The organism is Pseudomonas sp. GL_139_B, from assembly GCF_057834475.1.
Genome location: NZ_CM174403.1, coordinates 4,544,898 through 4,600,381, shown reverse-complemented (window position 1 = coordinate 4,600,381; position 55,484 = coordinate 4,544,898). Strand labels below are relative to the sequence as shown.

Sequence of the window (55,484 nt, the reverse complement as noted above, 5' to 3'; positions counted from 1 at the left end):
TCGGCCGACTGGCAGTCCCGGGTTTGCATGTGTTGGCTTACCAGGAAATTCCTGACAACAAGCAAGTGACCATCGTTGCGACAGTAGGGCCCAACGGCTGAGGTAGTGGTTTATGCAAGTTAAGCGTTTTTTCGCCGCCGATATGCGTCAGGCCATGAAACTGGTTCGTGATGAGCTGGGCGCTGATGCCGCCATTATCGGCAATCGCCGGATCGCTGGTGGTGTCGAGTTGACGGCTGCGCTGGATTACAAATTGTCGGCGCTGGCCCCGCGTGTTCCGAACATGGAACTCGAGGATGAGCTGCGCAAGACCCAGTCGCGCATCGTGACTGCACAGGCCGAATTGAGCCTGCGTGGCGATGGCGAAACCGAAGGCGACAAGACCACCAATCGCCAGTTGTTCGCCGGCCTGCCACTCACGGCTGCCGAGCCGCTGATCGAACCGACCTACGCCGAACCGCGTCGCGCGCAACCCGCCCCGGCACCTGCCGCCGGTGGCGTTGACCCACGTGCGTTCGACTCGATGCGTTTCGAGCTCAATAGCCTGCGCGAACTGATGGAAGTTCAACTTGGCTCGCTGGCCTGGAATCAGCTGCAAGGCAGCCGCCCGGACCAGGCCAACCTTTGGCGTCGCCTGCAACGTATTGGGCTGTCCGGTCCGTTGTCCCGCGATTTGTTGGCTAAGATTCCCGACATTGATGAGCCTCGTCAGGCTTGGCGCATGTTGCTGGCGCATTTGGCGCGGATGATTGCCACACCGGAAATCGAGCCACTGGAAGAGGGGGGCGTGATTGCCATGGTCGGTCCTGCCGGCATGGGCAAGACCACCACCCTGGCCAAGCTCGCCGCCCGCTACGTGCTGAAATACGGCGCGCAGAATATCGCACTGGTGAGCATGGACAGCTTTCGCATTGGCGCCCAGGAGCAGCTCAAGACGCTCGGGCGGATTCTCAATGTGTCGGTGACGCACGTCGATCCGGGGCAGTCTTTGGTACAGGCGCTGGAGCCACTGTTGCGCAAACGCGTGGTGTTGATTGATACGGCGGGCCTTCAGGCCAGCGATCCGGCACTGCGTATGCAACTCGAAAGCCTGGCCGGACGGGGCATCAAATCAAAGAATTATCTGGTGTTGGCGACCACCAGCCAGAAACAGGTTCTAACCGCCGCTTATCATAGTTACAAGCGTTGCGGGCTCGCGGGCTGCATCCTGACTAAACTGGATGAAACGGCAAGTCTGGGCGAGGTGTTAAGCCTGGCGATCAGTCATGAATTACCGGTGGCTTACCTGACTGATGGCCCGCGGATCCCGGATGATTTGCATCTGCCGCGTCGTCATCAGTTGGTCAGCCGCGCCGTCAGCGTGCAAATGCAGGAAGAACCCAGCGAAGAAGCCATGGCTGATATGTTCGCTGACATTTACCACAGTCCGACCAAACAGGTCGGCTAAGGTAGTAATGAACAGTTTTTGTACCTACATCGATGGCCTGCCATGCATTGTTCCTTTAGCGAACGCGCAGCCAGTAATGTGGCCTCCGTCTATGCAAGACAAGGTAAAGAAATAACATGGGCAGCATGCATCCCGTACAGGTGATCGCGGTGACCGGCGGCAAAGGTGGCGTCGGCAAGACTAACGTGTCAGTGAATTTGTCACTGGCCCTGGCCGAGCTCGGCCGTCGCGTCATGTTGTTGGACGCTGACCTGGGCCTGGCGAATGTCGACGTCCTGCTGGGACTGACACCCAAACGTACCCTGGCTGACGTGATCGAAGGCCGCTGCGAGCTGCGCGACGTTCTGTTGCAGGGCCCAGGCGGTATTCGAATCGTTCCGGCGGCCTCCGGCACACAGAGCATGGTTCACCTGAGCCCGGCTCAGCACGCCGGCTTGATTCAGGCCTTCAGCGACATCGGCGACAACCTCGACGTCCTGGTGATCGATACTGCTGCGGGTATAGGTGACTCGGTCGTCAGTTTTGTTCGCGCCGCGCAGGAAGTCTTGCTGGTGGTCTGCGACGAGCCGACCTCGATCACTGACGCCTACGCGCTGATCAAACTGCTTAACCGCGATTACGGCATGAACCGCTTCCGCGTCCTGGCCAACATGGCCCAGAGCCCGCAAGAAGGTCGCAACCTGTTCGCCAAGTTGACCAAGGTCACCGATCGCTTCCTTGACGTCGCCCTGCAGTACGTCGGCGCAGTGCCTTACGACGAAAGCGTGCGTAAGGCCGTGCAGAAGCAGCGCGCCGTTTATGAAGCCTTCCCGCGTTCCAAGTGCGCCCTGGCGTTCAAGGCCATTGCGCAGAAAGTCGATACCTGGCCATTGCCTGCCAACCCGCGTGGGCACCTGGAGTTTTTTGTCGAGCGCCTCGTGCAGCAGACCGCGGGACCCGTCCTATGACAGCCAGTGGCTACAACCTCTACAAGATGTCGGCACGTGACGCGCAGTACGAGCTGATCGAGCGTTACGCGCCACTGGTCAAACGCATTGCTTACCACTTGCTGGCCCGTCTGCCAGCCAGTGTTCAGGTTGAAGACCTGATCCAGGCCGGGATGATCGGCCTGCTTGAGGTATCAACCAAATACGACGCCAGCAAAGGCGCGAGTTTCGAGACGTACGCGGGCATACGAATCCGCGGCGCCATGCTCGATGAAGTGCGCAAGGGGGATTGGGCACCGCGTTCGGTTCACCGAAATACCCGCATGGTCAGTGACGCAATTCGCTCTATTGAAGCTAAAACCGGCCGTGACGCTAAAGATCACGAGGTTGCGGCCGAACTCCAATTGAGTCTCGACGATTATTACGGGATTTTGAACGACACCCTGGGCAGCCGCTTATTCAGTTTCGACGATCTGTTGCAGGACGGCGAACACGAAGGGCTGCACGAGGATGGCGCGAGTGCTCATCTCGAGCCGTCACGCGATCTGGAAGATGAACGCTTCCAGGCAGCGCTGGCGGACGCGATTGCCAATTTGCCGGAGCGTGAGCGACTGGTGTTGGCGCTGTACTACGACGAAGAGTTGAATCTCAAGGAAATCGGTGAGGTCCTGGGGGTCAGCGAATCGCGGGTCAGCCAGTTACACAGCCAGTGCGCGGCCCGTTTGCGGGGGCGTTTGGCAGAGTGGCGAGCGCGCTGAAGGCAGTGTGGGGACACTGCGAACGAGGCTGGTGCGGGTTTGAACGGCACCGGTCGCGATCTGTTGTGCTCCAGACAGTCATCGAATGCATCGCCGGATTGATTGAAATGGCGCGTCCAGGTGCTGGGCGCGTTTAAGACTGCTTGGAGGTCGAATTGGACAAGAACATGAAAATCCTCATCGTTGATGACTTCTCAACGATGCGGCGGATCATAAAAAACCTGTTGCGTGACCTTGGGTTCACCAACACGGTCGAGGCCGACGATGGCACTTCTGCCATTCCGGTTCTCAACAGCGGAAGCATCGACTTTCTGGTGACCGACTGGAACATGCCTGGCATGACCGGTATCGACTTGCTGCGCCACGTGCGCGCCGATGAAAAGCTCAAGCACCTGCCGGTGCTGATGGTGACGGCTGAAGCCAAGCGCGAGCAGATCATCGAAGCGGCCCAGGCCGGTGTAAACGGCTATGTCGTCAAACCCTTCACGGCCCAGGCGTTGAAAGAAAAAATCGAGAAGATTTTCGAACGCATCGGTTGATCCACTGCGCCACGGGGGAGCTATGGAGCATAAAGAGTCTTCTATGGGCGATTTTGAATCGACCCTGAAAAAACACGCAGTCGAACTGGTCGAGAGTCTTGAAAAAGGCAGGTTCGGCGAAGCTGTGCAATTGATCCATGAGCTCAATCAGACCCGTGACCGCGGCCTGTACCAGGAAGTGGGCAAGCTCACTCGCGAGCTGCACAGCGCGATCGTCAATTTCCAGATTGACCCGAACATGCCGCAAGCCGAGGAGGTGTCACAGATCACGGACGCCACCGAGCGCCTGGGGTATGTGGTCAAGCTGACCGAGGCCGCGGCCAACCGCACCATGGACCTGGTGGAAAACGCCACGCCGTTGGTCAATAGTCTGGCTGACGAAGCCCAGGCGTTGAGCACGGATTGGGGGCGGTTCATGCGCCGCGAAGTCGGCGCTGAAGAGTTCCGCGAACTGGCCCGCCGGATCGACGGTTTCCTGGCACGCAGCACCGAAGACAACCGCAGGGTGTCGAGCAACCTCAACGACATCCTGCTGGCTCAGGATTACCAGGACCTCACCGGTCAGGTCATCAAGCGCGTGACCCAATTGGTCACCGAAGTTGAAAGCAACCTGCTCAAGCTCGTACTCATGGCCAGCCAGGTAGACCGCTTTGCGGGTATCGAACATGACCGTGAATCGATGCTGGCCGAAAAAGATCCACAAAAACATCTCTCTCAGGGTGAAGGTCCGCAGATTCATGCCGATAAAAGAGAAGACGTTGTGTCCGGTCAGGACGATGTGGACGATTTGCTATCCAGTCTTGGATTTTAGGTTCAGGTTTTTAGACCTTTAGGAGCACCCCCTTAATGAGCTTCGGCGCCGATGAAGAGATCCTTCAGGATTTCCTGGTTGAGGCCGGCGAGATTCTAGAGCAACTGTCCGAACAGCTGGTCGAGCTTGAAAGCCGACCGGATGATGCGGACCTGCTCAATGCAATTTTTCGCGGTTTTCACACTGTAAAAGGGGGCGCCGGCTTCCTCCAGCTCAATGAGCTGGTGGAGTGCTGCCACATCGCCGAGAACGTGTTCGACATCCTGCGCAAGGGTGAGCGTCGCGTTGATTCGGAACTGATGGACGTGGTCCTTGAAGCGCTGGACGCGGTGAACAGTATGTTCAGCGAAGTCCGCGAGCGCAGTCCGGTTACGGCTGCGACACCTGAACTGCTGGCGGCTCTGGCCCGTCTGGCCGAGCCGCAAACGGCTGATGAACAAGCATCGGTTGCCGACGTGGCGCTTGCACCTGGCGCTGACAGTGAATCGGACGACATCACCGATAACGAATTCGAACAACTGCTGGACTCGCTGAACGCCGTCAAGGCTGAGGCCGAAGCTCCGGCTACTGCGCCAACGCCGGTCAACAGTGCCGCTGCCAGCGACGAAATCACCGATCATGAGTTCGAGTCGTTGCTCGACCAGCTGCACGGTAAAGGCCAATTCGCTGTCGATGCGTTGATTGCTGCGCCAGCCACACCTGCTGCCCCGAAAACAGCAGGCGACAGTTGCGACATTACCGACGACGAATTTGAAGCACTGCTCGACCAGTTGCACGGCAAAGGCAACTTTGCGGTGGATGCGCTGGAGTCGGCCATTGCTTCGGTGTCGGTGCCGGCTGCGCCAACCGCCGCCGCGGCGGGCAGCGATTTGATCTCCGATCACGAGTTCGAAGCGCTGCTCGACGAGTTGCACGGCAAAGGCAAGTTCAGCGAAGTCGGCACGGGTTCTGCCACCGCTTCCGTCGCGGCCCCAGCCGCCAAGGCGGTCGCCCCGGCACCGGTTGCCAAGGCGCCCGAGCCCAAAGCTGAAACGCCGAAACCGGTTGCCGCCGCCGCGCCGGCCCCGGCCCGTGCTCCGGCAGCACCGCCACCGGAAAAAACAGCCAGCGAAGCCGAGACCACCGTGCGAGTCGATACCGCGCGCCTCGACGAAATCATGAACATGGTCGGCGAATTGGTACTGGTGCGTAACCGCCTGGTTCGCCTGGGTGCCAACAGTGCTGATGAGGCCATGTCCAAGGCAGTATCGAACCTTGACGTAGTCACGGCCGACCTGCAAACCGCGGTCATGAAGACCCGGATGCAACCGATCAAGAAGGTCTTTGGGCGCTTCCCGCGTCTGGTTCGCGACTTGGCTCGCCAGCTCAAGAAAGAAATCAACCTGGAACTGGTCGGCGAAGAAACCGACCTCGACAAGAACCTCGTCGAGGCTCTGGCTGACCCGCTGGTCCACTTGGTGCGGAACGCGGTCGACCACGGCATCGAGTCGCCGGAAGAACGCGAAGCTTCGGGCAAGTCCCGTGGCGGCAAGGTAGTCCTCGCGGCGGAACAGGAAGGCGACCACATCCTGCTGTCGATTTCCGATGACGGCAAAGGCATGGACCCGAATGTCCTGCGCTCCATCGCGGTAAAACGCGGTGTGATGGACAAGGATGCAGCGGATCGCTTGAGCGACACCGAGTGCTACAACCTGATTTTCGCGCCAGGCTTCTCGACCAAAACCGAGATATCCGACGTGTCGGGTCGTGGCGTGGGCATGGACGTGGTGAAAACCAAGATCTCCCAGCTCAACGGATCGATCAACATTTACTCAGCCAAGGGCCAGGGTTCGAAGATCGTCATCAAGGTCCCGTTGACCCTGGCGATCATGCCGACGCTGATGGTCATGCTCGGCAACCAGGCGTTTGCATTCCCGCTGGTGAACGTCAACGAGATCTTCCACCTCGACCTGTCGACCACCAACGTGGTGGACGGCCAGGAAGTGGTCATTGTGCGCGACAAGGCGCTGCCACTGTTTTACCTCAAGCGCTGGCTGGTCAGCTCCGCCGCTCACGAAGAGCAGCGCGAAGGCCATGTGGTGATCCTTTCGGTGGGCACACAACGGATCGGCTTTGTCGTCGACCAGTTGGTGGGCCAGGAAGAAGTGGTCATCAAGCCATTGGGCAAAATGCTCCAGGGAACCCCGGGCATGTCGGGCGCCACCATCACCGGTGACGGTCGTATTGCGCTGATTCTCGATGTTCCGAGCATGCTCAAGCGTTACGCCACGCGGCGTATTTGATTCTGGTGGAGCGGGGCGACTGAGGCCCCGCTGCGTCTAATGGAGTGTTTATGGCAGTCAAAGTCCTGGTGGTGGACGATTCGGGGTTTTTCCGCCGCCGCGTCTCGGAAATTCTTTCAGCGGATTCGAATATCCAGGTCGTCGGTACGGCGACCAACGGAAAAGAGGCGATCGATCAAGCCCTGGCCCTCAAGCCGGACGTGATTACCATGGACTACGAGATGCCCCTGATGGACGGCATCACGGCTGTTCGACACATCATGCAGCGCTGCCCGACGCCGGTATTGATGTTCTCGTCACTGACCCACGAAGGCGCCCGGGTCACCCTCGATGCGCTGGACGCCGGCGCCGTCGATTTTCTGCCGAAGAATTTCGAAGACATCTCCCGTAACCCGGAGAAGGTCAAGCAACTGCTGTGCGAGAAGATTCTGAGCATTTCGCGCAGTAACCGTCGTGCCAATACCTACAGCGCACCGGCCCCTGTCGCCGTACCAGTCCCGACGCCAGCGCCTGTGCCTGCAAGCGTCAGCAGTTACGGCAGCAGCGCACCGTCGCGCCCAGCGCCGGCACCGATACCGGCCCGCACGCACGCCCCTGCGCCGTCCGCCCACTCGTCGCCCGCACCGAAACGCAAAGCCTACAAATTGGTTGCCATCGGCACGTCCACCGGCGGTCCGGTTGCGCTGCAACGGGTCCTGACCCAGTTGCCGGCCAACTTCCCGGCGCCGCTCGTGTTGATCCAGCACATGCCTGCGGCATTCACCAAAGCCTTCGCCGAACGCCTGGACAAGCTCTGCCGTATCCGCGTCAAGGAGGCCGAGGATGGCGACATCCTGCGTCCTGGCCTGGCGTTGCTGGCCCCGGGTGGCAAGCAAATGATGATCGACGGCCGTGGCGCGGTGAAAATCCTGCCCGGCGACGAGCGTCTCAATTACAAACCGAGTGTGGACATCACTTTCGGTTCGGCCGCCAAGTCCTACGGCGACAAAGTTCTGGCGGTGGTGCTGACCGGCATGGGCGCCGACGGTCGCGAAGGTGCTCGCCTGCTCAAGCAGAGCGGCAGTGCGATCTGGGCTCAGGATGAAGCCAGTTGCGTGATCTACGGCATGCCGATGGCCATCGTCAAAGCCGACCTCGCGGACGCGATCTACGGGTTGGAAGATATTGGCAAGCACCTGGTCGAGGCCTGTATCTGATGGATGTTTTAAGCCTTATCGGCATCATCATGGCGTTCGTCGCCATCATTGGCGGCAACTACCTTGAAGGCGGCCACCTCGGCGCGCTGGCCAACGGCCCGGCGGCGTTGATCGTCCTCGGTGGGACTGTCGGCGCAGCGTTGCTGCAATCGCCGATGAGCGCCTTCAAGCGTGCCATGCAAATCCTTGGCTGGATTCTGTTTCCGCCTCGCGTTGACCTGGCTGGTGGCATTGATCGCGTGGTGAACTGGAGCCTGACCGCCCGCAAGGAAGGTTTGCTCGGCCTGGAAGGGGTGGCCGATGCCGAACCCGACAACTACTCGCGCAAAGGCTTGCAACTGTTGGTTGACGGAGCCGAACCGGAATCGATTCGCAGCATTCTGGAAGTGGATTTCTACACCCAGGAAAGCCGTGATATCGAAGCCGCCAAAGTCTTCGAAAGCATGGGTGGCTACGCGCCAACCATCGGCATCATCGGTGCGGTGATGGGCCTGATCCACGTCATGGGCAACCTGGCCGATCCCTCCCAGCTGGGCAGCGGCATTGCCGTGGCCTTCGTCGCCACCATCTATGGCGTGGCCAGTGCCAACCTGGTGTTGCTGCCGATTGCCGCCAAGCTCAAGTCCGTTGCCTTGCGCCAGTCGCGTTATCGGGAAATGTTGCTGGAAGGGATCCTGTCGATCGCGGAAGGTGAAAACCCTCGCTCTATCGAGTTGAAGCTTCAGGGCTTCATGGATTGATGAGGGGGTAATGGATTATGGCTCGTCGTCGCCAACCTGAGGAACACGTCAATCACGAACGCTGGCTGGTGTCCTACGCGGATTTCATAACCTTGCTGTTCGCGTTCTTCGTCGTCATGTACTCGATCTCGTCGATCAACGAAGGCAAGTACAAAGTCATCTCGCAAGCGTTGATCGGGGTCTTCACCGACGCTGATCGCTCCCTCAAGCCGATCCCGATCGGCGAAGAGCGGCCGATGAGCGTGACGCCGGCCAAGCCATTGGTGAAGGACAGCGAGCAGGTCGATGCCGGCGTCGCTGGTTCCAGCGATCCGCTGAAAAGCATCGCCGATGACATCAGTGCGGCATTCGGTGACCTGATTAGCTCCAACCAGATGACCGTGCGTGGCAACGAGTTGTGGGTTGAGATCGAGCTCAATTCCAGCCTGTTGTTCGGCAGCGGCGATGCCATGCCCAGTGACATCGCGTTCAACATCATCGACAAGGTGGCCCGGATCCTGAAGCCGTTCGACAACCCGATTCATGTCGAAGGCTTTACCGACGATCAGCCGATCCGCACCGCGCAGTACCCGACCAACTGGGAGCTGTCCTCAGCCCGTTCCGCGAGCGTCGTGCGCATGCTCGCGATGCAGGGCGTAAACCCCGGGCGTCTGGCGTCCGTGGGCTACGGCGAATTCCAGCCGGTGGCCAATAACGCCACGGCTGAAGGTCGAGCGCGCAACCGTCGTGTGGTGCTGGTGGTTTCGCGCAATCTCGATGTACGCCGCAGCCTGACCGGCACCGGTACCGCACATGCGCAACCGGATGCCGCGTTGAAGCGGGCTGGCACACAAACTGCACCGACCCCGGTCAAGTCGCCGGGACGAGAGAGCGCCGTCAATTCTCCGTCACCCGCATTAACACGTTGAGCTATTTCCCGGTCGACCCTGTCAACCGGGCGGAACCTTTCGAATGAGAGTTTGGGCAGTTGCCAATCAAAAGGGTGGTGTTGGTAAAACCACTTCCTCTATCGCTTTAGCCGGTTTGCTGGCCGAGGCGGGCAAGCGCGTGGTCGTGGTCGATCTCGACCCGCACGGCTCAATGACCAGCTACTTCGGCTACGACCCCGACACCCTGGAACACAGCAGCTACGACTTGTTCTTGCACAAGGGCAGCGTGCCGCAAGGTTTGCCCGGGCAGTTGTTGATGCCCACCAGCCACGAAAGCATTTCGCTGTTGCCCTCCAGCACCGCGCTGGCGACGCTTGAGCGTCAGTCGCCGGGGCAAAGTGGTTTGGGCCTCGTCATCGCCAAGAGCCTGGCGCAGTTGTGGCAAGACTTCGATTACGCCGTGATCGACAGCCCGCCATTGCTCGGCGTACTGATGGTCAATGCCTTGGCGGCGAGCCAGCAGTTGGTGATCCCGGTGCAGACCGAGCACCTGGCCGTCAAAGGTCTGGAACGCATGGTCAACACCTTGGCGATGATCAACCGCTCACGCAAGCAGGCGCTGCCGTTCACCGTCATTCCGACCTTGTTCGACCGACGTACCCAGGCTTCCCTCGGAACCCTGCGGGTGCTGCGCGACAAGTACCCGGAAGAAATCTGGCAAGGCTACATCCCGGTCGACACCCGTCTACGTGACGCAAGCCGGGCCGGACTCACGCCTTCGCAGTTCGACGGCAAGAGCCGGGGCGTTCTCGCTTACCGCGCGCTGCTCAAGCATTTGCTGGTGCAGCAATCTGTCGCGCAGGTGGCTTGAGATGAACCTTCCTTGCGGGGTGCATGAATGAATCGGCCGGTGAAAATCACCACTCGCCCGCAACTGGCACTCCAGACTTACCTGGACGGCTTGCTGCAGGATGCGACAGAAGAGCTGGCACCGCTCATCGAAGCGCTAGTCGAGGTGGGCGAGCCTGCAAGTATTTTGGACGAGTTTCAGTTGGCGGTGCTCGAAGAACAGGCTCGCGATGCGCGTCCTGTGGCGGTGTTTGCAGCCCCGGTGATTGCACCCGTGGTTGCACCTCCGGTGAAAGCACCTGCACCTGTCATGGAGGCACCGGCACCGATCCTCGTGCCGGTATCGACCATCGCACCGCTGCCGCAAACTCTGGTGCCGCCAGTCGTCGAAGTTCATATCCCACCGAGCAACACGCCGCCTCCGGTCGAAACTGACGGGCGTCCATCGTGGGCCGCCGAGCCCTTCGAATGCCTGTTGTTCGACGTCGCTGGCCTGACACTGGCGGTGCCATTGGTGTGCCTGGGTTCGATTTATTCCCTGGCCGGTCACGAGCTGACGCCATTGTTCGGTCAGCCGGAATGGTTCCTCGGGATTCTCCCAAGCCAGGCCGGCAACCTCAAAGTGTTGGATTCCGCCCGTTGGGTCATGCCCGACCGCTACCGCGACGACTTCCGTCAGGGCCTGCAATACGTTATTTCGGTTCAGGGCTATGAGTGGGGGTTGGCGGTGCATCAGGTCAGCCGCTCGTTGCGCCTGGACCCCAACGAAATCAAATGGCGCAGTCACCGTGGTCAGCGGCCATGGCTGGCGGGCACGGTGATTGAACACATGTGTGCATTACTCGACGTTTGCGCGCTGGCCGAGCTGATCGCCAGTGGCGGCGCAAAGCACCTGAGCAGTATTAAAAAGCCGGCTCACAAACCAACATAAAAACACGCGACGGCAGTGGCTGCCGACGTACAGAACACATACCGCCAGGGCGGTTTTTTGAGGGGTCAGGGTATGAATGATAAGGCGACGGCAGCAAAGGGTTCCGAAGATCCGATCCTGCAATGGGTAACCTTCAAGCTGGATAACGAAACCTACGGCATCAATGTGATGCGCGTTCAGGAAGTCCTGCGCTATACCGAAATCGCCCCGGTTCCGGGGGCTCCGAGCTACGTCCTGGGCATCATCAACCTGCGCGGTAATGTGGTCACCGTGATCGACACCCGTCAGCGCTTCGGCCTGATGAACGCCGAGATCAGCGACAACACCCGCATCGTCATCATCGAAGCCGACAAACAGGTGGTCGGGATCATGGTCGACAGCGTGGCCGAAGTGGTTTACCTGCGTCAGTCGGAAATCGAAACCGCGCCAAACGTCGGTAACGAAGAGTCCGCCAAGTTCATTCAAGGCGTGTGCAACAAGAACAACGAATTGCTGATCCTGGTCGAGCTGGACAAGATGATGAGCGAAGAAGAATGGTCGGACCTGGAGAACATCTGATTGATTCTTGAGGTTGCGGTCATTGTCCTGTTCCTCTTCTGGGCGGGCACGCTGGCGATGTTTCTGGCGTACATACGCGGTCAACGATTGATCGCCGCACAACAGGCTCAGGGCGATGCGCTACGGGATCAGCGCATCAAAGACCTGGCCAAACGCGTGGACGACTACCAGAACGGCAACGTGCGCATGGGTGAAGACCTGCACGAGCTGCGCGCGGTGGTCCGCCCATTGCCGGACAAACTGGCTCAACTGGAGCAGCGCGACCCGACGAGCCTGTCGTTCGCCCAAGCGGCGCGGCTGGTGGGGATGGGCGCTACGGTTGATGAACTGACTCAGTCCTGCGGGTTGACCCAGGCTGAGGCGGAGTTGATGCGTAAGTTGCACAAGAACTGATTTTTGCGATGTAACTGAGTCCGCTTTCGCGAGCAAGCTCGCTCCCACAGGGGGGCGGGGGCGAACACCCAATGTGTGAGCGCCGCCGAACCCTGTAGGAGCGGGCTTGCCCGCGAAGGCGTCCTCGAAACCTCAGTAATCATCCCCGCGTTCGGTGACTTCCTTCCCATTTTTGGTTTTGTCGCGGTTTGGCCCGGCTTGCGATTACCAACCACCCTCGGTAACGTGAACGCCGCTGATAAACGACGCCTGTTTCAGACATTGCACTGCCAGGGAGGCCTATGCTCGACATTCTGCGTGGTACACCGCTATGGGTTTATGCAGTCTTTTTTATCCTGACTTACTACGGCGTAAGTGCGTGTTTCAAGAGTCATGAGTCGAAGAGGTCGTTGCAGATCACGCCGGCCATATTTGTTGCCATATCCCTGGCCTCGCTGAAGTTCTCCCAAGGAACTGCGATCCCGCTCTCGATGTATGCGCTGGGATTACTGGCAGGCTGGATTCTGGCGTTGCGCTTTTACTCCTGCCAAAGCGTAGAACGCGATGGGGACCGCCTACTTTTGGGCGGCACACTCAAAGTATTGATGGTGTATTGGTGTTTCTTTGCCTGGCGTTATTACAACGGATACCAGGCGGCCATGCATCCGGAATTGGCTGAGGCAGTGTCGGCGGTGGCATGGTCAGCATTGGGGGCTGGCCTTATCAATGGCTTGATTGTCGGTCGCAGCCTCAGGCTATTGCGTTTTTTCAAAACTGAGAGCGAGACGACCGTGGCGCTGGCGGACAAATTGCCTAAGAACTGATTTTTGCGATTCAGCTGAGATTGTTATCGCGAGCAGGCTCGCTCCCATAGGTATTGGTGGCGAACACATGATGTACGAACGCCGCCGAACCCTGTAGGAGCGGGCTTGCCCGCGAAGGCGTCCTCGAAACCTCAGTAATCATCCCCGCGTTCGGTAATATCCTTTTCAACCATTGCCCCCTCCGAACCATGCCCCACCGGAAACTTGCCCTTCAAATTCCACGCAAACGCAATAATCTCGGCAATCGTGCGGTACAACTCTTCCGGAATACTGTCCCCCAATTCCATTTTCGCCAGCAGCCTCACCAGCTCGGGGTTTTCGTAGATCGGCACGTCGAAGTCGCGGGCGATGCGCAAAATTTCTTCAGCGAGCTCTTCGTCACCCTTGCCCGTGAGAGTAGGGGCGTGGCTGCCGTCGTACTTGAGGGCGATGGCCTGACGCGGTGTGGTGGATTCGTTCATGCGGTTTCGTCGACCCAGCGTTGTTCAAGGCGGGTTTGCGGCCCTTGTGGCGGTTTGCCGAGGTGGCAATCCAGATCGCCGACGTTCAGGCCCGACGCCAGCAGGCGTTCGCGCAGTCCGGCCAGGTTGTTTTCGATCAGGCTCGCGGTGTAAGGGCGTTCGGCCCAGAGTTGGCTGGACAGGCTGCCCTTGATCAGTTGGGCTTGAATCTGCAAGGGGCCTAGCGGCTCCATGTCGAATGCCAGGTCGACGCGCCACAATGGCTGCTTCGGCTCACGGTCGTCGCGACGTTCGTGCGGTTGTTCTTTGTCGGGGGCTTCTTCGCGTTGGAATTTGACCTGCAACGGCACAATGTCCTGCAAGTTGCGCATCGGGATTTCCAGCTGCCAGGTGCTGAGCAGGCGACCGTCGTCCGTCACACCGGTTTGCTCCAGGCTCGACAGTTGATGGCTTTGCAGGCGCGAAACGGCCGCCGCTGCCAAACGCAGCAAGTGCTCCAGATCACCTTCGCCGTCCTGGCTTTGCAGCAGGCGCTCGGGCAGCGGGAAACGGGTCGGCAGCGGTTTGGCGCTGACCTGGCCGAGCATGCCGAGGGCGCTGCGCACGAAACTCGGCATTGCCTGCACCAATGTATTGGCGGTGATGATTGCGTTGAGGTTGGTGTTGGCTGGCAGACCCGGCGTCAGTTGGGCGATCAGCTTGAGCAGGTCGCCTTTCATGTCTGGCGCCAACGTCGGGTTTTGTCCGGTCAGCCATTTGGCTTCAAGGAACAGGCCGCTATTGGCTAACGCCTGGGCCAGGCCTTTGGGCGAACTCATTTGCTGAATGTCTGGCAGGCCAGCGAGCAATTTGTCCACGGCGGTGCGCAGGTCGCTGGAGGTTGGATCCGACAGCGGCAAGTTTTGCAGGACTTTGATCAAGCCATCCAGAGAGCCTTGACGACTTTGCTGGCTGACCAGTTGCTGTGTCACGGCCAATTGTTCCTGGCGGCTGCTCAGTGGGACGAATTTCAGCGTTTGGGTGTCTTGCACCATTGCACTTAACAACGTGCCGATACGCAGTGGCGTCGGGCTGTCGATGCTCAGTGTGCTGCCGCTCAGTACTGTGTTCAGCAAACTCACCATCGAGCGATAGACCGTCGGTTGCCCCGGCACCTGCGGCATCACCTGGGAGGTCAGCACTTTGCCTTGCAGCAAGGTGCCGGCCGGCAGTTGGGCGGTGTCGATGCGGGTGAGGGCAGCGACGCTTGAGGCAATGGCCTGTTGCACGGTGATGGCCAGGTTGCTCGCCGACGGTTGGGTGATCGCCAGGCTCGTACCCAGGGGCAGCGGTTGAGTGCTAATGGCCTGGACCGTGGTCTGGCGACCGCTGTCGAGGGTGACTTTGAGCAACAGTTGAAAGACCTGATCCGCCTGTTTGAGCGACAGCACTTCGGCCTTGGCGGTCTGGCCGGCACTGATCAGGCCCTCCATCGGCGTCAGCAACTTCAGCGGGTCGCCACTGACCACCAACGGCCGCGAAGTCGCGGGCGAGGTCTGCGGCAGTGGGAGGATGTTCATTTCGCCTGTCATACGCGGTCACAACCTGAGGAAATTGCACTCTTTAGAGTAAGGCATGGCATGTATAATGCCGCCCGTTTCCAGGGAGTAGCGAAAACATTGCAATTGTTTGACGCAGCTCTCCAGAACAAGCCGCCAATGCATCTATGCTGCATCTCTTTAGCGGCCGCTTCGTCGCCGACTTGAACCGCAAAAGGCCCGTGATCCCTTGACCAGCCCTGTCCTGCAAACCGTTGCCCTCGCTTGTGAGCGAGACCTTCGGCTGCTCTTCGAAAATCTCGATTTGAGACTGGCCAGTGGCGAAATGGTACAAATCAGCGGCCCCAACGGCAGTGGCAAGACCAGCCTGTTGCGTCTGCTGTGCGGCCTTATGCAGCCGACCGCCGGTCAGGTGCTGCTTAACGGCAAACCGCTCCAGGAGCAACGTTTCGAGCTGGCGCGCAACCTGCTGTGGATCGGTCATGCTGCCGGTATCAAGGAGTTGCTGACCCCCGAGGAAAACCTCAGCTGGCTCTGTGCCCTGCATCAACCGGCGTCCCATGAGGCGATCTGGCAGGCATTGGCGGCGGTGGGACTGCGCGGTTTTGAGGATGTTCCTTGCCACACGCTGTCTGCCGGCCAGCATCGCCGTGTGGCGCTGGCGCGGTTGTACCTGGACAGCCCGCCACTGTGGATTCTCGATGAGCCATTCACCGCACTCGACAAGCAAGGCGTGGCGCAGCTCGAAGAACACCTGGCCGCACACTGCGAGCAGGGCGGCATGGTTGTGTTGACCACGCACCACACGCTGACCCGGATGCCGGCCGGCTATCGCGACATTGATCTGGGAAATTGGGCTGTATGAGTGTTTTCGGCCTGTTGGTCGCCCGTGAGGCCCGATTGTTATTCCGCCGTCCTGCGGAACTGGCCAATCCGCTGGTATTCTTCGCCATCGTGGTGGCGCTGTTCCCGTTGGCGGTCGGTCCCGAGGCTCAATTGTTGCAAACCTTGTCTCCGGGACTGGTCTGGGTGGCAGCGCTTTTATCGGTTTTACTCTCGTTGGACGGGCTTTTCCGCAGTGATTTCGAAGACGGATCGCTTGAGCAGTGGGTCCTTTCGTCGCACCCTCTGCCTCTTCTGGTTTTGGCCAAGGTACTGGCACACTGGGCCTTCTCTGGCCTGGCACTGGTTTTGCTCGCTCCACTGCTGGCGTTGATGCTCGGTCTGCCTGCCGCTTGTCTGCCGGTGTTGCTGCTTTCTTTATTGCTGGGTACACCGGTGCTGAGCCTGCTCGGTGCAGTGGGCGCAGCCCTGACGGTGGGATTGAAGCGAGGTGGCCTGTTACTGGCACTGCTGATTCTGCCGCTGTACATCCCGGTGTTGATCCTTGGCAGTGGCGCCTTGCAGGCGGCCTTGCAAGGCATGCCAGCGACCGGTTATCTCTTGTGGCTTGGTAGCCTGACCGCCCTGGCGATAACCCTGACACCGTTTGCAATAGCTGCTGGCCTGAAGATCAGCGTCGGCGAATAATGAGGTCTGGTTAAAATTTAACCAGTAAAGACCCAGCCCTTCACAGCGAAGGGCAACCGTGATGGAAACAGTATGAACTGGACGTGGTTTCACAAGCTCGGCTCGCCCAAATGGTTTTACGGCATCAGCGGCAAACTGTTGCCCTGGCTGAGCGTCGCGGCGTTGCTGCTGATTGGCGTGGGTGTCGTTTGGGGCCTGGCCTTCGCGCCGCCTGATTACCAGCAAGGCAACAGCTTTCGCATCATCTATATCCACGTCCCTGCCGCGATGCTGGCGCAGTCCTGCTATGTGATGCTGGCGGTGTGCGGCATCGTCGGGCTGGTCTGGAAGATGAAACTGGCCGACGTCGCCCTGCAATGTGCGGCGCCCATCGGGGCCTGGATGACCGCTGTGGCGTTGGTCACCGGCGCGATCTGGGGCAAACCGACCTGGGGTTCGTGGTGGGTCTGGGATGCGCGACTGACGTCCATGCTGATTCTGCTGTTTCTGTACTTCGGTCTGATTGCGCTGGGCAACGCTATCAGTAATCGTGACAGCGCCGCCAAGGCGTGTGCGGTATTGGCGATTGTCGGCGTGATCAACATTCCGATCATCAAGTACTCGGTGGAGTGGTGGAACACCCTGCACCAGGGCGCGACCTTCACCCTCACCGAAAAACCGGCGATGCCAGCCGAGATGTGGCTGCCTTTGCTGCTGACGGTGCTCGGTTTCTACTGTTTCTTTGGCGCGGTCTTGTTGCTGCGCATGCGCCTTGAAGTGCTCAAGCGCGAAGCGCGTGCCAGCTGGGTCAAGGCCGAAGTACAGAACAGTCTGGAGGCCGCTCGATGAGTTTTGCTTCATTCGGCGACTTCCTCGCCATGGGCCATCACGCCCTGTATGTCTGGTCAGCCTATGGCATCTGCCTGACGGTGCTGGCCCTCAACGTGGCGGCGCCGATCCTGGCCCGCAAGCGGTATCTGCAACAAGAGGCGCGTCGTCTGCGCCGGGAGAACGGCAAGTGAATCCGCTGCGTAAAAAGCGTCTTATCATCATTCTCGCGATCCTGGTGGGTGTCGGCGCTGCCGTCGGCCTGGCCCTGAGCGCCCTGCAGCAGAACATCAATCTGTTTTACACCCCGACCCAGATCGCCAACGGCGAAGCGCCGCAAGACACGCGTATTCGGGCGGGCGGTATGGTCGAGAAAGGTTCGCTGCAACGTTCCGGCGATTCGCTGGACGTCAAATTCATCGTCACCGACTTCAATAAATCCGTGACCATCACCTATCGCGGCATTCTTCCGGACCTGTTCCGTGAAGGGCAGGGCATTGTTGCCCTAGGCAAAATCAACGCCGACGGCGTGGTGGTGGCCGACGAAGTGCTGGCCAAGCACGACGAGAAATACATGCCGCCGGAAGTGACCAAGGCCCTGAAAGACAGCGGCCAGTCGGCGCCCACACAAGCCAAAGAGGGTTAATTGATGACGTCTGCTCTCTATAATTCAGGGCTGTTTATCCCCGAACTGGGCCACCTGGCCATGATCCTGGCGCTGTGTTTCGCGCTGGCTCAGGCCGTGGTGCCGTTACTCGGTGCCTGGCGCGGTGACCGCTTGTGGATGAGCCTCGCGCAGCCGGCTGCCTGGGGCCAGTTCACTTTTCTGGTATTCGCCTTCGGTTGCCTGACGTACGCGTTCATGACTGACGACTTCTCGGTCGCTTACGTTGCCAGCAACTCCAACAGTGCCTTGCCGTGGTACTACAAATTCAGCGCGGTATGGGGCGCGCACGAAGGCTCGTTGCTGCTGTGGGCATTGATTCTCGGTGGCTGGACCTTCGCGGTGTCGGTGTTCTCCCGGCAGTTGCCACAAGTCATGCTGGCGCGGGTTCTGGCGGTTATGGGCATGATCAGCACCGGTTTCCTGCTGTTCCTGATCCTCACGTCCAACCCGTTCAAACGCATCCTGCCGCAAGTGCCCAGCGATGGCGCCGACCTCAATCCACTGCTGCAAGACATCGGCCTGATTGTTCACCCGCCGATGCTGTACATGGGTTATGTCGGTTTCTCCGTGGCCTTCGCCTTCGCCATCGCGGCGCTGATGGGCGGTCGCCTTGATGCGGCGTGGGCACGCTGGTCGCGCCCGTGGACCATCGTCGCCTGGGCCTTCCTGGGTATCGGCATCACCCTCGGTTCGTGGTGGGCTTATTACGAACTCGGCTGGGGCGGCTGGTGGTTTTGGGACCCGGTGGAAAACGCCTCCTTCATGCCTTGGCTGGTCGGTACGGCACTGATTCACTCGTTGGCAGTCACGGAAAAACGTGGCGTGTTCAAGAGCTGGACCGTGTTGCTGGCCATTGCCGCGTTCTCGTTGAGCTTGCTCGGCACGTTCCTCGTGCGTTCCGGGGTGCTGACTTCGGTTCACGCGTTTGCGTCTGACCCTGAGCGCGGTGTGTTCATCCTGATTTTCCTGCTGTTTGTGGTCGGCGGTTCGCTGACGCTGTTCGCCCTGCGCGCACCGGTGGTCAAGAGCCAGGTCGGCTTCAACCTCTGGTCTCGGGAAACCCTGCTGCTGGGTAACAACCTGGTGCTGGTAGTGGCAGCGTCGATGATCCTGCTCGGCACCTTATACCCGCTGATTCTCGATGCGATGACCGGCGCCAAACTGTCCGTTGGCCCGCCGTACTTCAACGCGCTGTTCATTCCGTTGATGGCGTTGTTGATGGTGGTGATGGCGGTCGGGATGCTGGTGCGCTGGAAAGACACACCGGTCAAATGGCTGGTGGGCATGCTGACCCCGGTGTTGCTCGGCAGCGCCGCGTTGGCCGTGATTGCCGGCGTTGCCTACGGCGATTTCAACTGGGCAGTGATTGCAACCTTCATGCTGGCTGCGTGGGTATTGCTGGCCGGTGTCAGGGATATCCTCGACAAGACTCGCCACAAAGGCCTGATCAAAGGCCTGCCGACCCTGACCCGCAGTTACTGGGGCATGCACATTGCTCACATCGGTATTGCGGTGTGCGCACTGGGCGTCGTGTTGTCGAGCCAGAACAGTGCCGAGCGTGACTTGCGCCTGGCGCCGGGCGAGTCCATGGATCTGGGCGGTTACCACTTCGTGTTCGAAGGCGCCAAGCACTTCGAAGGCCCGAACTTCACCTCCGACAAGGGCACCATTCGAGTGATCCGCGACGGCAAGGAAGTCAGCGTGCTGCACCCGGAAAAGCGCCTGTACACCGTGCAAAACTCGGTGATGACCGAAGCCGGGATCGACGCCGGTTTCACCCGTGACCTCTACGTCGCCCTCGGCGAACCGCTGGGCGATGGCGCCTGGGCCGTGCGCGTTCACGTCAAACCGTTCGTGCGCTGGATCTGGTTCGGCGGCTTGCTGACCGGTTTCGGTGGATTGCTGGCGGCGCTGGATCGCCGTTATCGGGTCAAGGTAAAAAGCCGCGTGCGTGACGCACTGGGCATGTCGGGAGCCACTGCATGAGACGTTGGTTGATGCTGTTACCACTGGTGATTTTTCTGGTGGTGGCTGTTTTCCTTTACCGCGGGCTATACCTGGACCCGGCGGAGTTGCCTTCGGCGATGATCGACAAACCGTTTCCGGAGTTTTCCCTGCCGAGCGTGGAGGGCGACAAGACACTGACCAAGGCTGACATTTTGGGTAAACCGGCGCTGGTCAATGTCTGGGGCACCTGGTGCATTTCCTGCCGGGTCGAGCACCCGGTGCTGAACAAACTGGCCCAGCAGGGCGTGGTGATTTACGGCATCAACTACAAGGACGTCAACGCAGATGCCTTGAAGTGGCTGGTGGAATTTCACAACCCGTACCAGCTGGACATCCGTGACGACGCCGGCTCCCTCGGCCTGAATCTCGGCGTGTACGGCGCGCCGGAAACCTTCTTCATTGACGCTAAAGGCATCATCCGCGACAAATTCGTCGGCGTGATCGACGAGCAGGTCTGGCGCGAAAAACTGGCCGCCAAGTATCAGGCGCTGGTCGATGAGGCCAAGCCATGAAGCGCTGGATAGCCGCCGTGATATTGGGCTTGAGCATGGCCGGCGTGGCGCAGGCCGCCATCGATACCTACGAGTTCGCCAAAGAAGGTGATCGCGAGCGTTTTCGCGAGCTGACCAAAGAACTGCGTTGCCCCAAGTGCCAGAATCAGGACATCGCCGATTCCAATGCGCCAATCGCCGCCGACCTGCGCAAAGAGATTTTCCGCATGCTCGGCGAGGGCAAGGACAATCAGCAGATCATCGACTTCATGGTCGACCGCTACGGTGACTTCGTCCGCTACAAACCGGCTCTCAACGCCAAGACTGCACTGCTCTGGTTCGGCCCGGCCGGGCTGTTGTTGGGCGGTTTCGTGATCATCGCCGTGATCGTCCGCCGTCGTCGCGTGCAACGCGCCGAAACCCCGGACGCGCTTTCTGCCGAGGAGCGTGAGCGCCTCGACCACCTGTTGGATAAAACCAAGAATGATTGATTTCTGGCTCGCTGCAGGTCTGCTACTTCTGGTTGCCCTGAGTTTTCTGTTGATCCCGGTTCTGCGTGGTCGTCGCGCGCAACTTGAAGAGGATCGAACTGCCCTGAACGTCGCGTTGTATCAGGAGCGCGTGGCTGAGTTGCAGACTCAGCAGGAAGAGGGCGTGCTCGATGCCGCGCAAATGGACACCGGCCGCGCCGAAGCGGCCCGTGAGCTGCTCGCTGATACCGAAGGCGTTGCAGCGCCGCGAGTGAGTCGCCTGGGCAAACCGTTACCGTTGCTGGCGGCGGTATTAGTTCCGGTGCTGGGCCTTGGACTGTACCTGCATTTCGGTGCCAGCGACAAAGTCGAGCTGACCCGCGAATTCTCCCATGCGCCGCAGTCGATGGAAGAGATGACCCGTCGTCTGGAACGCGCCGTCGCCGCCCAGCCGGACTCGGCTGAAGGTCTGTATTTCCTCGCGCGTACTTACATGGCGCAAGACCGTCCCGCTGATGCGGCGAAGATCTTCGAACGCACGGTGAACCTGGCCGGTCGTCAACCGGAGCTGCTCGGCCAATGGGCTCAGGCCCAATACTTCGCCGATGGCAAAAAGTGGTCGGACAAGATTCAGGCCCTGACCGATGAAGCGTTGAAAGCCGATCCGAAAGAAGTCACCAGCCTGGGCCTGCTGGGTATCGCCGCGTTTGAAAGCCAGCGTTATCAGGACGCCATCGACTACTGGAATCGTCTGTTGGCGCAACTGCCGCCCGACGACAACTCTCGTGCTGCACTGCAAGGCGGTATCGCCCGGGCCACCGAGAAGCTAGAAGCCAGCGGTGGTAAGGCTGCCCAGGCACCCGCGGCCAAAGCGTCGGCGTTGCTGAAAGTCACCGTAGACCTGGCGCCAGCGCTCAAAGCCAAGGTCCAGCCGGGCGACAGCGTATTCATCTTCGCCCGCGCCACCGCCGGCCCACCCGCACCGTTGGCAGCAAAACGCCTGACCGTGGCCGACTTGCCGGTCACTGTCGAACTGGGTGATGCCGACGCAATGATGCCGCAGTTGAAACTGTCGAACTTTCCTGAAGTCCAACTGGTTGCGCGCGTCTCCCGTGCCGGCCAACCGACTGCCGGTGAATGGGTCGGTCGCAGCCAGCCTCTGGCCAGTAGCACCACCGCGCCGCAGACATTGACCATCGACAGCCCGGATAAATAACAGGAAAACGCCACATGACCGCTATTGCTCGTATTGCCCTGCTCAGTCTGGTTTTGGGGTTAAGCGCATGTGCGGTCCAGCCGCCGGAGCGCGAGTCGCCGCAGCCGATTCCGCCGTCGCAGCCAAGACCTACACCGTCGACTACACCCACGCCGGGCAAGCCCGGCATCCCGGCCAAGCCCGCCAAACCGATGCCTCGCACCTCCGCCAGCTTCGCGCCGCCACCGGGTGGCAACAGCCATTGGGATGCCAAGCTCGGCGTCTATGTGCTGGATGATCAGACCAACACCTTCTACCGCCAGCGCACCTACTACCGCTGGAACAACGGCTGGAGCCGCTCGATCAGCCCGAACGGGCCGTGGGAAGACACGGATATTCATGGTGTGCCGGGTGGGTTGGGGCGGCAGTTCGGGCAGTAAATGGAAACGGCGATCTGAGGATCGCCGTTTTGTTGTCTGAGCGTTTCTCAGGCTTCTTTCACCAACACCCCCTGCACATATTCCACAAATGCCCGAGCCTTCGCGCTGGCCATTCTTCCGGTAGGAAACACCGCCCACAAATCCTGGTTCGGCAGTGTCCAGCCCTTCATCACTTCCCTGACTGCACCACTGGCCAGTTCCGGGGCAAACATCCATTCGGAGGCCATGGTCAGCCCCAGGTGGGCGAGGACTGCTTCACGCAAACCTTCGGCGGCGCTGACGCGAATTCGGCCGCTGATGATCACGGACTGCTCTTCGCTCGCGTTGCGAAATTGCCAATTGGCGCCGCCGCCCAGGGCGTAGACCACTGCCTGGTGTTTGCACAGGTCCGCGGGGCAGATGGGGTCGCCGTGTTTTTCGAAGTAGGCCGGCGTACCCAGCACCACGCGCCGGCATTCGGCGATCTTGCGGGCGGTTAGGCTGGAGTCGCTCAGGGAGCCCATGCGCAGGGCGATGTCGATGCCTTCTTCGACCAGATTGATGTTGCGGTCGTCGAGCATCAGGTCGATGTTCAGGTCTGGATTCTGATCGAGGAACGGCCCCAGGTGCGGGACGATGTGCATGCGGCCGAAAGTTACGGCTGCGCAGACCCGCAGGTTGCCGGTCAGCCCGCTGGCGGCACCGCGCGCGGCGTTGTCGGCTTCATCGGCTTCTTCGAGGGCACGCTTGGAGCGTTCGAAAAAGGCCAGGCCGGCCTCGGTTGGCGTCAGGCCTCGGGTCGAGCGCAACAGCAGTCGCACGGCCAGGCGTGATTCGAGTTGCGCAATGGCTTTCGACACGGCGGGCTGGCCGATATTCAGGCGCCGGGCGGCGGAAAACGAGCCGGTTTCCACGACGAAGACGAAGGTTTCCATTGCGGCCAGACGGTCCATCTGAAGTCCTTGCGGCGATCAAACTGTGGGAGCGAGCCTGCTCGCGATGACACTGGCACATCCAACATAGATGTGAGGGATATTCCGCCATCGCGAGCAGGCTCGCTCCCACAGGGTGGATTGGTGTTGTTGGTTAGAACGCGGCTTTGCCGATGGACGCGCCGCCGTCGACAAACAGCGTTTGCCCGGTAATAAACCCGCTCTGCTCGGACATCAAAAACGCAATCGCTGCCGCAATCTCCTGCGGCTGTCCCAGACGCCCCATCGGCACTCCCGCCAGATACCGCGCTTCACTTTCACTGCCCGGAGGGTTGTTGGCGCGAAACAGTTCGGTTTCTGTCGGCCCCGGCGCCACGGCGTTCACCGTTACGCCGGTTTGCGCAAGTTCCAGCGCCCAGGATCGCGTGAAGCTGATCAGTGCCGCTTTGGCCGCCGCATACGCGGTGCGTTGGGTGATCCCCAACACGGTCAAACTGGAAATATTCACCACCCGGCCCCAGCCTTTGGCACGCATGTTTGGCAGCAGTGCCTGGGTGGCCTGCAACGCCGAATGGAGGTTGACCCGCATCACATCGTCGAAGGTATCCAGATCGATCTCACCCAGCACTTGCGGGCGTACCAGACCGACGTTGTTCACCAGCCCATCAAACTCGTACGTCCTCGCCAGATCCGCCAAAACTTCCTGAGTCAGCGCCCGGTCGTTCAAATCCAGCGGAAACAGAATGCCGGGGAACGTCAGGTCAGGCGTGCGGGCAATCCCGACAACCCGGTGCCCAGCGCGATCCAGATGCTCGGCCACCGCGCGGCCAATGCCTTTGCTGGCGCCAGTGATGAGAAAAGTACGACGGGTCATTTCACACTCCTTGAAAAAACATGCCGCGGGTCAGGTGGCATTTGATCGGTTAGCCGCGAATCGCATTCAGCATCGCTTCAGGCTCAGGACGCTGAGTGTAATCCGGGTTGACCTCGGCGTTCGAATCACGCTGAGCGAAAGTATTCATTCTTGTGGGGAATGTCGTGGCCCGCAATCACACCCTGTAAAACAACCGAGCGTCGCGATCCGGAGTTTTGTGCTTGAGTAAAGATAACTCTAGGGTTACTTTTGTTTGGGCCTGAGCAAGGAGGCTATTGGTGCAGAGCAGGCTAATGATTAAAGAGTTGGAAGAGGCTGGATGGATACTGGATCGGATTACCGGAAGTCATCACATCTTCAAACACCCCTACAACCCGTACACCATTCCCGTCCCTCATCCGAAAAAGGATTTACCGATCGGGACGGTCAAAAGCATCAGGAGGCGAGCCGGGCTGTACTGCCCGGAAGCCAGTTATGCAGGAGATCCATAATGCAATATCCAATCTGTATCGAGTGGGGCGACGAGAACACCGCCATCGGTATTCAGATCCCCGATATTCCAGGCGCCGTAACGGCCGGGGATACGTTTGAAGATGCCTACAATGCGGCAGTCGAGATTGCGCACATCCTGCTTCAGGAGATTGCGGCCGACGGGGAGTCGATACCCATGCCTACCTCTGCGGCTGCTCACCGTGGGAATCCGGACTTCGCCGATATGGGCTGGGGAATGCTGGAGTTGGACGTCGCGCCCTATATGGGCAAAACCGAGAAGGTCAACGTGACACTTCCTGGTTATGTGATTCAACGCATTGACCGGTATGTTCGCGAGCACAATGTGAAAAGCCGCTCTTCCTTTCTGGCAGATGCGGCAATGGAAAAGTTGGTTCGACATTGATTGATATGAGGTACATCCCTTGCGGGCAAGCTCGAAGCTAGCGCTTGTCCACAAGGCTTTAGACCTATTAAGCCGTTGCCAACGAAGCCTTCTGCGACGCACTCAAAAACCGCAGCAACGCCAGCAGTGGAAACGCACTACCCACAATCACGATCCACAACCAGCCGCCGTGTTCATACACCGCACTGGCCACCGAAGAGCCAAACGCGCCGCCGATGAAGATGCTGGTCATGTACAGCGCGTTCAGGCGACTGCGGCTTTTGGCGTCGAGGGCGTAGACCGCGCGTTGGCCGAGGACCATGTTCATCTGTACGCAGAAGTCGAGCACCACACCGGTCACGGCAAGGCCGATGACGCTGTAGAGCGGATGGATGAACGCTGGCAGAAAGCTCAGACTGGCGAACATCAGGGCCAGCAAAGACGCGATACGAGTGTGGCCGGCATCAGCCAGTCGCCCGGCAATGGGCGCGGCGATGGCGCCGATGGCACCGACCAGGGCGAAGATCGCAATCTGGGATTGCGACAGGCCATGGTTGCGTGCGAGCTCCAGCGGCACGGCGGTCCAAAACAGGCTGAACGTGGCGAACATGCAACCCTGATAAAACGCTCGCTGACGCAATACCGGTTGTTGGCGCAACAACGTCCACAGCGACCCAAGCAACTGCCCATAAGAAGCACTGTGATCAGGCTGGCGCTTGGGGATGGTCAGCGCGAGCACGACGCTGATCGCCGCCATCAATGCGGCCGCAATCATAAACATCGCGCGCCAGCCGAAGTGGTCAGCGACCACGCTGGAGACCGGCCGAGCCAACAGAATGCCCAGCAGCAAACCGCCCATGATCCCGCCGACCACGCGGCCACGAGATTCTTCCGGTGCCAGGTGCGCGGCCAGTGGAATCAGGATCTGTACCGACACCGAACTGAAACCCACCAGCAACGAGATCAGCAAAAATACGTTGGGCTGATCGGTGAACGCAGCGCCCAGTAAGCTCGCAATCGCCACCACGGTGGTGATGATCATCAGGCGGCGGTTCTCCAGCAAATCGCCCAGCGGTACCAGGAAAAACAGCCCGAGCGCATAGCCAATCTGGGTCAGCGAAACGATCAGGCTGGCCATGGTGCTGGTCAGGCCGATGTCCGGCGCGATTAGGCCGATGATCGGCTGGGCGTAGTAAATATTGGCCACAATGGCGCCGCAGCAGAAGGCGAAGAGCAACACCATGCCTTTGGTCATTGTCGCGGCGCCGTGGGGCACCTGGGTCGCTGGGTTCATAACGGGTCTCGCTGAACTAAAGGGAATGCGCGAAGGCTAAGCGGCAAGCCCAAACGGCGGAAGAGGGATTGACGTGATAGTAATCATTCCATTGCGGAATGAGTGGCGCGGGGCGGGACGTGCGCCTTGCGTCGGGACATTGAGCATGGATGATACATTCACTTACATCCTGTTCGATAGCGTGCTTATGTTCTCTCTTCACGTTTCATTACCGGAAGGCCCTGCCATGAATGCGATGTTCCGTCACCTGTTTCGCGGCGCTTCAACCCTGACATTGATTACCTTGTTTACCGCAGGCCTGGCCCAGGCCGCCGACGCGCCGGGCTTGCGCATCGGTGTTCGCGGCGAGATCACCGGGGTCAGCCCCGACGCGTTGAAAGTCCACGCCAACAGCGGCGAAAACGTGGTTATCAACCTGACCAATGACACCAAAATCCGAGCCGTCACCCTGGCCAATATCGAAGACATCAAACCCGGCAGCTACATTGGCTCAGCAGCCATTCCTCAGGACGATGGCACCCTCAAGGCACTGGAAGTCCACGTCTTTCCACCGGAGCTGGCCGGCAGCGGCGACGGGCATCGGCCGTTTGATCTGGTCAAGGGCAGCAGCATGACCAATGGTAGTGTTGGCGATCTGGTGGTCAGTAATGGCCGGGTGATGACGGTTAATTACAAGGGCGGCCAGCAGAAGATTCTGGTGCCTGAGGATGTGCCGATTGTGAACCTGATGCCGGGAGATCGCAGCTTGCTGAAGGTGGGCGTGAAAATCGTGACGTTTGTGACGCAGAGTGCCGACGGGACGCTGACCGCGCAATCGATCTCGGCCGGTAAGGATGGCGTGACACCGCCGATGTAGCGGTATGGCGCCGATCCTGTGGGAGCGAGCCTGCTCGCGAAAGCGGCAGCACATTCAATATTGATGTGACTGACACATAGCTTTCGCGAGCAGGCTCGCTCCCACAGGGGATCTTCAGCGAACATGAGTTTTGTATTCGGCCACAAAAAGGCGACCTGTTCAGGTCGCCTTTTTCATTGCGCTCAGAAATTACTGACCGCTGTAAATCTGATCAAAGATCCCGCCATCATTGAAGTGGGTCTTCTGCACCGTGCGCCAGTCACCAAAGGTCTTCTCGACCGACAGAAAATCCACTTTCGGGAAACGATCGGTGTACTTGGCCAATACCGCCGGGTCACGCGGGCGCAGGTAGTTTGCTGCCGCAATCTCCTGACCTTCCGGTGACCACAGGTATTTCAAGTATTCCTCGGCCGCAGCACGAGTGCCTTTCTTGTCGACCACTTTGTCGACCACCGATACTGGCGGCTCGGCTTCAGCGGAAACACTTGGGTAGATCACTTCAAACTGGTCACGACCAAACTCGCGGGCAATCATTTCCGCTTCGTTTTCGAAGGTTACCAGCACGTCGCCGATCTGGTTGGTCATGAACGTGGTAGTGGCTGCACGGCCGCCGGTGTCAAGCACCGGAGCTTGCTTGAACAGCTTGCCGACGAAGTCTTTGGCCTTGTTTTCATCGCCGCCATTCTTCAGCACATAACCCCAGGCCGACAGGTAAGTGTAGCGACCGTTGCCCGAGGTTTTCGGGTTCGGCACGATCACCTGAACGCCGTCCTTGAGCAGGTCAGGCCAGTCTTTCAGGGCTTTCGGGTTGCCTTTACGGACGATGAATACAGTGGCGGACGTGAATGGCGCGCTGTTGTCCGGCAGGCGCGTTACCCAGTTCTCCGGGACCAGTTTGCCGTTGTCCGCCAGTGCGTTGATGTCGGTGGCCATGTTCATGGTGATGACGTCAGCCGGCAGGCCGTCGATCACCGAGCGCGCCTGTTTGCTGGAACCACCGAAGGACATCTGCAGGGTGATGTTTTCGTTGTGTTCGGCTTGCCAATGTTTCTGGAAGGCAGCGTTGTAGTCCTTGTAGAAATCACGCATCACGTCATAGGAAACGTTGAGCAGGGTAGGTGCGGCCTGGGCCATGCTGGTCAATGCCAGACCCGCAGCCAGAAGAGAGGCGCCAAAGAGTTTTTTCACTGCGCTGTCCTTGTTCTTAATTAAAAGTGAGGCAATTTGCCAGCGACTATAGCCGGGCACGCATAGATCTTTAAAGATTAAAAAGATCTTTGTTTATTCCATTTTCTTAAATAGTGCATTGCCGCAACGCGAGCAGAATGCCGCACCGTGTTCGTGGCTGTTTTTCTTGCACACCGGGCAGTCATGCTGCAGCTGTTCGCCGCGCATGGCGTTGGCCAATTCAGCGGTGAAAATCCCGGTGGGCACGGCAATGATCGAGTAACCGGTGATCATCACCAGCGACGAAATCACCTGACCCAACGGCGTCTTCGGCACGATGTCGCCGAAGCCCACGGTGGTCAGCGTGACGATTGCCCAGTAGATGCCTTTGGGAATGCTGGTGAAGCCATGTTCCGGACCCTCGATCACGTACATCAGTGTGCCGAACACCGTGACCAGGGTGCAGACGGTGACCAGAAACACCACGATTTTCTGTTTACTGCCGCGCAACGCCGACATCAAGTAGTTGGCTTGCTTGAGGTACGGGCTGAGCTTGAGTACGCGGAAAATCCGCAACATCCGAATGATCCGGATAATCAGCAGGTACTGCGCATCGGCGTAATACAGCGCGAGGATGCCGGGCACGATGGCCAGCAAATCCACCAGCCCATAAAAGCTGAACGCGTAGCGCCACGGCTTGGGTGAGCAATACAACCGCAGGATGTATTCGACAGCGAAGACGAAGGTGAACCCCCACTCGATATACGCCAGCATATCGGCGTAGTTCTGGTGAATGGAATCGATGCTGTCGAGCATCACGATGATGATGCTGGCGAGAATGATCAACAGCAGGGTGCCGTCGAAACGCCGCCCCGCCTTGGTGTCGCTCTGGAAAATCATGACGTAAAGGACTTCACGCCAACTTTTGCTGCTGTCCATGGATACCGCCTGAACCGGGAATCAGCGCAGCCTAGGTTGATTCTCCCCTGGAGCGCAAGGCGCACTGGCGGCCCTCGATTTGCCGAACACTTGAGCAGCCGTACGGATCAGCCAGCAGGCGAGGATGAATGGCGCGGTCAGCGTGGGCAGACCGATAGCGGCAAACATCGGCGTCAGCAGCAGCGCTGATGCAATGCCGGCCAGCGGCAGCCACGGCTGCTCGCGCTGCGAGCTGAAGGCGAGGGCGGCAAGCACGGCGTTATAGCCACCGAGGCCGAGCAGGCCGGTGTAGAAGTCGTGGTGCAGCAGGCTCCAACTCATGCCCGCGACAGATGCGAGCATTGCCCAGCAGAATGCACGACGATCAGCGATCAACAAACCGGCGGCAATCAACGCACCGGCCAGCGGATGACCGAGGAACATCACCTGGCCGAGACCTTTGAGTGGTGCGGCGAGCATGTTCAGCGTGTTGATCTCGATCAAATGCGCCTTGGTCGAGGGCGTGACGAAACACAGTAGCAACCAGCTCAGCCCCACGAAGGGCGCGGTGTAGGTGGGCAGGTATTGGCTAAGCCGGGCGCGCTTGAGCCACTGTTGAGTGAGCATCGCGCTCAGGCCGCCGCAGGCAATAATCACCAGCGGCAGTACGGCGGACCACGGGAAATAAAGACTCAGCAACAAGCCGAGCAATACCCCGTTGTAACTGAACAGCCCGGCCTGGCGATCAGCCTTGGCGTAGCCGCGCCGTTGCGCGGTAAGCAACCCGGCGACGCCACCCAGCAGCGCCCCACCGAGCAGGGTGGGCGCGGTAGACAGAATGGCCAACAGGCACAGCAGGCCGCACAGCGGATTTCGCTGGAGGAAGATCTGACTGAAACCGTTGAGCAGGGCAGTCGCCCAATCGGGGCAGTGGGTGTTGAAGTGATTGGCAGGCATGGTAGGTCTGGAAGTCAGTGAAACCGGGTCGCCTGCATCGCCAGCAGGCTGGCTCCCACACTGAATCTCTGTTCAGTCTTGATTTCGTGATCGACACAAAACCAATGTGGGAGCCAGCCTGCTGGCGATGAGGCCGGTATGGGCGCTCTAGATCAATGTCTCAATGCGCAATGAGTTAGTCGACCCCGGCTGCCCAAACGGCACACCCGCGGTGATCAATAAGGTGTCGCCACGCTTGGCCATGCCCTGGGCCTGGGCAATTTCCAGCGCCGTCGAGCACACTTCATCCACCTGCCGCAGCCGATCATTGACCACCGAGTGCACGCCCCACGCCACGGTCAGGCGACGAGCCGTTTGACGGTTCGGTGTCAGGTTGAGAATTGGCACCGTCGGCCGTTCCCGCGCCGCGCGCAAACTCGACGTTCCGGATTCGCTGTAGTTCACCAGCACTGCCACCGGCAGCACATTGCTGATGCGACGAATTGCGCAGCTGATCGCATCGGAAACCGTTGCCTCGGCTTTCGGCCGGCTCACGTCCAGTTGTGTCTGATAGTCCGGGCCGTTTTCCACCTGGCGAATGATCTTGCTCATCATCTGCACGGCTTCCAGCGGGTATTCGCCGGAGGCGGTTTCCGCCGACAGCATCACCGCATCCGCCCCTTCGGCCACGGCATTGGCCACGTCGGTGACCTCGGCGCGGGTCGGGGCCGGAGCGAAGCGCATCGACTCCAGCATCTGCGTCGCCACCACCACCGGTTTGCCGAGTTGGCGGCAGATGCTGATGATGTTTTTCTGAATCTGCGGCACGCTTTCGGCGGGCACTTCGACGCCCAGATCCCCCCGAGCGACCATGATCGCGTCGCTCAATTCAGCAATTTCACGAAGCTGAGTCACTGCCGATGGCTTCTCGATTTTCGCCATCAAAAACGCTTTGTCACCGATCAGTTCGCGGGCTTCGCGAATGTCTGCCGGACGCTGCACAAACGACAGCGCGACCCAATCCACACCCAGCTCCAGACCGAAGCTCAAGTCGCGGCGATCCTTGGCAGTCAGCGGGCTCAGTTCCAGTACCGCTTGCGGCACGTTCACGCCTTTGCGGTCCGACAATTCGCCGCCATTGAGCACGGTGGTGTCGATGGCGTCGGCGTACTTGGTCACCACGCGAAGACGCAGCTTGCCGTCGTCCAGCAGCAGGTCCATGCCAGGCTCCAGCGCCGCAATGATTTCCGGGTGAGGCAGGTTAACGCGGCGTTCATCGCCGGGCGTCGGGTCCAGGTCCAGACGCAGGGCCTGACCGCGATGCAGTTGCACCTTGCCTTCGGCGAATTTGCCGACCCGCAGTTTCGGGCCTTGCAGGTCCATCAGAATGCCCAGCGGGTAATTCAGCTGGCGCTCGACCTCACGAATCCACTGGTAGCGCTGAGCATGGTCGGCGTGATCGCCGTGGCTGAAGTTCAGGCGGAAAATGTTGACCCCGGACTTCACCAGCTCGCGGATGTCGTCGATTCCTGCGGTGGCGGGGCCGAGGGTGGCGAGGATTTTAACCTTCTTGTCAGGCGTCATGTTTAGGGCTCTCGAGAATCAGAATGGCGCGGAAGTCGTTGACGTTAGTGCGGGTCGGCTCGGTAACGATCAGGGCATCGAGCGCCTCGAAATAGCCGTAGCCATTGTTGTTATCGAGTTCGTCGCTGGCGCTCAAACCGAGGGCGGCGGCACGGGCGTAGCTGTCTGGGGTCATGATCGCGCCGGCGTTGTCTTCGGAGCCGTCGATGCCATCGGTGTCACCGGCCAGGGCGTAGACGCCTGGCAAGCCTTTGAGGTTGTCGGTCAGGCTCAGCAGGAATTCGGCGTTGCGCCCGCCACGGCCATTGCCGCGCACGGTCACGGTGGTTTCGCCGCCCGACAAAATCACGCAAGGAGCCGCCAGTGGTTGACCGTGCAGGACTACTTGCCGCGCGATGCCAGCGTGAACTTTGGCCACTTCACGGGATTCGCCTTCCAGATCGCCGAGGATCAGCGGGCTGAAACCGGCCTGCCGCGCTTTCACTGCGGCCGCTTCCAGCGACTGTTGTGGACGGGCGATCAACTGGAAATGACTGCGCGCCAGGCTAGGATCGCCGGGTTTGACCGTCTCCGATTCCGGGCTTTGCAGCCAGTTACGCACGGAAGCCGGGACTTCGATGCCATAGCGCTTGAGGATCGCGAGCGCTTCGGCGGAGGTACTCGGGTCGGCCACGGTCGGGCCGGAGGCGATGACTGTGGCGAGGTCGCCCGGCACATCGGAAATCGCATAGGTATAAACAGTGGCAGGCCAGCAGGCTTTGCCGAGGCGCCCACCCTTGATCGCCGAGAGGTGCTTGCGCACGCAGTTCATCTCGCCGATGGTCGCTCCGGATTTGAGCAGCGCTTTGTTGATCGATTGCTTGTCGGCGAGGGTGATACCGGCCGCCGGCAATGCGAGCAGGGCAGAGCCGCCACCCGAGAGCAGGAAGATCACGCGGTCGTCTTCGGTCAGGTTGCTGACCAGTTCAAAGACCCGCTTGGCAACGGCCTGACCGGCCGCGTCCGGCACGGGATGGGCCGCTTCGACCACTTCGATTTTTTCGCATGGGGCGCCGTGACCGTAACGGGTCACCACCAGCCCGCTCACTTCACCCTGCCAGCAACGCTCGACCACCTGGGCCATGGCGGCCGCGGCTTTGCCGGCACCGATGACGATCACCCGACCGCTGCGATCTTTGGGCAAATGGGCTTCGAGAACTTGCTGCGGATGGGCGGCGTCGATGGCTGTGGCAAACAGCTCGCGCAGGAATTGTTGCGGATCGACCGACATGGCGGGCTCCCGGAGTTCTTGTTATTGGGATAAGACGGCTGCAGGTGTTGCGACGCGGTCCTGTGGGAGCTGGCTTGCCTGCGATTCAGGCGACGCGGTCTTTCAGGCAGACCGCATCGATGCCATCGCAGGCAAGCCAGCTCCCACAGGGACCGAGCCAGCTTCAGATTATTTTTACTTATCGCGAATCGAGAAATTCGCCATGTGTTCCAGGCCCTTGATCAGCGCCGAGTGGTCCCAGTTGCTGCCGCCGATGGCCGCGCAGGTGCTGAACACTTGCTGGGTGTTGGCGGTGTTCGGCAAGTTGATGTTCAGTTCCTTGGCACCTTGCAGGGCCAGGTTCAGGTCCTTCTGGTGCAGGCTAATGCGGAAGCCAGGATCGAAGGTGCCTTTGATCATGCGCTCGCCGTGCACTTCAAGAATCTTCGAAGAAGCGAAACCGCCCATCAGCGCTTCACGCACCTTCGCCGGATCAGCGCCGTTTTTCGAGGCGAACAGCAGGGCTTCTGCGACCGCCTGGATGTTCAGCGCCACGATGATCTGGTTTGCCACTTTCGCGGTTTGACCGTCGCCGTTACCACCGACCAGAGTGATGTTCTTGCCCATCGCCTGGAACAGCGGCAGGGCGCGTTCAAAGGCATCGGCATCGCCGCCGACCATGATGCTCAGGCTCGCAGCCTTGGCACCGACTTCGCCGCCAGACACCGGCGCGTCGAGGTACTGCGCGCCTTTTTCGTTGATCTTGGTCGCGAACGCTTTGGTGGCGGTGGGCGAGATCGAGCTCATGTCGATGACGATTTTGCCTTTGCTGACGCCAGCTGCAACGCCGTCGGCGCGGAACAGTACGTCATCGACCTGCGGGGTATCCGGCACCATGACGATGATGAATTCGGCTTCCTGGGCGACTTCTTTCGGGTTGGCCAGGGCAACGGCACCAGCGGCGACCAGGTCGGCAGGCGCGGCGTCGTGATGCGCAGACAGAAACAGGCTGTGACCGGCTTTCTGCAGGTTCGCTGCCATTGGGTGGCCCATGATGCCGGTGCCGATAAATCCGATTTTAGCCATGAGAAAATCCTCTTGTTTTTATTGCTGCTTCAAGCGAATAGGAGAGCACTGCTTTTGTAGGAGCCGGCTTGCCGGCGAAGAGGCCATCACCTCCAGCCTCTTAAATTGGCAGTGACATTGCCTTCGCTGGCAAGCCAGCTCCTACGGGGATCTGCGTTAGATCGCGTTGTGGGTTTTCAGCCAACCCAGGCCTGCTTCAGTGGTGGTCAGCGGCTTGTATTCGCAACCGACCCACCCCTGATAACCGATGCGGTCCAGGTGTTCGAACAGGAAGCGGTAGTTGATTTCACCGGTGCCCGGTTCGTTGCGCCCTGGGTTGTCGGCCAACTGGATGTGGTTGATCTCGTCCAGGTGCGCGGCCATGGTGCGGGCCAGGTCGCCCTCCATGATTTGCATGTGGTAGATGTCGTATTGCAGGAACAGGTTGGTGCTGCCGACCTGTTCGCGAATCGACAGGGCTTGCGCGGTGTTGTTCAGGTAGAAGCCCGGAATGTCGCGGGTGTTGATCGCTTCCATCACCAGTTTGATGCCTGCCGCTTGCAGCTTGTCCGCCGCGTATTTGAGGTTGGCGACGAAGGTTTTTTCCACAGTGGCATCGTCGACGCCTTGTGGACGAATCCCCGCCAGGCAATTGATCTGGGTGTTGCCCAGTACTTGTGCGTAGGCGATTGCCAAATCGACACCGGCGCGAAACTCTTCAACCCGATCCGGCAGGCAGGCGATGCCGCGTTCGCCCTTGGCCCAGTCACCGGCCGGCAGGTTGAACAGCACCTGGGTCAGATCGTTGGCATCGAGCTTGGCCTTGATCTCGGCGGAGCTGAAGTCGTAAGGGAACAGGTACTCGACACCACTGAAGCCGGCCTTGGCGGCCGCTTCGAAACGGGCAAGAAAATCCTGCTCAGTGAACAGCATGGACAGGTTGGCTGCGAAACGCGGCATGGTGGTCTCCTGTAAATATGTGCAGGCCCCCCCTGCAGGAGCCGGCTTGCCGGCTCCTGCAGGGGGACGCGATCAGTTGTTAGTCAAGCAACGAAATCGCCGTTGGTGCGTCGTTGCCGACCAGCGCCAGGTCTTCGAATTCGTTGATGGCGTTGATCTCGGTACCCATGGAAATGTTGGTCACGCGCTCCAGAATAATCTCGACGATCACCGGCACCTTGAACTCTTCGATCAGTTCCTGAGCCTTGCGCAGGGCAGGCTGGATCTGATCCGGTTCAAACACACGCAGTGCCTTGCAGCCGAGGCCTTCGGCCACCGCGACGTGATCAACACCGTAACCGTTGAGTTCCGGAGCGTTCAGGTTGTCGAAGGACAGCTGCACGCAGTAGTCCATGTCGAAACCGCGCTGAGCCTGACGAATCAATCCAAGGTACGAATTGTTTACCACCACGTGGATGTACGGCAGTTTGAACTGCGCGCCAACCGCCAATTCTTCGATCATGAACTGGAAATCATAGTCGCCCGACAGCGCCACGACCTTGCGGTTCGGATCAGCCTTGACCACGCCCAGTGCCGCCGGAATGGTCCAGCCCAAGGGACCTGCCTGGCCGCAGTTGATCCAGTGACGCGGCTTGTAGACGTGCAGGAACTGCGCGCCGGCAATCTGTGACAGACCGATGGTGCTGACGTAACAGGTGTCTTTACCGAACACCTGGTTCATCTCTTCATAGACGCGCTGCGGCTTGACCGGCACGTTGTCGAAGTGAGTCTTGCGATGCAGGCTGGCTTTACGCTGCTGGCAATCTTGCAACCAGGCACTACGGTTTTTCAGCTTGCCGGCGGCTTGCCATTCACGAGCGACTTCGATGAACACGGTCAGCGCGGCAGCAGCGTCGGAGACGATGCCCAGGTCCGGGTTGAACACGCGGCCGATCTGGGTCGGTTCGATGTCGACGTGAATGAATTTGCGGCCTTCGGTGTAAACATCGATCGAGCCGGTGTGGCGGTTGGCCCAACGGTTACCCACGCCCAGCACCACGTCGGACTTGAGCATTGTCGCGTTGCCGTAACGGTGCGAGGTTTGCAGGCCGACCATGCCCACCATCAAAGGGTGATCGTCCGGGATCGTGCCCCAGCCCATCAGGGTTGGAATCACCGGAATGCCGGTCAGTTCGGCGAACTCGACGAGCAAGTCGCTGGCGTCGGCATTGATGATGCCGCCACCGGCCACCAGCAGTGGACGCTCAGCCTGATCGAGCATGGCCAGGGCCTTCTCGATTTGCACGCGGTTAGCGGTGGGCTTGGCCAGCGGCAGCGGTTGGTAAGCGTCGATGTCGAATTCGATTTCCGCCATCTGCACGTCGAACGGCAGGTCGATCAGCACTGGGCCTGGACGGCCGGAGCGCATTTCGTAGAAGGCTTTCTGGAACGCGTAAGGCACCTGGCCCGGTTCCATGACCGTGGTTGCCCACTTGGTCACTGGCTTGACGATGGTGGTGATGTCGACGGCCTGGAAATCTTCCTTGTGCATACGGGCGCGGGGAGCCTGGCCAGTAATGCAGAGGATCGGGATCGAGTCGGCCGAGGCGCTGTAGAGCCCGGTGACCATGTCCGTACCGGCAGGGCCGGAAGTGCCGATGCACACACCGATGTTGCCAGCCTTGGTGCGGGTGTAACCCTCGGCCATGTGCGAGGCGCCTTCAACGTGGCGCGCGAGGACGTGATCGATGCCACCGACCTTCTGCAAGGCGGAGTACAGCGGGTTGATCGCGGCGCCCGGGATGCCAAAAGCGGTATCAACCCCTTCACGGCGCATCACCAGAACGGCGGCTTCGATTGCTCTCATTTTGCTCATGGTTTTGTGCCTCTTACGTTTTGTAATTGTATACAAGTGGCTTTGCGCAGAGTGTATTCACGGCGGACGGCGCAGGTCAATCCATTTTCTCAAGCGCTTGTTTCATTCGTCTGAAGCCCTGTCTTGTGTGGCTTTTCGTCGCATGTGGCGCTTTTCGAGAATTATTGTATACAAAAAAATAACTCATTGTGTTCTATTTGTTGCATCGGATTGCGGCACAACGGGCGCAGTCCAACGGCTTTCCGAAAAACAAAATGAGGACGGCACCATGAGCGCTTTAACCTTGAAAGTCGCAGTCAACCTGATCAATCAGGCCATCTCCGCAGGGCGTGCAATCTCGGCGGCTCCATTGACCATTGCGGTCCTGGATGCCGGTGGGCACCTGATCACCCTGCAACGCGAAGACGGCGCCAGCCTGCTTCGCCCGCAGGTCGCCATCGGCAAAGCCTGGGGCGCAATCGCGCTGGGCAAAGGCTCACGTTTACTGGCGCTGGATGCGCAGCAACGGCCGGCATTTATTGCTGCCTTGAACAGCCTGGGGCAGGGCAGCGTGGTGCCGGCACCGGGTGGTGTGCTAATTCGGGATCAGGACGGCAACGTGCTGGGGGCGGTGGGGATCAGCGGGGATCTTTCGGATGTGGATGAGCAGTGTGCGATCAACGCGATCGAGGCACTGGGGTTGACGGCGGATGCTGGGGTTACTGCTTGATTAATGGGTAATTGATAAATCGCTTTCGCGAGCAAGCCCGCTCCCACACTGGATTTGTGTACGACGCAGATCAAATGTGGGAGCGAGCCTGCTCGCGAAGGCAATCTATCAGACACATTCAGCTAAACGTCTGCCACTCCCTCCGGCATTTAAAGGTCTAGCCTTCTGATGCCATCAGCTTGAGAGAGGCAAAGGAATGCCCGATCTATCCGCTTCACATCGCTTACGCCTTGGTCGTTTTGACGAGCCCAACCGAATTTATCTGCTGACCACCAACACACTTGGAAGAAAACCTGTCTTCAACGATGTCGCCTTGGGCAGATTGGTCGTAGCGCAGTTTCGCGCCGCTCAAGATCAAGGTTGTGCCAACTCATTGGCCTGGGTCGTCATGCCAGACCATTTTCATTGGTTGATCGAGTTGCAGCGCGGGTCGCTGAGTGGGCTGATGCAGCGGACTAAATCATTAAGTACTAAATCGGTAAACCTTTGCACTGGTCGTAAGGTCAGCCTTTGGCAGCAAGGCTTTCATGATCGAGCGCTGCGTCGTGAGGAGGATTTGGTGAAGTTAGCTCGGTACATCGTGGCCAACCCATTGCGGGCCGGGTTGGTAGAGCGGCTTGGCGACTATCCGCTGTGGGATGCGATCTGGGTTTGATCTGAAATCAGGTTGCCCCTTTCGCGAGCAGGCTCGCTCCCACAGGGGTTCGCGTTAAACGCAGATTTAGTGATCGCTGAAGATCCACTGTGGGAGCGAGCCTGCTCGCGAAGGGCGCACCACGGTCTACCGATCCGGCTCACACCCCTTGAGCACCAACCGGATAATCGTCTGCGCCGCCGCCTCATAATCCACCTCATCCAGCTTGGCTTTGCCGGTAATAGCCGTGATCTGCCAGTCAAAGTCGGCATAGGTCTGGGTCGCGGCCCAGATGCTGAACATCAGATGGTTGGGGTCGATGCCAGCGATCTGGCCGCGGTCGATCCAGGTCTGGATGCAGTCGATGTTGTGTTTGGCCTGGCTGTTGAGCTGTTCGACCAGGTCGGGACTCAGGTGCGGGGCGCCGTGCATGATTTCGCTGGCGAACACTTTCGAGGCGAACGGCAAGTCGCGAGAAATGCGGATTTTCGAACGGATGTAGCCGCTCAGCACTTCGCTGGGTTCACCTTCAGGATTGAACGGTGTCGAGGCCTGCAGAATCGGCTCGATGATACTTTCCAGGACCTCGCGGTAGAGGTTTTCCTTGGATTTGAAGTAGTAGTAGACGTTGGGCTTGGGCAAACCCGCCTTGGCAGCGATGTCACTGGTTTTAGTCGCAGCGAAGCCCTTGTCGGCAAATTCCTCACTGGCGGCACGCAGGATCAGTTCTTTGTTGCGCTCGCGGATAGTGCTCATAAACCAGGGGGTTCCTTGCCTGTTCTGGCGGTTGCGCATGGTATCACCGGCCTCGCGCGGCGCTCAAGAATGCCCCGAGTGGCGTGCCGCCGCGCTATGCTGCTTGGCATCCATTCAAGAAGGAAACCTGATTCATGGCAGGGAGCAGTTTGCTGGTGCTCATCGATGACATCGCTGCGGTACTCGACGATGTGGCGTTGATGACCAAATTGGCCGCCAAGAAGACCGCGGGCGTGCTCGGCGACGATCTGGCGCTCAACGCCCAGCAGGTCAGCGGTGTGCGTGCCGAGCGAGAGATCCCGGTGGTCTGGGCGGTCGCCAAGGGCTCGTTTCGCAACAAACTGATCCTGGTGCCGTCGGCATTGGCCATCAGCGCGTTCATTCCATGGCTGGTCACGCCATTGTTGATGGTCGGCGGCGCGTACTTGTGCTTTGAAGGTTTTGAAAAACTCGCGCACAAATTCCTGCACAGCAAGACTGAAGATCAGGCCGAACATGCGGAGTTGGTTGAGGCGTTGGCCGATCCAGCGGTCGATCTGGTGGCCTTTGAGCAAGACAAGATCAAGGGCGCGGTGCGCACTGACTTCATCCTGTCGGCAGAAATCATCGCCATCACCCTCGGCATCGTGGCGGATGCGTCGCTGACCCAGCAGGTGATCGTGATCTCGGGTATTGCCATCGTCATGACCATCGGCGTGTATGGACTGGTGGCGGGCATCGTCAAACTCGATGACCTCGGTTTGTGGTTGAGCCAAAAGTCGCGCCCGTTGGCCAAAAGCATCGGCGGCATGATTTTGCGAGCGGCACCGTATTTGATGAAAAGTCTGTCGGTGATTGGTACGGCGGCAATGTTCCTGGTGGGTGGCGGGATCCTGACTCACGGTGTGCCGGTGGCTCATCACTGGATCGAAAGCGTCAGCGCCGGGGCGGGCAGTGCCGGGTTTATCGTGCCGACGTTAATGAATGCGGTGGCTGGGATAATAGCGGGTGCGGTGGTGTTGGCGGGTGTGATGGTTGCCAGCAAAATCTGGAAAACGCTGAAAAGTTAAAGTCGGGCATCGTCCTAATGTAGGAGTGAGCCGGCTCCGGGCGGCGTTCCGACAATAGCGGAGGGTCAGTAACGATTTCGACTGTGCTGACCTCATCGCGAGCAGGCTCGCTCCCACAGGGGATTTGTGGTGCGGCGGAATGTAAAAAGGCCATTCGATTCCCATCGAATGGCCTTTTTTGTTGCCGCCGGATTTACTCGGCGATCTGCAACTTGCGCGCTTCGGTGTACACGAACCGCACTTTTTCGTACTCGAACGGCGAGTTCAGCTGGCCATAACGGAAGTTCGTCTGGTTGCGTTTGTCGATGCCACGCAGGATCCAGACTTCAGGATGGTTGGAGCTGACTTCAGATACGTTCAGGAAGTTGATCGCCGACTCTACGCTGAAATCGACCGCCAGTCCGCCGGTGTCGCGAATGTTGGACGGACCGAGGATCGGCAGGACGAAGTAGGCGCCGCCCGGTACGCCGTAGAACCCAAGCGTCTGACCGAAGTCTTCGTTCCGGCGCGGCAGGCCCATGGCAGTGGCTGGGTCCCACAGGCCGGCGATGCCGATGGTGGTGTTGAGCAGCAGGCGCGCAGTGGTTTCCATCGAGCGCTTGCCTTTGAACTGCAACAGGCTGTTCACAAGGTTCGGCACATCGCCGAGGTTGTTGAAGAAGTTACTGACGCCAGTGCGCAGGAAGCTTGGGGTGATATAGCGATAACCATCGACCACGGGCAGGAACACCCATTGATCGAAGCGGTAGTTGAAGTGATAAACCCGACGGTTCCACTCTTCCAGCGGGTCGTAGACGGCCAGAGCGTTGAGTGTCGAGCGTTCGAACTCACGCTGGTCCAGCCCTGGGTTGAATTTGAGTTTGCTCAGCGGTTCCTTGAAACCATCACTGTCGACCACAACAGGCGCGCTGGCTTTGCTGTTGTCGGCATTGGCGACGCCTGCACAGAGTAACGCAGCGATTAGCAGGAGGTATTTAGCCACGGAAGAACTCCAGCATGGCGTCGCTGTTGACGCGGTAGTTAAGGTTGCCGCAATGGCCGCCGTATGGATAAACGGTCAAGCGATCGCCGAACGTCTTGCGCAGGAAACCGAGGTCGCCAGGGCCCAGGATCACGTCGTCGGCGTTGTGCATCACCGCGATTTTCGGGCTGTTGTGCAGGTAATCCGCGAGGGCGTAGAGGCTCACCTGGTCGATCAGTTGCAGCAGGCTGCCGCCGTCGGTGCGGGCACGCCACATCGGGATGACCTGTTCAGTGATGTAGCAGTCGAAGTCGCATTGCAGTGCACGCTTGAGGAACGGCGTGAGGCTGGTGCCTTCGGTGATCGGGAACTTCGGTGGCGTGATCAGACCGCGACGGTTGATCAGGTCCGAGGTGAAGGCAATGTCGGCCGCCGAGAAGCGAAACGACGTGCCGATCGCCATGGCCATCTGTTCGTTGGTCAGTTTCTCCTTGGACTGCATGAAGTCATAGAGCAGGGCATCGTTGAGGTCGATGTAGCCTTTCTCTTGGAAGTAGCGGGTCAGTTTGTTCAGCACCAGCTCATAGAACGTGGTGCTGCTGTTGATGCCCTTGACCTCGGTCTGCACCAGCTTGTCCAGGTTGTTGATCGAGGTGTACAGGTTGACCGGCGGGTTGAGCAACAAGACTTTTTTGAAGTTGAAACTGCGGCGTGTCTCGTCCAGGTGCGCGACAAACGCTGCGTCCAGCGCACCCAGGCTGTAACCGGTCAGGTAGTAATCGGTGACGGGCACTTTTGGGTTTTGTGCCCGCACGGCCTGCATCACCCGGTACAAGTCTTCAGCGTCTTCCTTGGTGACGCCCGGAGTGGCAAAGCGTGAAGCGGCGCTGATGAAGTCGAAACTGGTCGGCGATGACAGTTGCACCACATGGTAGCCGGCCTTGTAGTAGAGCTTTTTCAGGTATTCGTTGAGGCTGCTGTCGAAACGTGCGCCGGTGCCGGCAATCAGGAAGATCAGCGGTGCGGCTTTATCTTGCGTAGCGATGCGGTAGGTGAGCTTCTTCACCGCCCAGAAGTTGTCTGGCAATTCGAACTCACGTTCCGGGCGCACCGTGAGGCTGCGATCCTCCTGATTGATGTCGGCGTTCTCCGGCAATTCCGGACGCAGATCAGGAGGTGTCGTGGCGATGGTCGCCGCGAACGGGTTGGTCAAGGGGTAGCCATAACTGGCGGCGTCGACATCGACCGCCAGTGCGGACGCACTCAATATAAGGCCGCCAAAGAGGGCGGCGAAGCGCAAGGAACGGAGCATGACTAGATCCCTTAGAAGAAGGTGCCGAATGAAGTTCGCAGGCTATGACCATCGGTGTTGCGCCAAAGTGCCACGCATCGGCACCAAAGAGGCTTATTTCCAGTAATAGTAGCTGGACGATACACTTTGCAGCGATTTCGTGACCAGTTTTATGTTGCTCACGTTTGCATACCGTTGTCGGGGGATTAAGCTGGCCGCCGTTTTTGCCTATTGGAGTGTTTCATGTCCCGCCGACTGCCCATGGTTTTGCTGCTCGTTTTGCTGCCTTTATGGCTGGCCGCCAGTTACGGCGCGCGTTATGGCTTTATGGAGGATGCACAGTGGGTGGGCCTCTGCGTCGACGAGGCGAGCCGCTGGGAATGTGCGGTTCGTTCGAACCTGGGCTTGATGATTCACTTCAGTGTGTTGGGATGGGCGGCGATCGCGGCAGCTGCGCTCGGCTTCGTGCTGCCAGGCCGGGCAGGGTGGTGGCTGGCGGTGCTGGCGCTGGTATTCGGGTTTCCGGCGTTGGCGTTGTACAACACGACGCTGGCTGTTTTTGCGGTGGTGATTGCGGGTTTGCGGTTGGTCAGGGAAAGCCGCGGCGCCTGATAGTCAGCCTTCGCGAGCAGGCTCGCTCCCACATTGACCGGGTTCTTCAGTAGAAACGCGGTTAATTGTAGGGGCGAGCCTGCTCGCGATGAGGTCGGCAGCAGCGCTGAAAATTTAAGCTTTGCGAACCCGCAAACTGCGCCACAACGCGGCGACCATCAGCATGCTCACCAACGCCCATCCCCAGGCCTGCTGGTTCTGCAAACCTTCACGGAACAGTTGTGGCGCAATGCCTGCACCAATAATGAAGGTCAGCAACGCAATCTCCCGACGTGGCACGCGCACCGGGCGGCACAGGTAAACCAGTGCCGGCAGGATGAATGCCACACTCGGGAAGGTGCGATAGCGCGGATCGAACACCAGTTCCAGCATCATCACCGCCGCGGCAAACCCAGCCGTCGCGAGCAGCCAGCCAGCGCGGCGCTCCAGCGCATTGAATGCCCGTTCACGCCAACCGGTGCGTGCGCTCAACGTCAGCGCTGCATGAGCCAGCACCAACAGATTCAAAGCAGTCAACAGCGCCACCCACAGCCATTCGCTCGCAAACCGCGTGGTAACCCGGGCCAGATCACCCCACGCACCAATCGAGCAAGCCGCCAGAGCGCCGAGCAGTGGCAGCACCAGCGCCGCGCGAGTGCTGCGAACGCGACCGCCGAGGATCAGTGTGCCGAGGAAAATCAAGCCACCCACCGCGAGCCATTGCGACCAGTACGGCACGTTAGTCACCGGACCTGCCAGCACACCTTTGTCCTGACGATCCGCGTCGTACAGTCCCCAGTAACCGCCGACCGCACCTTCATTGGCACGTTTCCACGGCTGGTCGAACGCTTCGATCAGGTTGTAGTGCCAACCTTGTTGCTCGGCCATGATGACAAAAGAGCGAATAAATTTGGCTTCATTGACCCGGCTCGGCAGGGCGGTTTCACGTTGGCGGCCTTCGCTCGGCCAGCCCGTTTCGCCAATCATCACGTCTTTGGGCGCGAACTTGTTGCCGAACACCTGGCGTACTTCGGCCACATGTTGCAGGGCCGCGTCGATGTTTGAGGGATCATCTTCCCAATACGGCAGCAAGTGAATGGTCAGGAAGTCCACCGCCGGGGCGATTTCCGGGTGCTTGAGCCAGAACTCCCAAACGTCGGCGTAAGTGACGGGCTGCTTGACCTGGCTTTTGACCTTGTTTATCAGCCGGGCCAGTTGCGCGCCGGTGACCTCTTTGCGCAGCAGGGTTTCATTGCCGACGATGACCGCAGACACCACGTCGGCGTTGGCATTCGCCGAGGCGATCAGCAGGTCGACCTCTTTCTCGGTGTCGACCGGGTTGCTGTTGACCCAGGCGCCGATCATCAGCTTCAGGCCATGTTTGCGCGCAAGGTCGGGCAGGGCTTCAAGACCGGTCATGGAATAGGTGCGGATGCATTCGAAACTTTTGGCCAGCAGCGCGAGGTCGGCGTCCATGCGCTCCGGGCGCAATTTGAACGGCTGATCGAACGGTGATTGATCCTTGTCGAACGGCGTGTAGGAGGCGCATTGCAGCTTGTGTGTTGCGCTGGCCACGTCCGGCAGAAGCACCGGTTTGCCAAGACCGTACCAAAAGCCGACAAAGGCAAATAGCCCCAGCAGGCAGGCGAATAAATAAGCCAAAAAAGGAAAGCGTGATGTCGCGGGCATGGTCAGGCCGTCTGGGAGCAAAGCCGCGCATGTTACCTGCATTTGTCCTGGCTCAGGTGGCCTGCATAACTTTGACATGCAAAGTTCAGGCGGATTGGCCGGAGTGTTTGCGCTACTCAAGAACTATGGCGTTCTGATGTCGTTTCTCGGTGCCTTAAGGTCGCTGGCAGAGCAGGTCGCGATTGTCGTGAGGTTGATGATCGACGCATCAGTGCTCTCATGGTAAATCACGCTGATGTTCGAACGAGTTTGCGGTGGGCGTGATGGGGGCGCTGTGCACCATAACTATATGTTGACGCGACTCGGCAAGCCGTCGAGCGCAGCACTTTCGGGGAAGTAACGATGAAGATGCGACGACTTTTAGGCGCAGGTGCCGCTCTGGTGCTTGCGATCGGTTCCACCATGGCCAGTGCCGAGAGCAAGACCCTGAGCATCGGTTACGTTGACGGTTGGTCCGACAGCGTCGCGACGACTCACGTAGCGGCTGAAGTGATCAAGCAGAAGCTGGGTTATGACGTGAAGCTGCAAGCCGTCGCTACCGGGATCATGTGGCAGGGTGTGGCCACCGGAAAACTCGACGCCATGTTGTCAGCCTGGCTGCCGGTGACACACGGTGATTACTGGGCCAAGAACAAGGATCAAGTCGTTGATTACGGTCCGAACTTCAAAGATGCAAAAATCGGCTTGATCGTGCCTGAGTACGTCAAAGCCAAAACCATCGACGATCTGAAAACCGACGACAGCTTCAAAAAACGCATTGTCGGCATCGACGCCGGTTCAGGCGTGATGCTCAAGACCGAACAGGCCATCAAGGACTACGACTTGACCGGGTATCAACTCAAGGCCAGTTCCGGCGCCGGCATGATTGCCGAGCTGACCCGTGCCGAGAAGAAAAACGAATCCATCGCGGTGACTGGTTGGGTGCCGCACTGGATGTTTGCGAAGTGGAAACTGCGCTTCCTGGACGATCCGAAAGGCGTTTATGGCGCTGCTGAAACTGTAAATAGCATCGGCAGTAAAGAGCTCGCCACCAAAGCGCCGGAAGTGGCCAAGTTCCTGAAAAACTTCCAGTGGGCCTCGAAAGACGAAATCGGCGAAGTCATGTTGGCGATCCAGGATGGCGCCAAGCCGGAAGCCGCTGCGAAAGATTGGGTGGCCAAACACCCGGAGCGTGTTGCTGACTGGACCAAGTAACCACCAACAGCTCGCTTGAGTAAAGCGGGCATGGTTTCACACTGTGGGAGCGAGCCTGCTCGCGAAGCGTTCTGTCAGTTGACCGAGATGTCGACTGACCTGGCGCCTTCGCGAGCAGGCTCGCTCCCACATTTGTTTTCTGCATGCTGGAGTTTGGCGATTCTGTCATGTCGTTCTAATACTAAGGTCGTCTGGAACCTGTTCCGCAGCCGCATAGAGTGGATAACGTTCCAACTTTAATCTGTGCTGCGAGGATAAAAACAATGAACGACAGCATTTACCTCTCGATTCAAAACAGCCCGCGCTTCAAGGAGCTGGTTAACAAACGAGAAAAGTTCGCCTGGATTCTTTCGGCGATCATGCTTGGGCTTTACTCCGGATTCATCCTTTTGATTGCTTACGGGCCGCATGTACTGGGGGCGAAAATCAGCCCTGAGTCTTCGATTACCTGGGGAATACCAATTGGTGTCGGGTTGATTGTCTCGGCCTTTGTCCTGACCGCAATCTATGTGCGGCGCGCCAATGGCGAATTCGACGACCTGAACAATGCGATTCTCAAGGAGGCCCAGCAATGATCCGGCGTCTAATGGCTCTATTGAGCATCGCGGCCTTTGCACCGGGTGCCTGGGCGGCTGAAGCCCTGACGGGCGAAGTGCATAAACAACCGCTCAACGTTTCCGCGATTCTGATGTTCGTGGCGTTTGTCGGATTTACCCTGTGCATCACTTACTGGGCTTCCAAGCGCAACAACTCGGCAGCTGACTACTATGCGGCGGGCGGCAAGATCACCGGTTTCCAGAACGGTCTGGCGATTGCCGGTGACTACATGTCCGCGGCGTCCTTCCTGGGGATTTCCGCTCTGGTGTTCACCTCTGGCTACGACGGCCTGATCTACTCGATCGGCTTCCTGGTGGGCTGGCCGATCATTCTGTTCCTGATCGCCGAGCGTCTGCGTAACCTGGGTAAATACACCTTTGCCGACGTGGCGTCCTATCGCCTGGGGCAAACCCAGATCCGCACGCTGTCCGCTTGCGGCTCGCTGGTGGTAGTGGCGTTCTACCTGATCGCGCAAATGGTCGGTGCCGGCAAGCTGATCCAGTTGCTGTTCGGTCTCGACTACTACGTCGCGGTGATCCTGGTCGGTATTCTGATGTGCATGTATGTATTGTTCGGCGGCATGCTGGCGACCACGTGGGTGCAGATCATCAAGGCAGTGCTGTTGCTGTCCGGTGCCTCGTTCATGGCGCTGATGGTCATGAAGCACGTCAACTTCGACTTCAACATGCTGTTTTCCGAGGCGATCAAGGTTCACCCTAAAGGTGAAGCGATCATGAGCCCGGGCGGCCTGGTGAAAGACCCGATCTCGGCGTTCTCCCTGGGTCTGGCATTGATGTTCGGTACCGCTGGCCTGCCGCACATTCTGATGCGCTTCTTCACTGTGAGTGACGCAAAAGAAGCCCGCAAGAGCGTGCTGTATGCAACTGGCTTCATTGGTTACTTCTACATCCTGACGTTCATCATTGGCTTCGGCGCGATCCTGCTAGTCAGCACCAACCCGGACTTCAAAGATGCGGCGGGCGCGCTGTTGGGCGGCAACAACATGGCGGCTGTGCACCTGGCCAACGCGGTGGGCGGCAGTATTTTCCTGGGCTTCATCTCGGCGGTAGCGTTTGCAACCATTCTGGCCGTAGTGGCCGGTTTGACCCTGGCCGGTGCTTCGGCGGTGTCTCACGACCTGTACGCCAGTGTGATCAAGAAGGGCAAGACCAACGACAAGGATGAAATCCGTGTCTCGAAAATCACCACTATCTGTCTGGGTGTGCTGGCGATCGGTTTGGGCATTCTGTTCGAAAGCCAGAACATCGCGTTCATGGTGGGCCTGGCGTTCTCCATCGCGGCGAGCTGTAACTTCCCGGTGCTGCTGCTTTCCATGTACTGGAAGAAGCTGACCACCCGCGGTGCAATGATCGGTGGCTGGTTGGGGCTGATCAGTGCCGTTGGCTTGATGGTGCTTGGGCCAACCATTTGGGTGCAGATCCTGCATCACGAGAAGGCGATCTTCCCGTATGAGTACCCAGCACTGTTCTCCATGGCGATTGCCTTCGTTGGTATCTGGTTCTTTTCGATCACTGACAAGTCGACCGCGGCTGATAACGAGCGCGCGCTGTTCTTCCCTCAGTTTGTTCGTTCGCAGACTGGTTTGGGGGCGAGTGGGGCGGTTTCGCACTAAGGCTTCAGATTTGGTTATGTAAGTTGCATTAAGCAGAAATGCCCCGGTCGAGAGATTGGGGCATTTTTGTTGGGCGGTAATCGACCTGAGTTTTGTTGATTGGGTACATATCCGTTTCTGCGGTAACGGCCACTTAGGGGTTCGCCCTTACGGCGACTCACTTTTTTTCAAACGCCAAAAAAAAGTAAGCAAAAAAAGGCTCGCCCCGAGCGTCCGGCCCCTCGCTGGGGCTCGGCGTTCCTTCGCTCCGGTATCCATCCGGGGACACTGCCCTCCGGTCGGCTTCGCTTCGACCTACATGCAGCGTGTTCGACTGCGTCTTACGGCGCTGCGCGCCACTCCCCGGATGCACACCTCCACTCAGCCTCCCGAAGGGGCGGGTAGATCAAGATCAAGATCAAAAGCAAAGCCAGATCAAAAGCTTCGCGGGCAAGCCCGCTCCCACAGGGAGATGCGTACGCCTGAGTCCAGGCCGGCCGGCAGGCCGCCTTGCTTTTGATGTTGACGCACCGCCCCCTCGAGAGGCCGAGCGAAAGGGGCAAAAGCGCTTTGGTTACTTTCGCGCTTTTCGAAAGTGACCCGCCGTAAGGGCGGAACCCATAGCAGCCGTTAACGCAGAAACGGATATGTACTCAATCAAAGCCAGTAAACCTCAAAGCACCCAAACAAAAACGGCCTCTATAGATAGAGGCCGTTTCCGGTGCAATTTAAGACGTTATCGCAAGACAGGTCTTATTTGCGGTCTTCCAGCTTGGTGATGTCACGCGACTCGTAGCCGGTGTACAGCTGGCGCGGGCGGCCAATCTTGTACGGGCTGGAGAGCATTTCTTTCCAGTGGGAGATCCAGCCGACAGTCCGCGCCAAGGCGAAGATCACGGTGAACATGCTGGTTGGAATGCCGATCGCCTTGAGGATGATCCCCGAGTAGAAGTCGACGTTCGGGTACAGCGAGCGTTCGATGAAGTACGGGTCGGTCAGGGCGATCTCTTCCAGGCGCATGGCCAGTTCGAGTTGCGGATCGTTGTTGATGCCCAGTTCTTTCAGTACTTCGTCGCAGGTCTGCTTCATGACGGTAGCGCGTGGGTCACGGTTTTTGTAAACCCGGTGACCGAAGCCCATCAGCTTGAACGGATCGTTCTTGTCCTTGGCCTTGGCGATGTACTTGTCGATGTTCGAGACATCGCCAATTTCATCGAGCATGGTCAGAACGGCTTCGTTCGCGCCGCCGTGGGCAGGGCCCCACAGTGCAGCGATGCCGGCGGCGATACAGGCGAACGGGTTGGCACCCGAAGAGCCGGCCAGACGAACGGTAGAAGTCGATGCGTTCTGCTCGTGGTCGGCATGGAGGATGAAAATCCGGTCCATGGCCTTGGCGAGCACCGGGCTGATCGGTTTGATCTCGCACGGGGTGTTGAACATCATGTGCAGGAAGTTTTCCGCGTACGTCAGATCGTTGCGCGGGTACATCATGGGTTGGCCCATGGAGTACTTGTAAACCATCGCTGCCAGCGTCGGCATCTTGGCAACCAGGCGGATCGCGGAAATTTCGCGATGCTGCGGGTTATTGATGTCGAGGGAGTCGTGGTAGAACGCCGAGAGGGCGCCGACTACGCCGCACATGACGGCCATCGGGTGGGCATCGCGACGGAAGCCGTTGAAGAAGGTCTTCAGCTGCTCGTGAACCATGGTGTGGTTCTTGACGGTGCTGACGAACTGGGCCTTCTGTTCTGCGGTCGGCAATTCACCGTTGAGCAGCAGATAGCAGGTTTCCAGGTAGTCCGACTTTTCAGCCAGCTGTTCGATCGGGTAGCCGCGGTGCAACAGAATGCCGTTGTCGCCATCAATATAGGTGATCTTCGACTCGCAGGAAGCGGTCGACATGAAACCAGGGTCAAAGGTGAAACGGCCCGTGGCCGTCAGGCCCCGAACATCGATAACATCGGGACCAACGGTGCCGGTTAAAATGGGCAGCTCGACGGGGGCTGCGCCCTCGATGATCAACTGCGCTTTTTTGTCAGCCATGTGGCCTCCTATTTATGCTTGAAATCATCAGACAGACCCCCCACGCAGGGCCCGCACCACTATAGTGAGATAAATTCGAATGTCAATTTGCCTAAAGTCTTGCTCCTGAAGGCTTTAACTGGACTTTTTCCTCGAAATTGACTGCCGTTTACGCCTTTTATCCAACTTGTGCAATCAGCTATTAGGGGAAGGTGAACGCGTTGTCATTAGTAGCCTAACTGTCTATACTCGCCCTCCGACCGCCAGGGGCTTTTGGGCCTGCTTTATTGGGGGTCGCACTCCCTGGGTGGTGGGTACCTGACCAGTGCACTCCCCAACAACTTTGCCCTGATTGTTAGGGGCTCTTCAGTGTGAAAAAAAGCCGTGAATAGCCAACGACCTGTAAACCTAGACCTAAGGACCATCAAACTCCCAGTCACTGCTTACACGTCCATTCTTCACCGGATCTCTGGAATCATCCTCTTTGTCAGCCTGGCCATCATGCTTTATGCATTGGACAAGTCGCTGAGCTCGGAAGAAGGTTTTGGCCAGGTGAAAGCGTGTTTGACCAGTCCGCTAGCCAAGCTAGTGATTTGGGGCATCCTGTCCGCCTTGCTGTATCACCTGGTAGCCGGTGTGCGCCATTTGATCATGGACATGGGCATCGGCGAGTCGCTTGAAGGCGGCAAACTGGGCTCGAAAATCGTTATCGCCGTTTCCGTGGTGGTAATCGTTCTGGCAGGAGTTTGGATATGGTAACTAACGTCACGAACCTGTCGCGTTCGGGCCTCTATGACTGGATGGCACAACGTGTGTCTGCGGTCGTTCTCGCGGCTTACTTCATTTTCCTGATCGGATACGTCGTTGCCCATCCTGGCCTCGGCTACGCCCAATGGCATGAACTGTTCGCAAGCAACTGGATGCGTATTTTCAGTCTCCTGGCCCTCGTTGCCCTCGGCGCTCACGCCTGGGTCGGCATGTGGACCATCGCGACCGACTACCTGACGCCAATGGCGTTCGGCAAGTCCGCGACTGCAATACGTTTCCTCTTCCAGGCAGTATGCGGCGTCGCGATGTTCGCCTACTTCGTCTGGGGTGTGCAGATTCTTTGGGGTATCTGATTCATGTCTACTACAGTTAATACGCTTTCGTTCGACGCCATCATCATTGGCGGCGGCGGTGCTGGCATGCGCGCTGCTCTGCAGTTGGCGCAAGGTGGTCACAAGACTGCCGTGGTTACCAAGGTTTTCCCGACTCGTTCGCACACTGTATCCGCCCAGGGTGGCATCACCTGCGCCATCGCCTCGGCAGATCCGAACGATGACTGGCGCTGGCACATGTACGATACCGTCAAGGGTTCCGACTACATCGGTGACCAGGACGCTATCGAATACATGTGTTCCGTAGGCCCGGAAGCCGTTTTCGAACTCGAGCACATGGGCTTGCCGTTCTCCCGTACTGAACAGGGTCGCATCTACCAGCGTCCGTTCGGCGGTCAGTCGAAAGACTTCGGTAAAGGCGGCCAGGCTGCCCGTACGTGCGCAGCTGCCGACCGTACCGGTCACGCTCTGCTGCACACGCTGTACCAGGCCAACCTCAAGGCCGGCACCGTATTCCTCAACGAATACTACGGCGTCGACCTGGTGAAGAACGAAGATGGTGCCTTTGTCGGCATGATCGTCATCTGCATCGAGACTGGCGAAACTTCCTACGTCCGCGCGAACGCCACCGTTTTGGCGACCGGCGGTGCAGGTCGTATCTACTCGTCCACCACCAACGCCCTGATCAACACCGGTGACGGCGTCGGCATGGCTCTGCGTGCTGGCGTGCCGGTACAAGACATCGAAATGTGGCAGTTCCACCCGACCGGCATCGCCGGCGCTGGTGTACTGGTTACTGAAGGCTGCCGCGGTGAAGGCGGTTACCTGATCAACAAGCACGGCGAGCGTTTCATGGAGCGTTATGCTCCGAACGCCAAAGACCTTGCTGGTCGTGACGTTGTTGCCCGTTCGATGGTTAAAGAAATCATCGCCGGCAACGGTTGCGGTCCGGATGGCGACCACGTAATGCTGAAACTCGATCACCTTGGTGAAGAAGTTCTGCACAGTCGTCTGCCAGGCATCATGGAACTGTCCAAGACCTTCGCTCACGTCGATCCAGCCGTGGCGCCGATTCCGGTCGTTCCAACCTGCCACTATATGATGGGCGGCGTTGCCACCAACATTCATGGCCAGGCAATCACTCAGGACGCTGATGGCAAGGACCAGATCATTCCTGGTCTGTTCGCTGTAGGCGAAGTGGCGTGCGTATCGGTTCACGGTGCCAACCGTCTGGGCGGCAACTCGCTGCTCGACCTGGTGGTATTCGGTCGCGCCGCCGGTCTGTTCCTGGAGCAGACCCTGAAAGAAGGCGTTGATTACGCTCGTCCTCGCCAGTCCGACATCGACGCTGCCCTGGCACGTCTCGATGGCCTGAACTCGCGTACCGAGGGTGAAGACGTCGCTACCCTGCGTAAAGAACTGCAAAGTTGCATGCAGAACTACTTCGGTGTGTTCCGTACCGGCGAATACATGCAGAAGGGTATTGCCCAGCTGGCTGATCTGCGTGGCCGTATCGCCAACGTCAAGATCAACGATAAGAGCCAGGCGTTCAACACTGCTCGTATCGAAGCGCTGGAACTGCAAAACCTGCTGGAAGTGGCCGAAGCCACCGCCATCGCTGCAGAAATCCGCAAAGAGTCCCGCGGTGCTCACGCCCGTGAAGATTACGAAGACCGCGACGACGAAAACTGGCTGTGCCACACCCTGTACTTCCCGGGTGACAAGCGCGTAACCAAGCGTGCTGTGAACTTCTCGCCGAAGACTGTTCCGACTTTTGAACCTAAGATTCGGACTTATTAAGGGTGGCCGCCATGTTGCAAGTCAGTGTTTATCGCTACAACCCTGATCAGGACGCCGCGCCGTTCATGCAGGAATTCCAGGTCGATACCGGTGGTAAAGACCTGATGGTGCTGGACGTGCTGGCCCTGATCAAAGAGCAGGACGAAGGTTTCTCCTATCGTCGCTCTTGCCGTGAAGGTGTTTGCGGTTCCGACGGCATGAACATCAACGGCAAAAACGGCCTGGCATGCGTCACGCCGCTGTCTTCTGTCGTAAAAGGTAACAAGTTGATTGTTCGTCCACTGCCAGGTTTGCCGGTTATCCGTGACCTGGTCGTTGATATGAGCATCTTCTACAAGCAATACGAGAAGGTTAAGCCATTCCTGCAGAACGACACGCCGGCTCCGGCCATCGAGCGTCTGCAGTCCCCGGAAGAGCGTGAAAAGCTTGATGGTCTGTACGAGTGCATCCTGTGCGCTTGCTGCTCGACTTCCTGCCCGTCCTTCTGGTGGAACCCGGACAAGTTCCTGGGTCCAGCTGCTCTGCTGCAAGCGTACCGCTTCCTGGCAGACAGCCGCGACACCAAGACTGCCGAGCGTCTGGCTTCGCTGGATGACCCGTTCAGCGTATTCCGCTGCCGCGGGATCATGAACTGCGTCAACGTCTGTCCGAAAGGCCTGAACCCGACTAAGGCCATCGGTCACGTACGTAACATGCTGCTGCAAAGCGGCGTGTGATTCAGCTGTTTTAAATGTAGTACCGCTGTACCCGTAGATGCTACGGCGCAGGCTTCAACCGGCGCCGTAGTTTTAACCTGAGCAGCAGCTTACAAGGCTGCGGCTCTTATTTTGAAGAAATGAGACAAGCAGGGGCATCCGGGCTGGTACCCGGACTATCAGCGTGATCCTAAGTGGCTTGTTTTGGTCGCTGCATTCGGACTTCTGCAAGCGTGCTCGGTGTCGACGCCGGTGGTGTTCCCCTAACCGAGGGTGACCAAGCATGCAAGAAAGCGTGATGCAGCGCATGTGGAACAGCGCCTACCTGTCCGGTAGTAACGCTGCCTATGTGGAAGAGCTCTACGAGCTCTACCTGCACGACCCTAACGCTGTGCCAGAAGAGTGGCGCACCTACTTTCAGAAGTTGCCGGCTGATGGCAACACTGCTACCGATGTTTCGCACTCCACAATTCGCGATCATTTCGTCTTGCTGGCAAAGAACCAGCGCCGCGCCCAACCGGTTTCCGCCGGCAGCGTGAGCAGTGAGCACGAGAAGAAGCAAGTTGAAGTGCTGCGATTGATCCAGGCCTACCGTATGCGTGGCCACCAGGCAGCCCAGCTTGACCCGCTGGGGCTGTGGCAGCGTCCTGCACCTGCAGACCTGTCGATCAATCATTACGGCTTGACCAATGCCGATCTTGATACGACCTTCCGTGCCGGCGACCTGTTCATCGGCAAAGAGGAAGCGAGCCTACGCGAAATTCACGAAGCGTTGCAGCAGACATATTGCCGCACCATCGGCGCTGAATTTACGCACATCACCGATTCCGAGCAGCGCCAGTGGTTCCAGCAGCGTCTGGAAAGCGTGCGCGGTCGTCCGACGTACTCCGCCGACATCAAGAGCCACTTGCTCGAGCGCGTGACCGCCGGCGAAGGCCTGGAAAAATACCTGGGCACCAAATACCCGGGTACCAAGCGTTTCGGTCTGGAAGGCGGCGAAAGCCTGATTCCAATGCTCGACGAGCTGATCCAGCGTTCCGGCTCCTACGGCACCAAGGAAATCGTCATCGGCATGGCCCACCGTGGTCGTCTGAACGTATTGGTCAACACCTTCGGCAAGAACCCGCGCGAGTTGTTCGACGAGTTCGAAGGTAAGAAGAAGGTCGAGCTGGGTTCCGGTGACGTTAAGTATCACCAGGGCTTCTCATCCAACGTGATGACCACTGGCGGTGAAGTTCACCTCGCCATGGCGTTCAACCCGTCCCACCTGGAAATCGTTTCTCCAGTGGTCGAGGGTTCGGTTCGCGCCCGTCAGGATCGTCGTAACGACCCGACCGGTGAGAAGGTTCTGCCGATCTCCATCCACGGTGACGCTGCAATTGCAGGTCAGGGCGTGGTGATGGAAACCTTCCAGATGTCGCAGACCCGCGGTTTCAAGACCGGCGGTACCGTGCACATCGTGATCAACAATCAGGTCGGTTTCACCATCAGCAACCCGCTGGACGCGCGCTCCACCGAGTACGCGACCGACGT

General features: G+C 59.0%; 58 protein-coding genes (2 of these 58 cut by a window edge). 40 read left to right on the top strand and 18 right to left on the bottom strand.

Features of this window, described 5'->3' with window-relative positions; all coding sequences use genetic code 11:
• From flhA to AC3ISI_RS20970, 15 genes are all read left to right on the top strand, one after another.
• A protein-coding gene (flhA, locus tag AC3ISI_RS21040; protein ID WP_489333624.1) for a flagellar biosynthesis protein FlhA crosses the window boundary here: on the top strand, positions 1-101 show its 3' portion. Its footprint begins 2,029 nt before the window's first position; the window shows 101 of its 2,130 coding nt (coding positions 2,030-2,130); its start codon lies off the left edge, out of view; it ends in the stop codon at positions 99-101.
• An 11-nt stretch (positions 102-112) separates the two neighbouring features.
• Complete coding sequence (flhF, locus tag AC3ISI_RS21035) at positions 113-1,447, top strand: flagellar biosynthesis GTPase FlhF (RefSeq protein ID WP_489333623.1); 1,335 nt, start codon at positions 113-115, stop codon at positions 1,445-1,447.
• A 116-nt stretch (positions 1,448-1,563) separates the two neighbouring features.
• Positions 1,564-2,394: a flagellar synthesis regulator FleN gene (gene fleN / locus AC3ISI_RS21030; RefSeq protein WP_003222917.1), complete on the top strand. Its 831-nt coding sequence runs from the start codon at positions 1,564-1,566 to the stop codon at positions 2,392-2,394.
• Positions 2,391-3,131, top strand: a complete 741-nt coding sequence (gene fliA / locus AC3ISI_RS21025) for an RNA polymerase sigma factor FliA (RefSeq protein ID WP_489333622.1) — start codon at positions 2,391-2,393, stop codon at positions 3,129-3,131. Before fleN ends, fliA begins: the two co-directional genes overlap by 4 nt.
• 167 nt (positions 3,132-3,298) lie before the next feature.
• Entirely contained in the window at positions 3,299-3,670 is a 372-nt protein-coding gene (locus tag AC3ISI_RS21020; RefSeq protein WP_489333621.1) for a chemotaxis response regulator CheY, read from the top strand.
• Between the two features lie 22 nt (positions 3,671-3,692).
• Complete coding sequence (locus AC3ISI_RS21015; protein ID WP_489333620.1) at positions 3,693-4,481, top strand: protein phosphatase CheZ; 789 nt, start codon at positions 3,693-3,695, stop codon at positions 4,479-4,481.
• 35 nt (positions 4,482-4,516) lie between these two features.
• Entirely contained in the window at positions 4,517-6,763 is a 2,247-nt protein-coding gene (locus AC3ISI_RS21010) for a chemotaxis protein CheA (protein WP_489333619.1), read from the top strand.
• A 50-nt stretch (positions 6,764-6,813) separates the two neighbouring features.
• Entirely contained in the window at positions 6,814-7,959 is a 1,146-nt protein-coding gene (locus AC3ISI_RS21005) for a protein-glutamate methylesterase/protein-glutamine glutaminase (protein ID WP_489333618.1), read from the top strand.
• On the top strand, positions 7,959-8,699 hold the full coding sequence (locus tag AC3ISI_RS21000) for a flagellar motor protein (RefSeq protein WP_489333617.1): 741 nt from the start codon (positions 7,959-7,961) through the stop codon (positions 8,697-8,699). The genes AC3ISI_RS21005 and AC3ISI_RS21000 overlap by 1 nt, the downstream gene beginning before the upstream one ends.
• Before the next feature lie 17 nt (positions 8,700-8,716).
• Positions 8,717-9,607, top strand: coding sequence for a flagellar motor protein MotD (gene motD, locus AC3ISI_RS20995; protein WP_489333616.1), 891 nt, complete (start codon positions 8,717-8,719; stop codon positions 9,605-9,607).
• Between the two features lie 43 nt (positions 9,608-9,650).
• Positions 9,651-10,439 carry a ParA family protein gene (locus AC3ISI_RS20990; protein ID WP_489333615.1) on the top strand — a complete coding sequence of 263 codons (789 nt, stop codon included), beginning with the start codon at positions 9,651-9,653 and terminating at the stop codon, positions 10,437-10,439.
• A 27-nt stretch (positions 10,440-10,466) separates the two neighbouring features.
• Positions 10,467-11,348 (top strand): chemotaxis protein CheW, encoded by an 882-nt coding sequence (locus tag AC3ISI_RS20985; protein WP_489333614.1) that lies wholly within the window; start codon positions 10,467-10,469, stop codon positions 11,346-11,348.
• Between the two features lie 72 nt (positions 11,349-11,420).
• Positions 11,421-11,906 carry a chemotaxis protein CheW gene (locus AC3ISI_RS20980; RefSeq protein WP_007946765.1) on the top strand — a complete coding sequence of 162 codons (486 nt, stop codon included), beginning with the start codon at positions 11,421-11,423 and terminating at the stop codon, positions 11,904-11,906.
• Positions 11,907-12,299 carry a DUF2802 domain-containing protein gene (locus AC3ISI_RS20975; protein WP_223517105.1) on the top strand — a complete coding sequence of 131 codons (393 nt, stop codon included), beginning with the start codon at positions 11,907-11,909 and terminating at the stop codon, positions 12,297-12,299. It abuts the gene before it with no gap.
• A 281-nt stretch (positions 12,300-12,580) separates the two neighbouring features.
• Entirely contained in the window at positions 12,581-13,102 is a 522-nt protein-coding gene (locus tag AC3ISI_RS20970; RefSeq protein ID WP_489333613.1) for a hypothetical protein, read from the top strand.
• 131 nt (positions 13,103-13,233) lie between these two features.
• Here the strand turns inward: AC3ISI_RS20970 and AC3ISI_RS20965 are convergent, their stop codons facing one another.
• On the bottom strand, positions 13,234-13,563 hold the full coding sequence (locus AC3ISI_RS20965) for an EscU/YscU/HrcU family type III secretion system export apparatus switch protein (protein ID WP_489333612.1): 330 nt from the start codon (positions 13,561-13,563) through the stop codon (positions 13,234-13,236).
• Positions 13,560-15,134 carry a flagellar hook-length control protein FliK gene (fliK, locus tag AC3ISI_RS20960; protein WP_489333611.1) on the bottom strand — a complete coding sequence of 525 codons (1,575 nt, stop codon included), beginning with the start codon at positions 15,132-15,134 and terminating at the stop codon, positions 13,560-13,562. Before fliK ends, AC3ISI_RS20965 begins: the two co-directional genes overlap by 4 nt.
• 196 nt (positions 15,135-15,330) lie before the next feature.
• On the opposite strand from fliK, the gene ccmA reads away from it, so the two are divergent.
• The 10 genes from ccmA (at position 15,331) to AC3ISI_RS20910 (ending at position 22,708) form a co-directional block, all read left to right on the top strand.
• A complete protein-coding gene (gene ccmA, locus AC3ISI_RS20955) occupies positions 15,331-15,966 on the top strand; it encodes a cytochrome c biogenesis heme-transporting ATPase CcmA (RefSeq protein ID WP_489333610.1) in 636 nt (211 codons plus the stop codon).
• A complete protein-coding gene (ccmB, locus tag AC3ISI_RS20950; protein WP_007946758.1) occupies positions 15,963-16,631 on the top strand; it encodes a heme exporter protein CcmB in 669 nt (222 codons plus the stop codon). The genes ccmA and ccmB overlap by 4 nt, the downstream gene beginning before the upstream one ends.
• Before the next feature lie 72 nt (positions 16,632-16,703).
• Positions 16,704-17,459, top strand: a complete 756-nt coding sequence (locus AC3ISI_RS20945) for a heme ABC transporter permease (protein WP_007946756.1) — start codon at positions 16,704-16,706, stop codon at positions 17,457-17,459.
• Positions 17,456-17,632, top strand: coding sequence for a heme exporter protein CcmD (gene ccmD, locus AC3ISI_RS20940; protein ID WP_150781078.1), 177 nt, complete (start codon positions 17,456-17,458; stop codon positions 17,630-17,632). Before AC3ISI_RS20945 ends, ccmD begins: the two co-directional genes overlap by 4 nt.
• A complete protein-coding gene (ccmE, locus tag AC3ISI_RS20935; RefSeq protein ID WP_489333609.1) occupies positions 17,629-18,084 on the top strand; it encodes a cytochrome c maturation protein CcmE in 456 nt (151 codons plus the stop codon). Before ccmD ends, ccmE begins: the two co-directional genes overlap by 4 nt.
• A 3-nt stretch (positions 18,085-18,087) precedes the next feature.
• Positions 18,088-20,091, top strand: a complete 2,004-nt coding sequence (locus AC3ISI_RS20930) for a heme lyase CcmF/NrfE family subunit (RefSeq protein WP_489333608.1) — start codon at positions 18,088-18,090, stop codon at positions 20,089-20,091.
• Positions 20,088-20,624: a DsbE family thiol:disulfide interchange protein gene (locus AC3ISI_RS20925; protein WP_489333607.1), complete on the top strand. Its 537-nt coding sequence runs from the start codon at positions 20,088-20,090 to the stop codon at positions 20,622-20,624. The genes AC3ISI_RS20930 and AC3ISI_RS20925 overlap by 4 nt, the downstream gene beginning before the upstream one ends.
• Positions 20,621-21,094, top strand: a complete 474-nt coding sequence (locus tag AC3ISI_RS20920) for a cytochrome c-type biogenesis protein (RefSeq protein WP_489333606.1) — start codon at positions 20,621-20,623, stop codon at positions 21,092-21,094. Before AC3ISI_RS20925 ends, AC3ISI_RS20920 begins: the two co-directional genes overlap by 4 nt.
• Positions 21,087-22,289, top strand: coding sequence for a c-type cytochrome biogenesis protein CcmI (ccmI, locus tag AC3ISI_RS20915; RefSeq protein WP_489333605.1), 1,203 nt, complete (start codon positions 21,087-21,089; stop codon positions 22,287-22,289). The genes AC3ISI_RS20920 and ccmI overlap by 8 nt, the downstream gene beginning before the upstream one ends.
• A gap of 14 nt (positions 22,290-22,303) precedes the next feature.
• Positions 22,304-22,708 carry a hypothetical protein gene (locus AC3ISI_RS20910; RefSeq protein WP_489333604.1) on the top strand — a complete coding sequence of 135 codons (405 nt, stop codon included), beginning with the start codon at positions 22,304-22,306 and terminating at the stop codon, positions 22,706-22,708.
• 47 nt (positions 22,709-22,755) lie between these two features.
• Here the strand turns inward: AC3ISI_RS20910 and AC3ISI_RS20905 are convergent, their stop codons facing one another.
• On the bottom strand, positions 22,756-23,640 hold the full coding sequence (locus tag AC3ISI_RS20905) for a LysR family transcriptional regulator (RefSeq protein WP_489333603.1): 885 nt from the start codon (positions 23,638-23,640) through the stop codon (positions 22,756-22,758).
• A gap of 133 nt (positions 23,641-23,773) precedes the next feature.
• Entirely contained in the window at positions 23,774-24,493 is a 720-nt protein-coding gene (locus AC3ISI_RS20900) for an SDR family oxidoreductase (protein ID WP_489333602.1), read from the bottom strand.
• 278 nt (positions 24,494-24,771) lie between these two features.
• Here AC3ISI_RS20900 and AC3ISI_RS20895 point away from each other — a divergent pair, with 278 nt between their 5' ends.
• Complete coding sequence (locus tag AC3ISI_RS20895; RefSeq protein ID WP_489333601.1) at positions 24,772-24,984, top strand: type II toxin-antitoxin system HicA family toxin; 213 nt, start codon at positions 24,772-24,774, stop codon at positions 24,982-24,984.
• Positions 24,984-25,388: a type II toxin-antitoxin system HicB family antitoxin gene (locus AC3ISI_RS20890; RefSeq protein ID WP_489333600.1), complete on the top strand. Its 405-nt coding sequence runs from the start codon at positions 24,984-24,986 to the stop codon at positions 25,386-25,388. Before AC3ISI_RS20895 ends, AC3ISI_RS20890 begins: the two co-directional genes overlap by 1 nt.
• Positions 25,389-25,455: 67 nt before the next feature.
• Here AC3ISI_RS20890 and AC3ISI_RS20885 read toward each other — a convergent pair whose 3' ends face one another.
• Entirely contained in the window at positions 25,456-26,661 is a 1,206-nt protein-coding gene (locus AC3ISI_RS20885) for an MFS transporter (protein WP_489333599.1), read from the bottom strand.
• A 226-nt stretch (positions 26,662-26,887) separates the two neighbouring features.
• Between AC3ISI_RS20885 and AC3ISI_RS20880 the strand changes: the two genes are divergently transcribed.
• The gene (locus tag AC3ISI_RS20880) at positions 26,888-27,517 is read left to right on the top strand and encodes a hypothetical protein (protein WP_489337761.1); all 630 of its coding nucleotides are present in this window, start codon (positions 26,888-26,890) and stop codon (positions 27,515-27,517) included.
• A 189-nt stretch (positions 27,518-27,706) separates the two neighbouring features.
• On the opposite strand, the gene AC3ISI_RS20875 is transcribed toward AC3ISI_RS20880, so the two are convergent.
• The 8 genes from AC3ISI_RS20875 to gcl all read right to left on the bottom strand — a co-directional run bounded on the left by AC3ISI_RS20875 (position 27,707) and on the right by gcl (position 37,251).
• A complete protein-coding gene (locus AC3ISI_RS20875; RefSeq protein WP_489333598.1) occupies positions 27,707-28,705 on the bottom strand; it encodes a sulfate ABC transporter substrate-binding protein in 999 nt (332 codons plus the stop codon).
• A gap of 93 nt (positions 28,706-28,798) precedes the next feature.
• On the bottom strand, positions 28,799-29,623 hold the full coding sequence (locus tag AC3ISI_RS20870) for an ion transporter (protein WP_489333597.1): 825 nt from the start codon (positions 29,621-29,623) through the stop codon (positions 28,799-28,801).
• A gap of 21 nt (positions 29,624-29,644) precedes the next feature.
• The gene (locus AC3ISI_RS20865; RefSeq protein ID WP_489333596.1) at positions 29,645-30,559 is read right to left on the bottom strand and encodes an urea transporter; all 915 of its coding nucleotides are present in this window, start codon (positions 30,557-30,559) and stop codon (positions 29,645-29,647) included.
• Between the two features lie 147 nt (positions 30,560-30,706).
• Positions 30,707-32,122, bottom strand: a complete 1,416-nt coding sequence (pyk, locus tag AC3ISI_RS20860) for a pyruvate kinase (RefSeq protein WP_489333595.1) — start codon at positions 32,120-32,122, stop codon at positions 30,707-30,709.
• The gene (locus AC3ISI_RS20855; RefSeq protein ID WP_489333594.1) at positions 32,112-33,392 is read right to left on the bottom strand and encodes a glycerate kinase type-2 family protein; all 1,281 of its coding nucleotides are present in this window, start codon (positions 33,390-33,392) and stop codon (positions 32,112-32,114) included. Before AC3ISI_RS20855 ends, pyk begins: the two co-directional genes overlap by 11 nt.
• A 174-nt stretch (positions 33,393-33,566) precedes the next feature.
• Complete coding sequence (locus tag AC3ISI_RS20850; protein ID WP_489333593.1) at positions 33,567-34,457, bottom strand: 2-hydroxy-3-oxopropionate reductase; 891 nt, start codon at positions 34,455-34,457, stop codon at positions 33,567-33,569.
• A 156-nt stretch (positions 34,458-34,613) separates the two neighbouring features.
• Positions 34,614-35,396: a hydroxypyruvate isomerase gene (hyi, locus tag AC3ISI_RS20845; RefSeq protein ID WP_489333592.1), complete on the bottom strand. Its 783-nt coding sequence runs from the start codon at positions 35,394-35,396 to the stop codon at positions 34,614-34,616.
• A gap of 79 nt (positions 35,397-35,475) precedes the next feature.
• Positions 35,476-37,251 carry a glyoxylate carboligase gene (gcl, locus tag AC3ISI_RS20840; RefSeq protein ID WP_489333591.1) on the bottom strand — a complete coding sequence of 592 codons (1,776 nt, stop codon included), beginning with the start codon at positions 37,249-37,251 and terminating at the stop codon, positions 35,476-35,478.
• A gap of 268 nt (positions 37,252-37,519) precedes the next feature.
• Here gcl and AC3ISI_RS20835 point away from each other — a divergent pair, with 268 nt between their 5' ends.
• Together AC3ISI_RS20835 and AC3ISI_RS20830 are read left to right on the top strand one after the other, a co-directional pair.
• Positions 37,520-37,960, top strand: coding sequence for a GlcG/HbpS family heme-binding protein (locus AC3ISI_RS20835; protein ID WP_223514185.1), 441 nt, complete (start codon positions 37,520-37,522; stop codon positions 37,958-37,960).
• A gap of 196 nt (positions 37,961-38,156) precedes the next feature.
• Positions 38,157-38,615: an REP-associated tyrosine transposase gene (locus AC3ISI_RS20830; protein ID WP_483840804.1), complete on the top strand. Its 459-nt coding sequence runs from the start codon at positions 38,157-38,159 to the stop codon at positions 38,613-38,615.
• Positions 38,616-38,741: 126 nt separating this feature from the next.
• Here AC3ISI_RS20830 and AC3ISI_RS20825 read toward each other — a convergent pair whose 3' ends face one another.
• Entirely contained in the window at positions 38,742-39,350 is a 609-nt protein-coding gene (locus AC3ISI_RS20825) for a TetR/AcrR family transcriptional regulator (protein WP_489333590.1), read from the bottom strand.
• Positions 39,351-39,484: 134 nt separating this feature from the next.
• Between AC3ISI_RS20825 and AC3ISI_RS20820 the strand changes: the two genes are divergently transcribed.
• Positions 39,485-40,399 carry a DUF808 domain-containing protein gene (locus AC3ISI_RS20820; protein WP_489333589.1) on the top strand — a complete coding sequence of 305 codons (915 nt, stop codon included), beginning with the start codon at positions 39,485-39,487 and terminating at the stop codon, positions 40,397-40,399.
• 193 nt (positions 40,400-40,592) lie between these two features.
• Here AC3ISI_RS20820 and AC3ISI_RS20815 read toward each other — a convergent pair whose 3' ends face one another.
• Together AC3ISI_RS20815 and AC3ISI_RS20810 are read right to left on the bottom strand one after the other, a co-directional pair.
• On the bottom strand, positions 40,593-41,381 hold the full coding sequence (locus AC3ISI_RS20815; RefSeq protein WP_489333588.1) for an MlaA family lipoprotein: 789 nt from the start codon (positions 41,379-41,381) through the stop codon (positions 40,593-40,595).
• Positions 41,374-42,672 (bottom strand): alpha/beta fold hydrolase family protein, encoded by a 1,299-nt coding sequence (locus tag AC3ISI_RS20810; protein WP_489333587.1) that lies wholly within the window; start codon positions 42,670-42,672, stop codon positions 41,374-41,376. Before AC3ISI_RS20810 ends, AC3ISI_RS20815 begins: the two co-directional genes overlap by 8 nt.
• 222 nt (positions 42,673-42,894) lie before the next feature.
• Here AC3ISI_RS20810 and AC3ISI_RS20805 point away from each other — a divergent pair, with 222 nt between their 5' ends.
• Positions 42,895-43,263, top strand: a complete 369-nt coding sequence (locus AC3ISI_RS20805; RefSeq protein ID WP_489333586.1) for a hypothetical protein — start codon at positions 42,895-42,897, stop codon at positions 43,261-43,263.
• Positions 43,264-43,377: 114 nt separating this feature from the next.
• Here the strand turns inward: AC3ISI_RS20805 and AC3ISI_RS20800 are convergent, their stop codons facing one another.
• A complete protein-coding gene (locus AC3ISI_RS20800) occupies positions 43,378-44,973 on the bottom strand; it encodes a glycoside hydrolase family 17 protein (protein ID WP_489333585.1) in 1,596 nt (531 codons plus the stop codon).
• 300 nt (positions 44,974-45,273) lie between these two features.
• On the opposite strand from AC3ISI_RS20800, the gene AC3ISI_RS20795 reads away from it, so the two are divergent.
• The 3 genes from AC3ISI_RS20795 (at position 45,274) to AC3ISI_RS20785 (ending at position 48,355) form a co-directional block, all read left to right on the top strand.
• Positions 45,274-46,125 carry a glycine betaine ABC transporter substrate-binding protein gene (locus AC3ISI_RS20795; RefSeq protein WP_489333584.1) on the top strand — a complete coding sequence of 284 codons (852 nt, stop codon included), beginning with the start codon at positions 45,274-45,276 and terminating at the stop codon, positions 46,123-46,125.
• A 263-nt stretch (positions 46,126-46,388) separates the two neighbouring features.
• Positions 46,389-46,700 (top strand): DUF485 domain-containing protein, encoded by a 312-nt coding sequence (locus AC3ISI_RS20790; protein WP_489333583.1) that lies wholly within the window; start codon positions 46,389-46,391, stop codon positions 46,698-46,700.
• Positions 46,697-48,355, top strand: coding sequence for a cation acetate symporter (locus tag AC3ISI_RS20785; RefSeq protein ID WP_489333582.1), 1,659 nt, complete (start codon positions 46,697-46,699; stop codon positions 48,353-48,355). Before AC3ISI_RS20790 ends, AC3ISI_RS20785 begins: the two co-directional genes overlap by 4 nt.
• A gap of 732 nt (positions 48,356-49,087) precedes the next feature.
• On the opposite strand, the gene gltA is transcribed toward AC3ISI_RS20785, so the two are convergent.
• The gene (gltA, locus tag AC3ISI_RS20780) at positions 49,088-50,377 is read right to left on the bottom strand and encodes a citrate synthase (RefSeq protein WP_017337241.1); all 1,290 of its coding nucleotides are present in this window, start codon (positions 50,375-50,377) and stop codon (positions 49,088-49,090) included.
• Positions 50,378-50,740: 363 nt separating this feature from the next.
• On the opposite strand from gltA, the gene sdhC reads away from it, so the two are divergent.
• The 5 genes from sdhC to AC3ISI_RS20755 form a co-directional block, all read left to right on the top strand.
• Positions 50,741-51,115, top strand: coding sequence for a succinate dehydrogenase, cytochrome b556 subunit (gene sdhC / locus AC3ISI_RS20775; RefSeq protein ID WP_178129329.1), 375 nt, complete (start codon positions 50,741-50,743; stop codon positions 51,113-51,115).
• Complete coding sequence (gene sdhD, locus AC3ISI_RS20770; protein WP_059402221.1) at positions 51,109-51,477, top strand: succinate dehydrogenase, hydrophobic membrane anchor protein; 369 nt, start codon at positions 51,109-51,111, stop codon at positions 51,475-51,477. The genes sdhC and sdhD overlap by 7 nt, the downstream gene beginning before the upstream one ends.
• Before the next feature lie 3 nt (positions 51,478-51,480).
• On the top strand, positions 51,481-53,256 hold the full coding sequence (sdhA, locus tag AC3ISI_RS20765; RefSeq protein WP_027922415.1) for a succinate dehydrogenase flavoprotein subunit: 1,776 nt from the start codon (positions 51,481-51,483) through the stop codon (positions 53,254-53,256).
• Positions 53,257-53,267: 11 nt separating this feature from the next.
• Positions 53,268-53,972, top strand: a complete 705-nt coding sequence (locus AC3ISI_RS20760) for a succinate dehydrogenase iron-sulfur subunit (protein ID WP_489333581.1) — start codon at positions 53,268-53,270, stop codon at positions 53,970-53,972.
• Positions 53,973-54,234: 262 nt separating this feature from the next.
• Positions 54,235-55,484, top strand: partial view of a 2-oxoglutarate dehydrogenase E1 component gene (locus AC3ISI_RS20755; RefSeq protein ID WP_489333580.1) — the 5' end (the start) only. 1,582 nt of this gene lie beyond the right edge of the window; the window shows 1,250 of its 2,832 coding nt (coding positions 1-1,250); the start codon lies at positions 54,235-54,237; its stop codon lies off the right edge, out of view.

What these genes read in the sequence shown, in the direction of transcription:
- flhF (WP_489333623.1), top strand. Translation starts at nt 113, where the DNA reads ATGCAAGTTAAGCGTTTTTTCGCCGCCGATATGCGTCAGGCCATGAAA.
- fleN (WP_003222917.1), top strand. Translation starts at nt 1,564, where the DNA reads ATGGGCAGCATGCATCCCGTACAGGTGATCGCGGTGACCGGCGGCAAA.
- fliA (WP_489333622.1), top strand. Translation starts at nt 2,391, where the DNA reads ATGACAGCCAGTGGCTACAACCTCTACAAGATGTCGGCACGTGACGCG.
- AC3ISI_RS21020 (WP_489333621.1), top strand. Translation starts at nt 3,299, where the DNA reads ATGAAAATCCTCATCGTTGATGACTTCTCAACGATGCGGCGGATCATA.
- AC3ISI_RS21015 (WP_489333620.1), top strand. Translation starts at nt 3,693, where the DNA reads ATGGAGCATAAAGAGTCTTCTATGGGCGATTTTGAATCGACCCTGAAA.
- AC3ISI_RS21010 (WP_489333619.1), top strand. Translation starts at nt 4,517, where the DNA reads ATGAGCTTCGGCGCCGATGAAGAGATCCTTCAGGATTTCCTGGTTGAG.
- AC3ISI_RS21005 (WP_489333618.1), top strand. Translation starts at nt 6,814, where the DNA reads ATGGCAGTCAAAGTCCTGGTGGTGGACGATTCGGGGTTTTTCCGCCGC.
- AC3ISI_RS21000 (WP_489333617.1), top strand. Translation starts at nt 7,959, where the DNA reads ATGGATGTTTTAAGCCTTATCGGCATCATCATGGCGTTCGTCGCCATC.
- motD (WP_489333616.1), top strand. Translation starts at nt 8,717, where the DNA reads ATGGCTCGTCGTCGCCAACCTGAGGAACACGTCAATCACGAACGCTGG.
- AC3ISI_RS20990 (WP_489333615.1), top strand. Translation starts at nt 9,651, where the DNA reads ATGAGAGTTTGGGCAGTTGCCAATCAAAAGGGTGGTGTTGGTAAAACC.
- AC3ISI_RS20985 (WP_489333614.1), top strand. Translation starts at nt 10,467, where the DNA reads ATGAATCGGCCGGTGAAAATCACCACTCGCCCGCAACTGGCACTCCAG.
- AC3ISI_RS20980 (WP_007946765.1), top strand. Translation starts at nt 11,421, where the DNA reads ATGAATGATAAGGCGACGGCAGCAAAGGGTTCCGAAGATCCGATCCTG.
- AC3ISI_RS20970 (WP_489333613.1), top strand. Translation starts at nt 12,581, where the DNA reads ATGCTCGACATTCTGCGTGGTACACCGCTATGGGTTTATGCAGTCTTT.
- AC3ISI_RS20965 (WP_489333612.1), bottom strand. Translation starts at nt 13,563, where the DNA reads ATGAACGAATCCACCACACCGCGTCAGGCCATCGCCCTCAAGTACGAC.
- fliK (WP_489333611.1), bottom strand. Translation starts at nt 15,134, where the DNA reads ATGACAGGCGAAATGAACATCCTCCCACTGCCGCAGACCTCGCCCGCG.
- ccmB (WP_007946758.1), top strand. Translation starts at nt 15,963, where the DNA reads ATGAGTGTTTTCGGCCTGTTGGTCGCCCGTGAGGCCCGATTGTTATTC.
- AC3ISI_RS20945 (WP_007946756.1), top strand. Translation starts at nt 16,704, where the DNA reads ATGAACTGGACGTGGTTTCACAAGCTCGGCTCGCCCAAATGGTTTTAC.
- ccmD (WP_150781078.1), top strand. Translation starts at nt 17,456, where the DNA reads ATGAGTTTTGCTTCATTCGGCGACTTCCTCGCCATGGGCCATCACGCC.
- AC3ISI_RS20930 (WP_489333608.1), top strand. Translation starts at nt 18,088, where the DNA reads ATGACGTCTGCTCTCTATAATTCAGGGCTGTTTATCCCCGAACTGGGC.
- AC3ISI_RS20925 (WP_489333607.1), top strand. Translation starts at nt 20,088, where the DNA reads ATGAGACGTTGGTTGATGCTGTTACCACTGGTGATTTTTCTGGTGGTG.
- AC3ISI_RS20920 (WP_489333606.1), top strand. Translation starts at nt 20,621, where the DNA reads ATGAAGCGCTGGATAGCCGCCGTGATATTGGGCTTGAGCATGGCCGGC.
- ccmI (WP_489333605.1), top strand. Translation starts at nt 21,087, where the DNA reads ATGATTGATTTCTGGCTCGCTGCAGGTCTGCTACTTCTGGTTGCCCTG.
- AC3ISI_RS20910 (WP_489333604.1), top strand. Translation starts at nt 22,304, where the DNA reads ATGACCGCTATTGCTCGTATTGCCCTGCTCAGTCTGGTTTTGGGGTTA.
- AC3ISI_RS20905 (WP_489333603.1), bottom strand. Translation starts at nt 23,640, where the DNA reads ATGGACCGTCTGGCCGCAATGGAAACCTTCGTCTTCGTCGTGGAAACC.
- AC3ISI_RS20900 (WP_489333602.1), bottom strand. Translation starts at nt 24,493, where the DNA reads ATGACCCGTCGTACTTTTCTCATCACTGGCGCCAGCAAAGGCATTGGC.
- AC3ISI_RS20890 (WP_489333600.1), top strand. Translation starts at nt 24,984, where the DNA reads ATGCAATATCCAATCTGTATCGAGTGGGGCGACGAGAACACCGCCATC.
- AC3ISI_RS20885 (WP_489333599.1), bottom strand. Translation starts at nt 26,661, where the DNA reads ATGAACCCAGCGACCCAGGTGCCCCACGGCGCCGCGACAATGACCAAA.
- AC3ISI_RS20880 (WP_489337761.1), top strand. Translation starts at nt 26,888, where the DNA reads ATGAATGCGATGTTCCGTCACCTGTTTCGCGGCGCTTCAACCCTGACA.
- AC3ISI_RS20870 (WP_489333597.1), bottom strand. Translation starts at nt 29,623, where the DNA reads ATGGACAGCAGCAAAAGTTGGCGTGAAGTCCTTTACGTCATGATTTTC.
- AC3ISI_RS20865 (WP_489333596.1), bottom strand. Translation starts at nt 30,559, where the DNA reads ATGCCTGCCAATCACTTCAACACCCACTGCCCCGATTGGGCGACTGCC.
- pyk (WP_489333595.1), bottom strand. Translation starts at nt 32,122, where the DNA reads ATGACGCCTGACAAGAAGGTTAAAATCCTCGCCACCCTCGGCCCCGCC.
- AC3ISI_RS20855 (WP_489333594.1), bottom strand. Translation starts at nt 33,392, where the DNA reads ATGTCGGTCGATCCGCAACAATTCCTGCGCGAGCTGTTTGCCACAGCC.
- AC3ISI_RS20850 (WP_489333593.1), bottom strand. Translation starts at nt 34,457, where the DNA reads ATGGCTAAAATCGGATTTATCGGCACCGGCATCATGGGCCACCCAATG.
- hyi (WP_489333592.1), bottom strand. Translation starts at nt 35,396, where the DNA reads ATGCCGCGTTTCGCAGCCAACCTGTCCATGCTGTTCACTGAGCAGGAT.
- gcl (WP_489333591.1), bottom strand. Translation starts at nt 37,251, where the DNA reads ATGAGCAAAATGAGAGCAATCGAAGCCGCCGTTCTGGTGATGCGCCGT.
- AC3ISI_RS20835 (WP_223514185.1), top strand. Translation starts at nt 37,520, where the DNA reads ATGAGCGCTTTAACCTTGAAAGTCGCAGTCAACCTGATCAATCAGGCC.
- AC3ISI_RS20830 (WP_483840804.1), top strand. Translation starts at nt 38,157, where the DNA reads ATGCCCGATCTATCCGCTTCACATCGCTTACGCCTTGGTCGTTTTGAC.
- AC3ISI_RS20825 (WP_489333590.1), bottom strand. Translation starts at nt 39,350, where the DNA reads ATGAGCACTATCCGCGAGCGCAACAAAGAACTGATCCTGCGTGCCGCC.
- AC3ISI_RS20820 (WP_489333589.1), top strand. Translation starts at nt 39,485, where the DNA reads ATGGCAGGGAGCAGTTTGCTGGTGCTCATCGATGACATCGCTGCGGTA.
- AC3ISI_RS20810 (WP_489333587.1), bottom strand. Translation starts at nt 42,672, where the DNA reads ATGCTCCGTTCCTTGCGCTTCGCCGCCCTCTTTGGCGGCCTTATATTG.
- AC3ISI_RS20805 (WP_489333586.1), top strand. Translation starts at nt 42,895, where the DNA reads ATGTCCCGCCGACTGCCCATGGTTTTGCTGCTCGTTTTGCTGCCTTTA.
- AC3ISI_RS20800 (WP_489333585.1), bottom strand. Translation starts at nt 44,973, where the DNA reads ATGCAGGTAACATGCGCGGCTTTGCTCCCAGACGGCCTGACCATGCCC.
- AC3ISI_RS20795 (WP_489333584.1), top strand. Translation starts at nt 45,274, where the DNA reads ATGAAGATGCGACGACTTTTAGGCGCAGGTGCCGCTCTGGTGCTTGCG.
- AC3ISI_RS20790 (WP_489333583.1), top strand. Translation starts at nt 46,389, where the DNA reads ATGAACGACAGCATTTACCTCTCGATTCAAAACAGCCCGCGCTTCAAG.
- AC3ISI_RS20785 (WP_489333582.1), top strand. Translation starts at nt 46,697, where the DNA reads ATGATCCGGCGTCTAATGGCTCTATTGAGCATCGCGGCCTTTGCACCG.
- gltA (WP_017337241.1), bottom strand. Translation starts at nt 50,377, where the DNA reads ATGGCTGACAAAAAAGCGCAGTTGATCATCGAGGGCGCAGCCCCCGTC.
- sdhD (WP_059402221.1), top strand. Translation starts at nt 51,109, where the DNA reads ATGGTAACTAACGTCACGAACCTGTCGCGTTCGGGCCTCTATGACTGG.
- sdhA (WP_027922415.1), top strand. Translation starts at nt 51,481, where the DNA reads ATGTCTACTACAGTTAATACGCTTTCGTTCGACGCCATCATCATTGGC.
- AC3ISI_RS20760 (WP_489333581.1), top strand. Translation starts at nt 53,268, where the DNA reads ATGTTGCAAGTCAGTGTTTATCGCTACAACCCTGATCAGGACGCCGCG.